Consider the following 57,671-nt stretch of genomic DNA (forward strand, 5'->3'; position numbering starts at 1 on the left):
CGTGCACAGGCACATCATTTATCACCTATTTTTCAAGTTGGAAAAGGCGGGGTAAATGACAATATGGTCAAGCAAATTTCCGAGGCGCTTGAAGCAAGAGAACTATTAAAGGTCAGCGTATTGCAAAATTGTGACGAGGACAAAACAGAAGTTGCGAAAGCACTTGTAAAAGGTGCAAAGGCTGAGCTCGTTCAAACGATCGGAAATGTGATTGTCCTTTACAAAGAATCTAAGGAAAATAAACAAATTAAGCTGCCGTAAAGGTGGATGCGATATGAAAAAAATAGGGTTGTTCGGCGGTACGTTTGATCCTCCGCATAATGGGCATTTGCTGATGGCAAGTGAGGTGCGGATTCAAGTGGGGCTTGATGAAATTTGGTTTATCCCAAACCATATGCCTCCTCATAAAACAGGACGGAAACGAGCAGATAGTCATCACCGCATAAAAATGGTGGAGGCGGCGATTCAAGCAAATCCATATTTTCGGCTCGAGCTTATTGAAATGGAGCGGGAGGGTCCGTCTTATACGGTAGATACAGTCGATCTGTTAAAGAAGCGTCATCCAGAAGATCAGTTCTTTTTTATGATAGGAGCGGACATGGTCGAGTATTTGCCAAAATGGCATCGGCTCGATGATTTGCTTCAAATGATCACCTTTATTGGGATGAAAAGGCCGGGTTACGTTGGAAGTACGGCATATCCTCTTTTATTTGCAGATGTTCCAGCTTTTGATGTATCATCGACATTGATTAGGCAGCGAATAGAGCAGGGGAACCCTGTCGATTATTTGATTCCGAAAGCTGTTGAGCGTTATATAAAGGAGCATCATTTATATGAATCGTGAAGAAGCATTGAACTGTGTCAAAGAGCAGTTAACAGAGCATAGATATACACATACACTCGGAGTCATGGAGACAGCCATTTCATTAGCGGAACGGTTCGGTGCAGATGTGAAAAAAGCAGAGATCGCCGCTATTTTTCATGATTATGCGAAATTTAGGCCAAAAGAAGAAATGAAGGGGATTATCCAAAAAGAACAGATGAACCCTTTATTGCTTGAATATTCGCCCGAGCTTTGGCACGCCCCGGTTGGTGCCTATTTGGTCAAAAAAGAAGCTGGAATTGATGATCACGATGTGTTAACAGCCATTGAATTTCATACTTCCGGCAGACCAGACATGACTTTACTTGAAAAAGTCATTTATGTCGCAGATTATATAGAACCAGGACGACATTTCCCTGGTGTCGAAGAAGTAAGGGAGTTAGCAGAACATGATCTAGATCGTGCACTGATCCAATCATTAAAAAACACCATCAGTTTTCTAATGAAAAAGAATCAGCCAGTCTTTCCAGATACGCTTGCTACTTACAACTCGCTTGTGCATAAGAACAACTAAGGAGGAATTTTGGATGGATTCATCATCAATTTTAAACGTCGCAGCAGGAGCATGCGATGATAAACGGGCTGAGGATATTATTGCCCTTAATATGCAAGGAATCTCACTTGTTGCAGATTATTTTCTCATTTGTCACGGGAATTCTGATAAACAAGTGCAAGCCATTGCAAGAGAAGTAAAACATCTTGCAGAGGAAAGTGGAATTGAAGTAAAGAAGATGGAAGGCTTTGATGAAGCAAGATGGGTATTGATTGACCTAGGAGATGTCATTGCCCATGTGTTCCACAAAGAAGAAAGAGGATATTACAATCTAGAAAAGCTTTGGGGAGATGCGCCGAGAGAAACGCTTTCACTTGGCATTAACTCATGATTTATCAAGGGTTTGCAGGTGTGTATGACGAGCTCATGACACATGCACCTTATGATGAATGGGTTCAATGGATCCAGCAGTATATGAAGCCGAATGCTGCCATAATCGATGTAGGCTGTGGAACTGGAGAGATTTCTCTTCGGTTAGCTGAAAAGGGCCACAAGGTCACAGGAATTGACCTCAGTGAAGAAATGCTGGCATTCGCGCAGCAAAAAGCCCAGGCGAAAAAGCAGTCGATTCAATTTCTACATCAAGATATGAGAGAGGTTACGGGCTTTGAGAAAGCCTTCCAGGCAGCAGTTATTTGCTGTGATTCCTTGAATTACTTAAAAAACGAAAATGACGTCAAAAAAACCTTTAAAAACATGTTTCAGCTTTTAGAGGCAGATGGGGTTTTACTTTTTGATGTTCATACGCCTTATAAAATGGAAGAGGTATTCCCAGGTTCGACTTATGCAGATCAAGATGAAGAGATCAGCTATATTTGGCAGAGTGATAAAGGGGATGACATGTATTCGGTCATACATGATTTAAGCTTTTTTGTAAAAGACGGAGACATGTATCAGCGTTATGATGAGACACATGAACAGCGCACATTTCCATTTGAAACATATGCAGCGTTCCTTGAGTCCGCTGGCTTTGAACAAATAGAAGTGACTGCTGATTTTACAAATGAAGCCCCCGGTGAATTCGCCGAAAGATATTTCATCTCAGCTAAGAAACCAAAAACCATCGTTTAATAGAACGATGGTTTTTTAAAACCCTTTTTTCGCTTGTTGCAAAGATGATTAATTTCTGCGATCATCAGTGAACACACTTGGCGGATATTGATGCGCAACTGCTTCTAGATCTTCATCGAATTTTTCATGGGTATTTTGAAAGAGACGGTGAAACATATCTTGCACACCTGCTTCAAGTGCTTTAATGCCTTCACCAGTGACGCCGCCTTTCACACATACTTTGTCTTGCAGTGTCGGAAGGGTATAGACTCTTTTTTCAATCAAACGGCCAAGACCAACAAGCATATCCTCTGATAAGGTGGTGGCTTCTTCTTTGGAAATATCCGTTTCTTCTACGGCTGCTTCAATCATTTTCTGAACGAGAAAACTGATAAAAGCAGGTCCGCAGCTGACAATATCGGAAGCCGCTCTAGTAATTGAATGATGGATCTCGATAGGTGTTGAAATGCACGAAGCTAACTGTCTTAACGCAGTTTTCGTCGCGGCATTGCATGATGAACCAAAAGTTAAAAGTGATGCGCCTGATAAAGCGCGGTTTGTAATGCTTGGAATCAGCCTGGCTGTTTGACAAGGAACGATATCCTGAAGCTGTTCAGGATGAACCGGACTTGTAATGATGACAATGGTTTGCTGCTCCGTTAAAAGAGGGCTCAGCTCTTTTAAAAGTGGATAAATATCAAGTGGTTTGACACAAACAAAAATGAAATCTTTATTCGTGACAGCCCCTGAAAGCTGTTTCGTTACTTCAAGCTCTGGATGGTTCTTTTTTATATTGAACGCTTTTTCAATGGTTCGGTTTGTAATGGTAATTGATGAGGGATTGACTGCCTTTGATTCAATAAATGCCTCAGTAAGTATGGTACCCATGTTTCCTGTACCGATTAACCCTATATTCAAACGTTCTCCCTCCTTAGACGCATAGGATCTGTTATCTTCTAAACAGTATGTTGAGCAGTAGAAAAATATGATTGAAAGAAGCGTGAGTAAGTGAAACGACTCATTTCATTAAAAAAATACAGTCTTTATATCGCCGCTGGACTCATAGTCGTGATCATCTTCAGTTTCTTCTTTTTCACTGGAAAAGGAGAGGACAGCAGAGAGCCAAGTGTATTGAAGGAAAATAAAGACATACAAGTCACATTAGAAGACAAACAAGAAAAGACAGAAAAAGAGCCATCGACGATTTTTGTAGAGGTCAAAGGAGCTGTAAGGAAGCCAGGTGTTTATACGTTTCAATCTGATGCTCGGGTAGAGGAAGCGATTCAAAGGGCAGGAGGCTTTACCAGCAAAGCAGACTCGATTGAAATCAACCAAGCAGCTAAATTAGAGGATAGTATGATGATTTATGTTCGGAAGCAGGGGGAAGCGGAAAGAGAAACGCAAACAGCATCAGCTGACGCATCAACGGGCGTTGAAAAGAGTGAGGGTGTGAATGTCAATCAGGCCGATGCAGCCGAATTGCAAACCATTAACGGCATAGGACCAGCTAAAGCCGAAGCCATCATTTCGTATAGAGAGGAACACGGAGAATTTCAACAAATTGAAGACTTGCGAAACATTTCAGGTTTTGGGGAAAAGACGATTGAACGACTGAAAAGTCAATTGACCGTGAAGTAGAATTGACGGTAGAGAAGAAAGGCATGTACACTTAATATCAACCATCATTCTGGAGGGATCAGCTCGTGGAAAGAATTTCATGGAATCAATATTTTATGGCACAAAGCCATTTGCTTGCTTTACGAAGCACCTGTGAGCGGTTAGCTGTTGGGGCGACCATCGTAAGGGACAAGCGCATCATTGCAGGGGGGTATAATGGCTCCATTGCCGGTGATGTTCATTGTGCGGATGTAGGGTGCTATGTCATTGATCATCACTGTGTTCGCACCATCCATGCGGAAATGAATGCTATTTTACAATGTGCCAAATTTGGTGCACCTACAGCTGATGCTGAAATATATGTCACACATTTTCCTTGTTTACAGTGCTGTAAAGCCATCATTCAAGCGGGCATACGAACAGTGTACTATGCAAAGGATTATAAAAATCATCCATATGCGATTGATTTATTCGAGCAGGCGGGTGTTCAAACAGAGCAAGTTGAATTAGATGAAATGATCATCGACTTAAAAAATCAAGAAAAATTGGCCTTTGTTGCAGATTTAATTGGGAAGCTGAGTGAATCAGGACTTAGCGAAACAGAAATTCGCGATATGCATGAGAAGGCGAATCAATTATTTACTTCCTATGTTTAAATATTTGCCGTTTGGGGCAATTTCAGCAGCTGTTGGAATTGCTCTGGCTGCATATCATCTTCATATGTATTTCCTTCTCTTTCTTCTCATCATATTACTTCTCAGCCTACTGAAAAAAATGCCTCAGCTCTTTTTAATGGTCAGCCTATGCGGTGCTGTCTATATACTCATTTATATGATTCATGAGTCTCTTGAAACAGATCAACCCGTACTGGAAAAATTCCTATCTGGTTCCGTTGTGATTGAAAGTATTCCGAAAACAGATGGTAATCGTTTTTCAGCGACTGTTTCAACAGACCATGAACAACTAGCCACTTTGTATACAATTCAAACAGAGCGTGAAAAGGAGGCATTAAAAGAGGTAGAACCTGGTATGAGCTGTCACATGACAGGTGATGTTCGTCCAGCAAAGCACGCAACCATTCCTAACGGGTTTCAATATGATCAATTTTTAAAATCAAAAGGCATTGACGCCATTTTTCTGCCACAGTCGATCAAAAACTGTACAAAAACAGACAGTTCTTCCTATTATCTTCAAGTGATAAGGCAAAAGGGTTTGAAATTTTTAGAAGATCATGTGCCTAAACACTCTGTTGGCATTGTACAGGCACTTATTTTTGGCGATCGTGAGTTGATAGACCCTGACACATTAAGAGATTATCAAATGCTTGGCATTATTCATTTACTAGCGATCTCAGGATTGCATGTACAAACGCTTCTTGCATGTTTATTTTGGTGTCTCCTTCGTGCGGGCGTGACAAGAGAGACAGCACGTATTCTTCTATTATGCTTTCTTCCTATTTATGCTTGTTTGACAGGTGCTGCACCATCTGTTTTAAGAGCTTGCCTCATGGCAGGAATCTATTTAGTGATGACAAGTCTGCCAAAAGAAATGAAACAGCCTTCTGCTGTGGTATTAAGTGCAACGTTTTTACTCTTATTAGCAATTCATCCTCTTTATTTATTTGATATCGGATTTCAGCTTTCATTCGCGGTCACGTTTTTTATTTTGTTATCGACTAGGATTTTATCAAAAGCAAAAAGTTCAGTCATGCAATTATTCCTGATTTCCTTTATTGCACAGCTTGCTTCACTTCCTGTTCTTTTATATCATTTTCACCAATTCTCTTTACTGAGCGTACCTTTGAACATGATATTTGTTCCTTTATATACGACGGTCGTTATGCCGCTATCCTTACTCTTTTTTATTCTCACTACCATTTATCTTCCGCTTGGACAAACATTGTTTCAACTGCTTGATTCGGTGATTCAGCTTAGTCATCAATTGTCAGCCTATATGGCTGTTTTTGATGAATTCAACTTGATTTTTATGAAGTCTGCTTGGTGGCATATTCTTCTTGAGGTAAGCGCCTTAATTGTTCTGTTATTTGTGATGGAGTGCAAAACTTCTGTGAAATCCTATGCACTGCCGATCCTTTTTCTTATTGGTGTCTTGAGTGCACACTATTTCACCCCGAATTTTTTCGAAAAAGGGGAAGTGACGATGCTGGATGTAGGACAGGGGGATAGTTTGTTTATTCAGCTGCCCTATCGAAAGGGGCACCTGCTTGTGGATACAGGAGGCAGACTTTCTTTTGAAGAAGAACCGTGGAAAAAAAGGCGTAAAGTGTCTTCGATCGGTGATCAAACGCTGATCCCGTTTCTGCATTCTAAAGGTATAGCAAAACTTGATGTTCTTATTCTTACACATGCGGATCAAGATCATATGGGAGAAGCAGCTCGTTTAATCAAACGAAATAAAGTAAAGCGGCTGGCTATTCCGAAAGGCTTTGCACGGAGTCCAGAGGATGCGGAGCTGTTAAAAGAAGCAGCTGATCAAGGGATCATGATTGATGAATTAGAGAGAGGAGATCAGCTTCAGATTGGAGAGCAAATATTTGAAGTTCTTCATCCATCGCGTGATCAAGTGACAAGTAAGAATAATGATTCACTCGTTTTGACATTTACTCTAGGCGGGAAGCGGTTTATGCTCACTGGAGACCTTGAACAAGAAGGGGAGCGAGACATTATAGAAGCCTTTCCTCATCTGCGGGCAGATATCTTAAAGGTTGGACATCACGGGAGTAAAGGGTCAACAAGCGAAGAATGGCTTCAACATCTCAAGCCCTCACATGCACTCATTTCAGCAGGTGAACGCAATCGTTATCAGCATCCACATCAGGAAGTTTTGAAGAAATTAAAGGACCAGCAAATGAAGGTGTATCGTACAGATATCAACGGGAGCGTGACATATGAATTTCTCAATGAGGAAGGAACGTTTTACACACACCCTCCATATGATATCTTACAAACTCAATAAAAAAACTGCCAAAACGGCAGTCATGTAACCTTCATGAAGTTAAGATCCAACGAGGTGTATAATGGTTGCCAAAATAAACATTGAGGCGAAAAATCCGAATGTGACGATAAAACCAACGGCTGAGTCGGTCACATCATTCCGCTTGCTTTGAACATTTTTTTCAAATTCATTCATTTTCATCCCTCCTGGCTAATTTTAGTATACTTGAACTCATTTGGAATTGCTAGAAGGTAAAGTAACCGTTTTCCATTTTATGATCATTTTATGAATATCGTCTGACAGCAGGCTGACCCGGGAGCTTGCGCCGGACGTTTACTATAAATGAGGAGGCGGCACTTTCAGCTTCCTCTTTACTAATGTCTTCACACACTTTAGGATAGAAGAGGAAGTGAAAGAGAGGGATTCAATTGATGGTCTTTGATGTGTGGAACAATTTAAAACGAGGGGATATCCATCCCGTTTATTGCTTATATGGGAAAGAAACATATTTACTGCAAGAAACCGCTGCTAAATTGAGACAAGCTGTAGTAGACGAAGAAACGAAGGATTTTAATTACTCCGTCTTCGATATGGAAGAAGTACCGCTTGAACAGGCTGTAACGGATGCAGAAACATTTCCGTTTATGGGAGAAAGACGTCTCGTCGTGATCAAGAATCCTTATTTTCTTACAGCTGAAAAGAAAAAGGAAAAGATTGAGCATGAGCTTTCTGTATTAGAAGCTTATTTAGAAAAGCCAGCGCCCTATACCATTCTCGTGTTATTGGCACCATATGAAAAGCTGGATGAGCGTAAAAAAATCACCAAATTGCTAAAAAAGAAAGCTGCTGTCGTTGAGGCGAAAGAGTTAAACCCAAAAGAAACAACTGATTTCACCATCACACTGGTGAAGACAGAAGGAAAGACGATTACATCTAAAGCGGCTGAGCAGCTTGTGATGCTATGCGGCGGGAGCCTCTCCTCTCTATTCCAAGAGGTTCGGAAGCTAAGTACATATATTGGAGAGCGGGAGGAAATTGAGTTAGCGGATGTCAATCAGCTCGTTGCAAGAAGCTTAGAGCAAAATATTTTCGAGCTGATTAATCAAATTGTAAACAGACGCCGCTCTGAGACCATGCAGATGTTTTATGACCTGCTGAAGCAAAATGAGGAACCCATTAAAATATTAGCACTCATTTCAACTCAATTTCGATTGATTTTGCAGACGAAGTACTTCGCTCAGCAAGGCTATGGACAAAAACAAATTGCTTCAAATCTAAAAGTCCATCCATTCCGGGTCAAACTTGCGATGGATCAGGCAAGACTGTTTTCAGAAGAAGAACTCAAGCAGATCGTCAAAGAGCTTTCAACGATTGATTACGAAATGAAAACGGGTAAAAAGGACAAGCAGCTGCTGTTAGAATTGTTCCTGCTTCGTTTGTTAGGCGCTTGAATATAAAAAAACGACCTTCTAAAAAGAGGGTCGTTTTTGTTTAGATGTATAATTGCCAGTCTGTCCTTAAGGCTCGGCCGGTCAGGACGGACGTACAGTTAAACAGGTGCCTCATCACTGAGGCGTTGCAAGCATTATGCAGAAAGTCCGTTTACTTGTTTAGCAAGTCTTGATTTGTAACGCGCAGCTGCGTTTTTGTGTACAAGACCAGTTTTAACGGCTTTGTCAATGCGTTTTGCAGCAGAAGCAAGAGCAGCTTTTGCTTGCTCAGCATCGTTGTTAGCTACAGAAACTTCAACTTGTTTAATCGCAGTACGCATCGCAGACTTGATTGTTACGTTATGTGCACGGCGTTCGTTATTCGTTTTTGTACGTTTGATCGCTGATTTAATATTTGGCATGTGTTTCACCTCCTAAGATACAACCTAAACACAATTGTCTTAAGGTTAAATCTTCACAATAGAACAAATTGTATTCTATCAAACACACCTTTAGAATGCAATATAAATGTAAAGTATTTTTCATTGATGACGTGCTCGAATGTTTCTTTCAAGAGATGGAAAGACTACTGTTAATTACTTGGTGGAAGGAGTCTTTTTATGGAGAAACAGAAACTCGATTTAAGCGTTTATCAAATCCGGACAGACCTCGCTGTTGAAACAAAAGAGATACTAGAACAAGAGAACGATCCGAATGTCGTCAAAAAGGACGGGATCCAAGGGATTGTCGAAAAGGAAAAAGAAGAGCAAGGCATCCGCATACGTACTGTGGAAATCACGAAAGAAGGGGAGGAGCTGACCGGCAAAAAGGCAGGGACATACTTGACGTTTGAGGCACAAGGCATTCGGGAGAAAGACTCTGAGATGCAAGAAAAAGTCGTTGAAGTCTTTGCCCATCATTTTGCTCAGTTTTTAAAAGACCGAGGCATTCAGGCTGATGCGAGTTGCCTTGTAGTAGGGCTGGGAAACTGGAATGTTACGCCAGATGCACTAGGTCCTCTCACAGTTGAAAACCTGCTTGTGACCCGCCATCTCTTTGAATTACAGCCGGAAAATGTTCAGGAAGGCTATCGCCCGGTTTCCTCTTTGTCTCCAGGGGTGATGGGACTGACCGGTATTGAAACAAGTGACATTATCCAAGGCGTGATCGAGCGGTCTAAGCCTGATTTTGTCATTGCTGTCGATGCCCTTGCTGCTCGAGCGGTAGAACGAGTGAATACAACCATTCAAATTTCTGATACAGGTATCCATCCCGGCTCTGGTGTAGGGAATAAGCGAAAAGAATTAAGCAAAGAAACATTGGGCATTCCAGTGATTGCGATTGGCGTTCCGACAGTGGTGGATGCAGTAACGATTGCTAGTGACACAATTGATTATGTCTTAAAGCATTTTGGTAGAGAACTAAAAGATGATAGACCATCCCGCTCTCTTGTGCCGGCTGGTTTGACATTCGGGAAGAAAAAAGTACTTAACGAAGAAGACTTGCCAGATGAAGAAACGCGTCAGTCATTCTTAGGCATCGTAGGAACCCTTCCTGAAGAAGAAAAAAGGCAGTTGATCCACGAAGTGCTTGCGCCCCTGGGGCAAAATTTAATGGTCACGCCTAAGGAAGTCGATACATTCATTGATGATATGGCAAACGTACTTGCCAACGGATTAAACACAGCGCTTCATCAAAAAATCACGCAAGATAATATGGGTTCATATAATCATTAATCGGTTCTACTTTCTCTAGCTCGCTCATAGTGTAATTACTAGAAAGCGTGCTGGAGGGAGTAAATCATGAAAAAAAGACCCCGCCGTCCTCGACAGTTGGTCGTTGCGATTAATGGAACGAAAGTAGTAAAAAGCATCTTCTTATTTATTGCCTCTCTTGTTGTGGTATTTGTGATGTCAGGGGCTTTGACCTCTTTAAAACCCGAGCTGAGGCCGCAAGCCTCGTTATATGGTGTAGCAGATGAGCTCTCTGGCGCATTTTTTGCCACATTAATGGGCATGGAAAACCAATATTTCGCCTCAGCAGTTCCAGAAGCTCAAAAAGGATTTCATTTCTCTGGGCTGTCACTGAAGCTTGCAACCAGTATTAATTTAGAAGACCCGCGCAGTTTCCTAGGAAGAGAGCTCCCAGGCTTTGAACATTTTGATACAAAAATCATCTTAGCGGGTGAAGGAACAGACTATACCAATATGCCAATGGAATCGCCGCCGCCTAGTGAAGTGATCCAAGATGAAAAAGAAGCAAATTTGGCTGAGCTGGACAAGCTCGATGATGATGCGCCGAAAAAGCCTGCCAAAGAACCGGACCGGTCAACAGGAAAACGAAAAGCTGTGTACATTTATCACACACATAATACGGAATCATATTTACCATTTTTAAAAGGAGAAACGAATCCAAATAATGCACGGCACTCAAAAGTGAATGTCACCCTTGTTGGCGACATGTTTGGAAAGGCGCTTGATCAGCAAGGAATCGGCAATACAGTCGACAAAACGGAAATTGAAAAAAGACTGGTGAAAAAAGGATTAAAATATCCGCAGTCTTATAATGAATCAAGATTGGTCGTGAAAGAAGCCTTAGCGAAAAATGATGACCTCGATTATTTAATTGATATTCACCGGGACTCAAGAAGAAAGAAAGATACGACTGTCGAAATCAAAGGGAAGAAATATGCGAGAATTGCGTTTGTTGTTGGGAAGAAGAATCAAAGCTATGAGAAAAACTTAAAGCTTGCGACAGAGTTCCATCATTTGATGGAGAAAAAATATAAAGGTCTTAGTGTCGGTGTGTTTGCCAAAGGAGAAATTGGCGATAATGGAATCTATAATCAAGATTTATCCGACAAAGCCCTTCTTTTAGAATTTGGTGGAGTAGATAATAATATGGAAGAATTAAGAAATGCATCCAATGCTGCAGCTGATGTATTCAGCGACATTTTCTGGGACGCGGAAAAGGTGGACGGCAAAGCAAAGGATGAGAAAAAACGCTCTTAAGGTGGTGACGGGGATGGGCTCATTTATTGGAAAAACCATTATTTTAGGATTGGTCTTGCTGTTTGGTGTCTTTTTAGGAATGCAGCAAGCGAATAATGGCATGCTGCAAATGAAGGGCTACCATGATCCGCAATTAAAAGGAGCTTTCTCCATTCAAATGAACGACAATGAAGAGAAGGAAGCTTCTATCTTAGGAACGGCTGTTACAGAAAAGGATCTTGCCGAAAAACAAAAACAGCTGGAGGAAATAGAGGGCTTTAATGCCTTTTCCAAGGCAGGAAAAGCCCTGTCTGATGGCATGACACATGCAGCCCGTTCTCTTTATAATTGGGTGAATGGGAAATAAACGAATTTCATGAGATATCACCCTTTTGATCAAAGCCGCTGACCGATAAGCGGCTTTTCTTGATTTCGATTGAATCTTTACAGCCCTATTGATATAATCTAACCTAGCGCAACCCGCGTTTTATAGTAGGAGTGATAGATTGTGACAGATAAAGAAAAACGATTAGAGCGGCAATCAAGAATTCGAAATTTCTCCATTATCGCCCATATTGACCATGGGAAATCCACATTGGCAGACCGTATTTTGGAAAAAACAGCGGCGATTACTCAACGGGAAATGAAAGAACAATTGCTTGATTCCATGGATTTAGAGCGTGAACGCGGCATAACGATTAAATTAAACTCTGTCCAGCTGAAGTATAAGGCGAAGGATGGGGAAGAATATATCATGCACCTGATTGATACACCAGGGCATGTCGACTTCACCTATGAGGTATCTCGAAGCCTAGCTGCCTGTGAGGGTGCGATTCTTGTAGTAGATGCAGCACAAGGAATTGAAGCACAGACACTTGCGAACGTTTATTTAGCTCTTGATAACAACTTAGAAATTCTTCCGATTATCAACAAAATCGATCTGCCAAGTGCAGAGCCTGAGCGTGTAAGAGAAGAAATTGAGGATGTCATCGGGTTGGATGCGTCTGAAGCTGTTCTCACCTCTGCTAAGGCGGGTATTGGAATCGAGGATATTTTAGAACAAATCGTTGAAAAGGTGCCGGCTCCCGCTGGAGATCCAGAAGCACCACTTCAAGCCCTTATTTTTGATTCTCTTTACGATGCGTATCGCGGCGTTATTGCGTACATACGAATTGTCGAAGGAACCGTCAGACCTGGTCAGAAAATTAAAATGATGGCGACGGGGAAAGAATTTGAAGTACTTGAAGTTGGCGTTTTCACACCAAAAGCCATGCCAACAGACGAACTCACCGTTGGAGATGTTGGCTACTTAACCGCTGCGATTAAAAATGTCGGTGATACACGTGTAGGGGATACGATCACAAGCGCGGAAAACCCTGCGAAAGAAGCACTTCCAGGATACAGAAAGCTAAACCCAATGGTATACTGCGGACTTTATCCAATTGATACAGCGAAATACAACGACTTACGTGAAGCGTTAGAAAAGCTTGAATTAAATGATTCTTCACTTCAATATGAGGCAGAGACATCCCAAGCACTTGGCTTCGGTTTCCGCTGCGGCTTCCTTGGAATGCTTCATATGGAAATCATCCAGGAACGGATTGAACGTGAATTTAAAATTGATCTGATTACGACAGCGCCAAGTGTTATTTATGATGTATATATGACAGATGGAGAAAAAATTGTCGTAGATAACCCGTCCAATCTGCCTGATCCGCAAAAGATTGAGCGAATTGAAGAACCATATGTAAAAGCAACAATGATGGTGCCGAATGACTATGTAGGCTCTGTGATGGAGCTTTGCCAAGGAAAGCGCGGGAATTTCATTGATATGCAGTATCTTGATGCGAACCGGGTGAGCATTGTGTACGAAATTCCTTTGGCAGAGATCGTATACGAATTCTTTGATCAGCTAAAGTCCAACACAAAAGGCTATGCGTCCTTTGATTATGAGCTGATTGGCTATCGTCCTTCGACGCTGGTGAAGATGGATATCATGCTGAATGGAGAAAAAATCGATGCCCTTTCCTTTATTGTTCACCGCGATTATGCATATGAACGAGGCAAGATCATCGTAGAAAAGCTAAAAGAATTGATTCCACGCCAGCACTTTGAAGTGCCGGTTCAAGCAGCAATCGGTCAAAAAATCGTTGCACGTTCCACCATTAAAGCGATGCGTAAAAACGTACTTGCTAAATGTTATGGTGGAGACATTTCCCGGAAAAGAAAGCTTCTTGAGAAGCAAAAAGAAGGGAAAAAGCGCATGAAGCAAGTGGGCTCTGTTGAAGTCCCGCAAGAAGCATTTATGGCTGTGCTGAAGATGGACGACAGCACACCAAAAAAATAACATCCTCAAGGCTACCTGCTTTACAATGTCTGCCTTGACGTTTATAGTCGATAACAAACAAAGACGCCGCAGCGATAAACTGCGGCTCTTTACCTGTAAAGAAGGTGTCATCTAATGAAAGCAGCATACATTCACATTCCATTTTGTGAGCATATTTGCCACTATTGTGATTTCAATAAATTTTTCATCAAAACGCAGCCAGTCGACGAATACTTAGCGGCTCTTGAGAAAGAGATGCAGCACACGATCGAGCAAAAAGGCGAGCAGGAACTAAAGACAATTTTTATTGGCGGGGGAACCCCGACATCACTGACTGTCAGTCAGCTAGACAAGCTCATGAACAGCATTCACAGCGTATTAAAGCCGACAAAAAATCTGATTGAATTTGCAGTAGAAGCAAACCCAGATGAATTATCGCTTGAGAAGTTGCATGTGCTTAAAGCAGCCGGCGTGAATCGGCTGAGCTTTGGCGTTCAAACTTTTGAAGACGATTTGCTCAAGAAAATTGGACGAGTTCATCAAAAGAAGGATGTCCTTACATCCTTTGAGCGAGCTAGAGCGGTTGGATTTGACAATATTAGCCTCGATCTCATGTTTGGCTTGCCGCATCAAGAAAAGCATCATGTGATGAATTCACTTGAGACGGCTTTCTTGCTGGGGGCAGAGCATTATTCGGTTTACTCACTCATCGTCGAGCCGAAAACCGTTTTTTACAACTTAATGCAAAAAGGAAAACTTCATTTACCGCCGCAAGAACGTGAGGCTGAAATGTATGAGCTTGTGATGGATGAAATGGAGCGCCATGGATTAAAGCAGTACGAAATTAGCAATTACGCCAAACCTGGCTTTGAAAGCCAGCATAACCTGACCTATTGGAGCAATGAAGATTACTTCGGTTTTGGTGCAGGCGCACACGGGTATGTAGATGGCATCCGAAATGTGAACGCAGGGCCGGTGAAACATTATTTGGAGCTGATTGACCAAACAGGTTTCCCGTATAAGGAAACACATCAGGTCACAAAAGCAGAGCAAATAGAAGAAGAAATGTTTTTAGGTCTTCGAAAAATCGAAGGGGTGAAAAGCGCTGATTTCCAAGCAAAATATGGTGCTGCACCAGAAGCACTTTTTTCCACTGTTCTTGAAGATTTAGAAGAAAAAGGCCTCATTGTAAAAGATGACAAGGGGATACGTTTAACAAGAAAAGGCAAATTGTTAGGCAATGAAGTATTTCAAGCGTTTCTCGGTGAGTTATAATTGACATTTTAATTTGAGTTTGGTAATTTTGTTTATACAATTAGCACTCGTTGAAAGAGAGTGCTAACAGGGGTGATGATGATGTTAACAAATCGTCAGCTTTTGATTCTGCAAGTCATCATTAATGACTTTATTCGTTCGGCGCAGCCAGTTGGATCAAGGACTCTTTCTAAAAAAGAAGACATTACATTCAGCTCTGCGACGATTAGAAACGAAATGGCTGATTTGGAGGAACTTGGTTTTATTGAAAAGACCCATTCTTCATCAGGAAGAATTCCTTCCGAAAAAGGATATCGTTATTATGTAGATCATTTGCTCTCTCCGCGAAAACTGTCGTCTAAAGAGCTTGTGCTCATCCAGTCGGCTTTTCAGGAGAAAATTTTTGAGCTGGAAAAGACAGTTCAAAAATCGGCGGAAATTTTATCAGATCTCACAAACTATACATCGATTGTGCTTGGTCCAAAGCTAAGTGAAAATCGATTAAAGCAAATTCAGCTTGTCCCTGTTCAGCCAAACAAAGCAGTGGCGATCATGATTACAGACAGCGGACATGTTGAAAACAAAACCATTACCTTCTCTGAGCATCTCGATGTCTCCGATATTGAGAAGCTGATGAATATTTTAAACAGCCGCCTAGCCGGAGTCCCGATGGATCAGCTGAAGGACAGAATGTATAAAGAAGTTGTGATGCTTCTTCGTACGCATTTAAAAGATTATGATCATATTTTAGATGCGCTCGGCAATACATTTACATCGACTCAAAATGAATCAAAACTTTTCTTTGGCGGGAAGATTAATATGTTGAATCAGCCGGAGTTTCATGACATTGACCGCATCCGTTCACTCATGATGCTTATTGAGCAAAAGAATGATGTCATGCAGCTGTTTCATCCAAATCAGCAAGGAATCACCATTAAAATCGGTTCAGAAAACAATTTGGAAGCGATGGAGAACTGCAGCTTAATCACAGCCACTTATTCGATTGATCAAAAATCACTCGGCTCCATTGCTGTCATTGGTCCTACCCGTATGGATTATGGCAGGGTTGTCAGTCTCTTGCATCATGTATCAAAAGACTTGTCAAACGCACTTTCCAATTTGTATGATGAGTAGGGTGATAAAAGATAGGGGCACAGCCCCTTTGTATTTATGAATCTTTTGAGGGAGGTGAACACAATGTCAGAAGAAAAACAGACACCTGAGCAAGAAGCAGAGGTTGAAGCACAAGAAGAAGCAGTTCAAGCAGATTCTGAGGAAGTAACACATGATGAACAGTCTGCCTTCCAAGAAAAAATCGATGAATTGCAGCAGCTTCTAGATGAAAAAGAAAACAAAATTCTGCGTGTTCAAGCAGATTTTGAAAACTATAAACGCCGTGCTCGAACTGAAGTGGAGACCGTGCAAAAATATCGTTCTCAACATGTTGTCAGTGATCTTCTCCCAGCTCTTGATAACTTTGAAAGAGCGCTTGGAATTGATCCAGACAATGAGCAGACGAAAAGTTTGTTAGAAGGAATGCAAATGGTTTACCGCCAGCTGGTAGAAGCGTTGAAAAATGAAGGCGTTGAACCAATTGAAGCTGTCGGCAAAGAGTTCGATCCAAACCTTCATCAAGCCGTCATGCAAGTTGAAGACGAAAACTACGATTCAAATATCGTTGTAGAAGAATTGCAAAAGGGCTATAAACTCAAAGACCGAGTTATTCGTCCATCAATGGTAAAAGTAAATCAATAACTACATAATGGGAGGTCATCGAATATGAGTAAAATCATTGGGATTGACTTAGGAACAACAAACTCATGTGTTGCAGTACTTGAAGGCGGCGAGCCAAAAGTCATTGCTAACGCTGAAGGAGCACGTACAACACCATCTGTTGTCGCTTTTAAAAACGGAGAGCGCCAAGTAGGTGAAGTAGCAAAACGTCAATCAATTACAAACCCGAACACGATCATGTCTGTTAAAAGACATATGGGTACTGATTATAAAGTAGAAGTTGAAGGCAAGAACTATACACCGCAGGAAATCTCTGCGATTATTCTTCAGCACCTTAAATCTTACGCTGAAGGCTATCTTGGCGAAGAAGTAACAAAAGCTGTTATCACAGTTCCTGCTTACTTCAACGATGCAGAACGTCAAGCAACGAAAGATGCTGGTAAAATTGCTGGTCTTGAAGTAGAACGTATCATCAACGAACCAACAGCAGCTGCACTTGCGTATGGTTTAGATAAAACAGAAGAAGATCAAACGATTCTTGTATACGACCTTGGCGGCGGTACATTTGACGTATCGATCCTTGAGCTTGGAGACGGCGTCTTTGAAGTGCGCTCAACTGCTGGGGACAACCGTCTAGGTGGAGACGATTTTGACCAAGTCATCATTGATCACCTAGTGGCTGAATTCAAAAAAGAAAATGGCATTGATCTTTCTAAAGATAAAATGGCGCTTCAGCGTTTAAAAGATGCTGCTGAAAAAGCGAAAAAAGATCTTTCTGGTGTATCTTCTACACAAATCTCACTGCCATTTATCACAGCTGGAGAAGCAGGACCTCTTCACCTTGAATTAACGTTAACACGTGCTAAATTCGAAGAGCTTTCTGCAGATCTTGTAGAGCGTACAATGACACCTGTACGTCAAGCACTGAAAGATGCTGGTTTATCTGCTAGCGAGATTGATAAAGTCATCCTTGTAGGTGGATCAACTCGTATTCCTGCAGTACAAGAAGCAATCAAAAAAGAAACAGGCAAAGAGCCTCATAAAGGTGTAAACCCTGATGAAGTAGTTGCACTTGGTGCAGCGATCCAAGGTGGAGTGATCACAGGGGATGTCAAAGACGTTGTTCTTCTTGACGTAACACCACTTTCTTTAGGAATTGAAACAATGGGCGGCGTATTCACGAAGCTGATTGAACGCAATACAACAATTCCAACAAGTAAATCTCAAGTATTCTCAACAGCTGCTGACAACCAAACAGCTGTAGATATCCATGTCCTGCAAGGTGAGCGCCCAATGGCTGCAGATAACAAAACATTAGGCCGCTTCCAATTGACTGATATCCCGCCAGCACCACGCGGCGTACCGCAAATCGAAGTATCTTTTGATATCGATAAAAACGGTATTGTCAACGTACGTGCGAAAGATATGGGTACAGGCAAAGAGCAAAACATCACAATCAAATCTTCTTCAGGTCTTTCTGATGATGAGATCGAAAAAATGGTCAAAGAAGCAGAAGAAAATGCTGAAGCAGATGCGAAGAAAAAAGAAGAAATCGAAGTGCGCAACGAAGCAGATCAATTAGTGTTTACAACTGAAAAAACATTAAAAGATCTAGAAGGCAAAATCGATGAAGAGCAAGTGAAAAAAGCAAACGACGCGAAAGATGCGCTAAAAGCTGCGATCGAAAAAGGCGAGTTTGAAGACATCAAAGCGAAAAAAGATGAGCTGCAAACAATCGTTCAAGAATTAACGACAAAGCTCTATGAAGAAGCTGCAAAACAAGCACAAGCTCAGCAAGAAGGCGCTGAAGGTGCTCAAAAAGCAGATGACAATGTAGTGGATGCAGAATACGAAGAAGTAAACGACGATCAAGAGAAAAAATAATCACCTTTACTTTTGAAAAAGACTGCTGAAACGTACTCGTCAGAAAGTCAAAGTCAGGATCTCTTGGCTTTGACTTTTTTTCTTTTCAACGATGAAAGGAATTGAAAAAGGTTAAATCAAAATGATACAATCGTATTTATGTGAGAAAATCGGGAGTGTGAAGAGATGAGTAAGCGTGATTACTATGAAGTGCTTGGCGTAAGTAAGAGCGCCTCAAAGGACGAAATCAAAAAGGCATACCGCAAGCTTTCAAAAAAGTATCACCCTGATATTAATAAAGAAGCTGGCTCAGATGAGAAATTCAAAGAAGTAAAAGAAGCCTATGAAACCCTTTCTGATGATCAAAAACGTTCGCATTATGACCAGTTCGGTCATACCGATCCAAACCAAGGCTTTGGCGGCGGCGGTTTTGGCGGCGGAGGAGACTTTGGCGGCTTCGGCGGCTTTGATGACATCTTCTCTAGTATTTTTGGCGGCGGAGCCAGAAGAAGAGATCCAAATGCACCGCGCCAAGGAGCGGACCTGCAATATACAATGACGCTTTCGTTTGAAGAAGCGGCATTTGGAAAAGAAGCAACCATTGAAATCCCTCGTGAAGAATCTTGTGAAACATGTCATGGATCAGGTGCAAAGCCTGGTACGCAGGCAAAAACCTGTTCACATTGCGGCGGTTCTGGTCAATTAAATGTTGAGCAATCCACTCCGTTTGGTAAAGTGGTCAACCGCAGAGTATGTAACTACTGCAGCGGAACAGGGAAACAAATTGACCATAAATGTTCAACATGCGGCGGCTCTGGCAAAGTGCGTAAGCGTAAGAAAATTAACGTGACGATCCCTGCAGGTGTTGACGATGGCCAGCAGCTCAGAGTGTCTGGCCAAGGTGAACCAGGTGTAAATGGCGGACCTCCAGGCGATCTATTTGTTGTGTTCCATGTGCGTGCGCATGAATTCTTCGAACGTGATGGAGATGACATTTACTGCGAGATGCCGCTCACCTTTGCCCAAGCTGCATTAGGTGACGAAATTGAAGTGCCGACATTACACGGAAAAGTAAAATTAAAAGTTCCTGCTGGCACTCAAACTGGCACGAAGTTTAGACTTAAAGGTAAAGGCGTGAAAAATGTACGCGGCTACGGCCAAGGCGATCAGCATATCGTTGTACGTGTTGTCACACCGACAAATTTAACAGACAATCAAAAAGATATCATTAGAAAATTTGCTGAAGTGAGCGGAAATAAACCAGACGAACAAGAAATGAGCTTTTTCGATAAGGTAAAACGCGCATTTAAAGGCGAGTAAGACGGATAAGGAGTTGGTAGTATTGAAGTGGTCAGAAATTAGCGTCCATACAACAAATGAAGCGGTGGAACCGATCACCAATATTTTGCATGAAGCAGGTGCAAGTGGTGTCGTGATTGAGGACCCGCTTGATTTAGTCAAGGAACGTGAAAATGTATACGGTGAGATCTACCAGCTCGATCCGAATGACTATCCGGATGAAGGTGTTATTGTGAAAGCCTATCTTCCAATGAACAGCTTTTTGATGGAAACGGTAGATGAGATCAAAGAAGCCATCAACAATCTTCTTCTATACGATATTGACCTTGGACGCAATACACTGTCAATTTGTGAAGTAAATGAAGAAGAATGGGCCACCGCCTGGAAGAAATACTATCATCCTGTGAAAATCTCTGAAAAATTCACCATCGTTCCAACGTGGGAAGAATATACACCGGTTCATTCTGATGAACTGATTATTGAAATGGATCCTGGAATGGCATTTGGAACAGGTACGCATCCAACAACCGTCCTTTGTATTCAGGCGCTTGAGCGCTACGTGAAGGAAAACGATACGGTGATTGATGTTGGAACAGGCTCTGGAATTTTAAGTGTGGCAGCAGCGATGCTTGGTGCAAAGGACATTCAAGCCTTTGATCTCGACACCGTTGCGGTAGAAAGTGCGAAGCAAAACATCGAACTAAATGGTGTAAGTGACCAAGTGACGGTCAAACAAAACAATTTGCTTGATGGAATTTCAGGTGAGCGTGATGTGATTGTCGCCAACATTCTGGCAGAAGTGATTTTGCGCTTTACAGATCAAGCCTATGACCTATTGAAGAAAGATGGCTATTTCATTACATCAGGCATCATTGGACAGAAGAAATTACAAGTCAAAACAGCATTAGAAGAAGCAGGTTTTGACATTGTTGAAGTGCTGTCAATGGAAGATTGGGTCAGCATTATAGCGAAAAAATAAAGCGAGTAGGTGTCAGGACACGTATGCAACGATATTTTATCGACCTCACGAAAGAAGAAGTGACGTTAAAGGGAGCCATCGTTATAAAAGGTGAAGATGTACATCATCTTTCCAATGTCATGCGGATGAAAGCAGGGCAGGAAATCCTTTGTTTAACGACAGACGGCTTTGAAGCGCTCAGTAAAATTGATACAATAACAAAGGAAGAAGTGATTTGCCACCTTGAAAGCTGGACAAATCAGAACAGAGAACTTCCGATTAAGGTGACGATTGCAAGCGGTCTTCCAAAAGGAGATAAGCTTGAGCTCATTATCCAAAAAGGCACAGAGCTTGGCGCAAGTGCTTTTATTCCGTTTCAAGCGGCTCGTTCTATTACAAAGCTTGACCAAAAAAAGTCACATAAAAAACGAGAGCGCTGGGAGAAAATCGCGAAAGAAGCAGCCGAGCAGTCCTACCGGAATATCATTCCACGTGTTTATTCAGTATCAACGTTTAAAGAGCTGACGCAATTAGCTGGTGAATTCGATAAATGTGTCGTTGCATACGAAGAATCATCGAAAGAAGGAGAGCAAAGCCGTTTTCAAACTGTGCTTCAACAGATGAAAGGCGGACAAACCTTGCTAGTGGTTTTTGGCCCTGAAGGCGGTTTGGCAGAAAAGGAGATTGAAGAGCTTGAAACGCTTGGTGCAGTCATTTGCGGGCTTGGACCACGCATTTTAAGAACAGAAACTGCTCCTTTATATGCGCTTTCTGCTATATCTTATCAAACAGAGTTATTAAGAGGTGAATCATGATGGGAACAGTAGCGTTCCATACACTTGGCTGTAAGGTCAACCACTATGAAACAGAGGCGATCTGGCAGCTGTTTAAAGAAGCTGGCTATGAAAGAAAAGAGTATGAATCAAAAGCAGACGTATATGTCATTAATACATGTACGGTCACGAATACAGGCGATAAGAAAAGCCGCCAAGTCATTAGAAGAGCCATTCGTCATAACCCAGATGGTGTCATTTGTGTAACAGGCTGCTATGCGCAAACATCACCAGCAGAAATCATGGCGATTCCTGGTGTTGATATTGTGGTTGGAACACAGGACCGACATAAATTACTAGGCTATATTGAAGAATACCGCAGAGAAAGACAGCCGATCAACGGGGTTGGCAATATCATGAAAGCACGTGTGTTTGAAGAACTTGATGTTCCTGCCTTCACAGACAGAACGCGCGCTTCATTAAAAATCCAAGAAGGCTGTAACAATTTCTGTACATTCTGCATTATTCCTTGGGCGCGCGGCCTTCTTCGTTCTCGTGATCCAGAAGAGGTCATCAATCAAGCGCAGCAGCTTGTTGATGCGGGCTATAAAGAAATTGTGCTTACAGGTATTCACACAGGCGGATACGGAGAAGACTTAAAGGATTATAACTTTGCAAAGCTTCTGAGAGAATTAGATGAACGTGTTATTGGCTTGAAACGAATCCGTATTTCATCTATTGAAGCAAGTCAAATTACAGATGAAGTGATTGAAGTGCTTGATCAGTCAGATAAAATTGTCAGACACTTACACATCCCGCTTCAATCTGGCTCAAATACTGTGCTAAAAAGAATGCGCCGTAAATATACGATGGAATTCTTTGCAGAGCGTTTAACAAAGCTGAAAAAAGCATTGCCAGGACTTGCTGTCACCTCTGATGTAATCGTGGGATTCCCTGGGGAAACAGAAGAAGAGTTCTTGGAAACGTACAATTTTGTCAAAGACCATCAATTCTCTGAGCTGCACGTATTCCCTTACAGCAAACGTACAGGTACCCCGGCTGCAAGAATGGAAGATCAAGTGGATGAGAATGTGAAAAACGAACGTGTCCACCGTTTGATCGCTCTTTCTGACCAGCTTGCGAAAGAGTATGCATCAGCATACGAAGGTGATGTGCTAGAGATTATTCCGGAAGAATCCTTCAAAGAACAAGAAGGAAACCACAATCTTTATGTTGGTTATACCGATAACTACATGAAAGTTGTTTTTGAAGGGACAGAGGACATGATCGGCCGTCTGGTCAAAGTAAAAATTACGAAAGCGGGCTATCCTTATAACGAAGGACAATTTGTTCGCATCAGCGATGATGTGCAGCCAGACAAAGTGAGAATGACCTCATAATAGATAAAAAACCGGCAGCCAAAAGGGCAGGCCGGTTTCTTTTATTTTGACTGATTCGGCATGAGACACAAGATCAATCCGTGAAAAGGGCGAATGAACGGAAAGAAGAGGAGAGAGCTTGCCACATTAAACAGCAGGCTGAAATGCGCAATCTGCTGGGCAGGAGAGCTTGCGAGAAGGGCGACAACCTCTGTGATCAGGGCGAGAAACGGCAGGCATAAAAGAACCCCAAGCACATTAAACACGACGTGTGCATAAGCCGTTTGACGTGCTGCGTAGCCGCCAGATATCGCAGCCATCACAGCCGTAATACATGTCCCAATATTGGATCCCAACACAAAGCTGATACCTTCCTGAAGTGCCACAGTTCCCTCATTCATAAATCCCATTAAAATACCGATACAGACGGAGCTCGAATGAACAATTGCTGTGAAAATGGTACCCGAAAGCAGCGCTGTCCAGTCTGAATGCTGCATCATTTCAAGAAAACGCAATGTCTCAGGCTGGCTTGTCATCATCCCTGCAATTTTTGAAAAGCCTTGTATGCAAAAAAAGATCATCCCGAGCCCAAATAAACTTTTTCCTGCATGTCTAAAAGATGTCCTGCCAAAAAGGATAAATACAAGACCGGCTATGATTAAAACCCACATGAACACGTCCATTTTAATGGCGATAAATTCTGTCGTAAACGTTGAGCCGATATTGGTTCCAAGAATCATTGGGATCGATTTTTTAAAAGAGAGAATGCCAGTACTGACAAAGCCAATGACGATAACCATAAAAGCAGAACTGCTTTGTAGAACCCCTGTAAACACAATGCTGACCAAGAATGCTTTGACCGGGTGATCTGTAAAGAGAAGAAGTGATTTCTCAATACGAGACGACGCAAGTGCCATTAATCCTTTTCTCAGCAAGCCCATTGACCATAAAAAAATGAAAATAAGTGCACAAAAATAAATGATCGCCATCATAGAAAAGTCCTCCTCTTACCAATGAATATATGGACTTGTCTACCTGCTCATGACGAAAATATATTTCCAAATCACTTAGTTGACCTCACACTAGGCTTATATTATAATGTCTAGGTACATGTTTTGCATGTATATCTTTTTTTAATGCAGTCGATTGGTGTATTCGGAGGGAGGGAAAGAGAATGTCAAAAACGGTCGTTAGAAAAAACGAATCGCTTGAAGATGCTCTTCGTCGCTTTAAACGCAGTGTATCCAAAACTGGAACATTGCAAGAAGCAAGAAAGCGTGAATTTTATGAAAAGCCTAGCGTAAAGCGCAAGAAAAAGTCTGAAGCTGCTAGAAAACGTAAATTCTAAAGAGGGTGGATTTTATGAGTCTTCTTGAGCAATTAAATTCTGATATGAAGCTTATGATGAAAAACCGTGAGAAAGACAAGCTTGTTGTCATTCGTATGGTAAAGGCTTCGCTGCAAAATGAAGCAATTAAGCTTAAGAAAGACAGTTTGACCGGCGATGAGGAACTAACCGTCCTTTCCCGCGAGATTAAGCAACGTAAAGACTCCCTCCATGAATTTTCGAAAGCTAATCGCTTAGATTTAGTAGATAAAGTTCAAAAAGAGATTGACATATTAGACGTTTATTTACCTGAACAGCTTTCTGAAGAAGAACTGCAAACGATCGTGAAAGAAACGATTACTGAAACAGGTGCTTCCTCGAAGGCTGATATGGGTAAAGTCATGAGCGCTATTATGCCAAAAGTAAAAGGTAAAGCTGATGGAGCTGTCATTAACAGACTTGTCAGCGAGCAGCTGTCTCAATAAAAAAGTATCCTTCTATTGTTAGAAGGGTACTTTTTTTATGCCCTCGTGATTCTGTCATATAAAAATGAAACCTATGATACATTTGTAACGTATGTAAAGGAACAGTAAAATGGAAGAAAGAGAGGAGGGATCACCAAATAGATGAAAAAAATAAAAATTTCTATTGCTCTCTTCAGTTGTTTTATAATATGCTTGTTATTAGGGGTTCAATTGACCGCGAAATCAGCAGATCAGAAAGTACATGTTATCCCAATTGAAGATACAGTAGAAAAAGGACTTTCTAAATTCATTGAACGATCGTTTGAGCAGGCAAAATCCGAACGGGCAAAGCATATTATTCTCGACATCAATACACCAGGTGGTGCAGTCGATGCAGCGCTTGAGATCGCAGATACGATTCGTGCTTCTGATATCCCAGTGACAGCGTTTGTCAATCATAGAGCGCTTTCAGCCGGGGCCTTCATCGCGCTAAATGCCGATCAAATTTATATGACCCCGAATGGAAAGATGGGGGCTGCTGCGATCATTGATGGAGAAGGCAATGCTGCCGATCAAAAATCTGAATCTCTATGGCTTGCTGAAATGAGTGATGCTGCCGAAAAACAGGGGCGTGATCCAAAGTATGCTCTTGCCATGGCGGATATAGATATAGACGCAAAAGAAGCCGGTGCACCAAAAGGAGAATTGCTCACCTTCAACACAGACCGGGCGCTTAAATTCGGTTATGCAGAAGGAGAAGCAAAAAATATGGATGACTTGCTTCAAAAGCTGAAATTAAAAGATGCTTCTGTTCAATACGATGAAGTGAGCTTTGCTGAAAAGGTTGCGCGTTTTCTTACGCACCCAATTGTCATTCCAATCCTTTTATCCATTGCAAGTTTAGGGTTAGTTGTTGAGCTCTATTCTCCTGGCTTTGGAGTCCCGGGCACCATGGGAGTGACAGCGCTTCTTCTATTCTTTTATGGTCATCTCGTGGCAGGTTTTGCAGGATATGAGACGTTGTTCCTGTTTTTAGCAGGGATTGCACTCATCATTCTGGAATTGTTTTTGCCAGGGGGAATCGTAGGTGTCATTGGACTGATCTGTGTCGTTGTCAGCTTATTTTTAGCAGCTGGAAGCTTTACAGAAATGGCGATTTCCATCTTGATTGCCACTGCTGTTTCAATCATAGCAGTTATTTTATTGACAAAGGTGTTGGGGAAACGTATGAAATTCTTTAAAAAGTTCATTTTAACCGATTCAACCAATAAGGAAAGCGGTTATGTCTCAAATGAAACAAGAGAGGATCTTGTTGGACAAATCGCAGTGACAGCCACTGCACTTCGTCCATCTGGTACGATCGTACTCGGAGATGAGCGCATTGATGTGGTGTCAGAAGGTGCATTTATCGATAAAGATGAACAAGTAAAAATTGTGAAAGCGGAAGGCTCACGCATTGTCGTGAGGAAAGTATAGATATACTGATTTTAGAGGAGGAATAAAATGGATCCATCTACTTTACTATTATTTGTGATTATCGCAGCAGGTTTGATTGTTCTATCGATCTTTTTCACCTTTGTACCGGTGATGCTGTGGATTTCTGCCCTAGCGGCTGGCGTAAAAGTGAGCATTTTTACACTTGTAGGAATGAGACTGCGCCGAGTGATTCCAAACCGAGTGGTCAACCCGCTCATCAAAGCACATAAAGCAGGTCTTGATGTGACGATTAACCAGCTGGAGAGCCACTATCTTGCAGGTGGTAACGTGGACCGAGTGGTGAACGCATTAATTGCAGCTCAACGCGCGAATATCGAATTGAACTTTGCCCGCTGTGCAGCCATCGACCTAGCAGGCCGTGACGTACTAGAAGCAGTTCAAATGAGTGTAAATCCTAAAGTCATTGAAACACCATTTATCTCTGGTGTTGCGATGGACGGGATTGAAGTCAAAGCAAAAGCACGTATTACCGTTCGTGCAAACATCGACCGACTTGTCGGTGGTGCAGGGGAAGAAACGATTATTGCCCGTGTAGGTGAAGGGATTGTCTCTACAATCGGTTCATCAGATAATCATAAAAAGGTTCTTGAGAATCCTGATATGATTTCTCAAACGGTTCTTGGTAAAGGATTAGATTCAGGTACTGCATTTGAAATTCTCTCGATTGATATCGCAGATGTTGATATCGGTAAGAACATCGGGGCAATTCTGCAAACAGACCAAGCAGAAGCAGACAAAAACATTGCACAGGCGAAAGCAGAAGAACGCCGCGCAATGGCTGTTGCACAAGAACAAGAGATGCGTGCGAAAGTTGAAGAAATGCGCGCGAAAGTCGTAGAAGCAGAGGCTGAAGTACCACTTGCAATGGCTGAAGCATTACGTGAAGGCAATATTGGTGTCATGGACTACATGAACATTAAGAATATCGATGCTGATACGGATATGAGAGATTCATTTGGCAAAATGACAAAAGGTCCATCTGATAATGAAAACAAATAAGCATCCTCTCACGCTTTAAGGAGGGAGCCCATTGGACATTCTATTTGAAAATCCGCTACTAATTGCGATTATCATCGGTATCATCTCTGCCGTCTTTGGGAAGATCGGTAAACAAGAGGAGAACGAAGAGCAGAATCAGCAAAAGAAGCCCGCTCCTCAGCGTAAGCAGGTGCCCCAAAAGCAAACAAGTCCAGATCCAGTCGTGACTGATCAGCTGGACGATTTCGGCGATGTACATGATCATGGCGGGATGAAGAAAAAAATTTCTCAGTCCTTACAAGATCGCTATACGGCTACACTTGCCGAAATGGAAGAAAGAAAAAACGAGCTGAACAAAGAGTTCCAATCGCTTGAAAGAGAGCTGACAAGGCCAAAGGCTGCATCTGCTGAAATGAGGCCAAAATTCATTGAGAAGGTGAACCAAGATACAATTGTTCAAGGAATGATCCTTGGAGAAGTATTTGGAGAGCCGCGCGCGAAAAAGCCGCACAGAACGATGAAACGGCCATATAAAAGATAAAGAAGAAAGCCCCCTTTTTCATAAAGGGGGCTTTTTTTGCCTGAGGACGATTTTACTTAAGGAAAATCCTTAAAAGGCTATTTTACGGGATTCATTAGCATGATATGAACCCCTGAGGAATAGGATGATACAGAGGCTTTCTCATCAGTCTCACCATCTTTCAGTTTGATCTCATACACATGAGGTGGGAAGGGGTTCTTATTGAATGGGAAAAAGAAAAAATCGACTTAAAGCATGGCTGACAAGAACACTTGAAATCCCTCCAGACGTGATGATGGATCTTCCCCGTATTACGATGGTTGGCAGACTCCACATTTACATAGAGAACCATAAAGGGCTTTTGCTTTTCAGTGATCAAGAGGTAAGGCTGATGCTCAAACAGGGACAATGCATTATTTCAGGGAAAGATTTTGTGATTAAAACGATTTTGCCAGAAGAGATTTTATTGGAAGGGAAAATCGATGAGGTCCGTTATATTGATTCTTAACTGACGGAGGGGAGAAGCGTGAAGAATAAATGGTTCGCCTATTTTATTGGCAGAGTGGAAGTGGAGATCAAAGGAAATGGCATTGAGCGGCTTATTAATGAGTGCACGAGGCAGGGGATCACAATGTTTCAAGTGAGCCGCCGTCAAGACAGCGTGCGCTTATTTATTCGCTTATCAGATGTACATGCCTTCAGAAAGGTACGCAGACATCATGACGTGACATGTTCATTTCATCAAAAAAAGGGCTTTCCATTTCTACTCCTATGGTCAAGGAAGAATATCGGATTTACCCTTGGGATTGTATGCTTTCTAGTGACGATATTGGCGCTTTCAAACATGGTATGGAAAATTGATATTAAAGGAGCCAATCCAGAAACTGAACATCAAATGAGAAAGCATTTAGACGACATCGGGGTGCAAAAAGGACGTTTTCAGTTTCTAATGGGAACACCTGAAAAAATTCAAAAATCCCTGACAACCAATATTCCAAGCATCACATGGGTCGGTGTAGAACTAAACGGCACAACCTTTCAAATGAAAGTTGTGGAAAAAAATGAACCCGAAAAAGAAAAATACACGAGTCCTCAGCATATCGTTGCCAAGAAAAAGGCTGTCATCACGAGAATGTATGTAGAAAAAGGAGAGCCGCTCGCCGCGGTTGATGAACATGTAAAGAAAGGACAGATGCTTGTCTCTGGACTTATTGGCAGCGAAGATCAGCAAAAAACGGTAGGAGCCAAAGCGAAAATCTATGGTGAAACGTGGTATCGGTCTGAAGTTTCTGTCCCTCTTCGAACATCTTTTGACGTCTTTACGGGTAAAATGAAGACAAAGCACAAGCTCTCCGCATTTGGAGGCTCACTGCCATTTTGGGGCTTTTCTTTTAAAAAGGATGATTTTAAGCAGCCAAAAACAGAAACAGAAGTTCATCCGCTTCATTTCTTAAACATGCAGCTCCCGTTCTCTTATGAAAAGGAAATCACACGCGAAAGTGAGAAAATAAATCGAGAATACACAAATAAAGAAGCGGTTCAAGCAGGGATTAAAATGGGTAAAAAAGAATTAGAAGAGAAGCTAGGTCAAACAGGAGAGGTGAAAAGTGAAAAAGTTTTGCACGAGACAACAGGGAATGGTAAAGTTAAGTTAATCATCCTTTACCAAGTAATAGAAGATATTGTTCAACCAACACCTATTGTTCAGGGAGACTAGAGAATGACAGAACATTTACTTGAGATTCAACAAAAATTGGATAGCCCAAACGAAGCGATTGCTTTATTTGGCAATCAAGATGCTTATCTGAAACTAATGGAAAACGAGCTGAACGTCTCCATTATTACGCGTGGAGAAAAAGTGTATGTTTCTGGTGAGGAAGCATCAAGAGATACAGTAAGCCGTTTGATCACATCTCTTTTACATCTCATCCGTAAAGGAATCGAGATATCTGAACGGGATGTCGTTTATGCCATTAAAATGGCGCAAAAAAACAAGCTGAATTATTTTGAAAATATGTATGAAGATGAAATTACGAAAAATGCCAAAGGAAAATCGATCAGGGTGAAAACAATCGGCCAGCGGGAATATGCTGCGGCGATGAAAAAAGATGACCTGGTCTTTGGAATTGGACCCGCTGGTACAGGGAAGACGTATTTGGCAGTTGTCAATGCGGTCCATTCACTGAAAAATGGACATGTAAAACGGATTATCCTGACAAGACCAGCTGTTGAAGCAGGAGAGAGTCTTGGTTTTTTACCAGGTGATCTAAAGGAAAAAGTAGATCCTTATTTAAGACCACTATATGATGCCCTGCATGATGTGCTTGGCAGTGATCATACGGAACGTTTAATCGAGCGCGGCGTGATTGAAATAGCGCCCCTTGCCTATATGAGAGGCCGGACGCTTGATGATGCATTTGTGATTTTAGATGAAGCGCAGAATACAACACCTGCCCAAATGAAAATGTTTTTGACGAGACTTGGGTTTGGCTCTAAAATGGTCATTACAGGAGATATTACACAGATCGATCTGCCAAAGGGCATGCAGTCAGGTCTTGCGGCTGCAAAGGACATGCTTGCAGAGATCAAGGGCATCTCATTTATTGAATTAGACCAGACAGATGTGGTCAGACACCCGCTTGTGGCGAAGATCATTGGCGCATACGAAAAGCAAAAATGAACTGAGTGACCCGATCGTCTTCATCGGGTCATTTTGTTTCGATCGTGGTTTAAAGTAAAAAAGGAGGTACTTTCCTTGAGAAAGAATCAAAAAGGCAGTAAGCGCAAAAGACTGCTGTCTAAAAAAGAACCTCAGAAAATGGAGCGCTCACGTTATTTAAATGTTTTGCTGTACGCTGGTTTAGCAGCCATTTTATTCGTGGTGCTCTTCTTCCATGTAAAGCCTGAATCGCTCGACTTAGATTTATTTTCAGTGAGCGAACAGACCATCTATTCTCCGTCAACCGTTGATGATCAAGAAGCGACAGAAGAAAAGAAACAAGAAGCAACAGATCAGGTAGAAGATCAATATACGCTCAAAAAAGCGTATTCTGATAATCGCGTAGACCTCATCTCATCCCTCTTTGAAGCCATTAAAGAAGAGAAGAAAGCAGCTGATGATAAAGAGAACGCGCCATCAGATCAAGAAATGGTCAAGCGTGTCAAAGAAAAGCTCACAACAGATATGCAGGAGGCTGTTTCGGATCAATCCATCAAAGCACTGCTCCAGGCAAGTGATGAAAATCTCTCATTTACTAAGGATTCCATCATCACAGTGGTGAATTCACTGATGAGTAAAGAAATCACAGCAGCGAAATTACAAGATGAGAAAAAACAAGTCAAAACAGAGCTTAAAAACAATTCAATTCCATCAAAATACTTAAATGCAGCGACAGAAATCGGTGAATTTGCGATCATTCCAAACTATGTATTTGACCCAGTGGCAACAGAAAAGAAAAGACAGGAAGCGGCTGACAATATTCAGCCTGTGCAAATTAAGCAGGGGCAAATCTTAGTTGAAGAAGGAGAGCTCATCGACCGGGAAGTTTATCGCAAATTAGAACTGACGGGTCTGTTAAACAGCTCAAATTTATTTAAGCCTGTAAGTGGTCTTCTCATATTAATTGGACTTTTCTTAGCAGCGATTATTCATTCCCTTGAATCGAGGAAAAAATCGCTTGTCCATAAGAATAAGTCATTACTGCTTTACTCGCTTATTTTCACGATTATATTAATTATCATGGAAGTGTTCAGCCTCTTCCAAGAAACGAAGTATACGACGATAGGCTATGTCGTGCCAGTGGCTCTTGGCACGATGCTGATCAAGCTGCTCATTAATGAGCGGTTAGCGATCTTCTCCGGTCTTGTATTTGCTCTTTGCGGCAGTATGATGTTTAATCAAGGAGTAACCGGCGTCTTTAACTATGTGATCTGCGCTTATTATCTTGTGAGCGGGATGGCTGGTATTTTATTTTTAAGAAAACATAATGCAAGATCAAAAATATTGCAGGCCGGACTTTTGGTGGCTTTGGTGAATGTACTTGTGGTTTTATCCATTACACTGATCCAAAACTCTTCACCATCAGGGCTTGAAATCGGTGTGAACCTCATGATGGCAATTGTGTCAGGGTTTGCATCATCTATCTTGGTCATTGGGTTAATGCCTGTTTTTGAGAGCATGTTTGGTATTCTTTCCACAATGAAACTGATTGAATTATCCAATCCAAATCATCCGCTGCTCAAAAAGATTTTAACCGAGACACCAGGTACATATCATCATAGTGTCATGGTGGCGAATTTAGCGGATGCTGCATGTGAAGCAGTCGGCGCAAATGGTCTTTTAGCAAGGGTCGGCGCTTATTATCATGACATTGGGAAAACGAAAAGACCGCAATACTTTATCGAAAACCAAATGAACATTGATAATCCGCATGACAAGCTTTCTCCTCAGCTGAGTAAAAATATTATTATTGCCCATACGACAGATGGCGCTGATATGCTGAGAGAAAAGAAGTTTCCTGAAGAACTTGTCGACATTGCCGAACAGCATCACGGGAAGTCTCTTTTAAAGTTCTTTTACTATAAGGCGAAAGAGCGTGATGATCAGGTGACAGAAGAAGAATTCCGTTACCCTGGTCCAAAGCCGCAGTCAAAAGAAGCAGCGATTATTTCTGTGGCTGACAGCGTTGAAGCGGCGGTTCGTTCCATGCATAATCCAAATCCAGAGCGGATTGAAAAGCTTGTCAAAGGCATTATTTCAGATAAAATGCAGGACGGGCAATTTAGTGAGTGTGACCTCACATTTAAAGAATTAAATATTATCAGCCAAACGATTTGTACAACATTAAAGGGGATTTTCCATTCTCGGATTGAATATCCAGATGCCCCGAAGCAGAAGGTGAAGTAAATGACATTGTTAATCGATTTAATAGATGAAACAGGACAAGTATCAAAAGAGCAGCTTGAAGAAGTGGAAAAGCTTCTTCAGTTTGCTGCGGACGAACTTGAGGTCAAGGATCAAGCGGAAGTATCAGTGACGATCGTTTCGAATGAAGAGATTCATCAAATCAATAAAGAATACCGCGGAAAAGACGCACCAACGGATGTGATCTCCTTTGCACTTGAGGAAGAAGGAGAAGGGGAGATTGAAATCATAGGAGCGGATGATATCCCGCCTGTACTTGGTGACATTATCATTAGTGTGGATCGAACGAAAGAGCAGGCAGAGGAATATGGACATTCCTTTATGAGAGAGCTTGGATTCTTAACGATTCATGGCTTCCTCCATTTGCTCGGGTACGATCATATGACAGAGGAAGATGAAAAAGAAATGTTCGCCAAACAGACAAAAATCTTGGATGATTATGGCCTTTCGAGATCATCGTAAGAAAAGAAGGCCGCTCGCCCGTTTTTTTCGGAGTTTTTACTATGCATTTAGAGGAATATGGCGAACTTTCTTGAATGAACGGAATTTTCGATTTCACACAGTCGCAGCCATCATCGTGGTGATCTGCGGCTTTTGGTTCCGCATTGACCCATTTGAATGGCTGATCGTTCTTCTTCTTTGCGGGGGGATGTTTGCGCTTGAACTTGTCAATACAGCCATTGAACATACAGTGGATCTGATGACAGAAGAAAGGCACCCGCTTGCAGAGAGAGCGAAGGACGCTGCTGCAGGCGCTGTTTGCGTTTACGCCGCGATTTCGGTTATGATTGGGTTGATCATCTTCTTACCGAAGATCATGCAATAGAACAATATTACTATTTATTAACATTTTTAGAAATGGGCGTGAAAATGTCACGTGAATTATGTAAAATATAAATGTGACAGTGGTACCATTTCTTCTGAAAGTGGGAACTAGGAATGAACAAACAAGAGTTGATTTCAGAAGCAATCAAAGCAAGAGATTTTGCATATGTACCCTATTCTAAATTCAAAGTCGGTGCAGCATTACTGTCGAATGATGGAAAAGTGTATGGCGGCTGCAACATTGAAAATGCAGCATATGGTATGTGTAATTGTGCGGAAAGAACAGCACTTTTTAAAGCCTATTCAGAAGGCATTACATCTTTTCAAATGTTAGCAGTGGTGGCTGATACAGACCGGCCTGTTTCGCCGTGCGGCGCATGCAGACAGGTCATTTCAGAGCTATGTGCACCTGATATGCCAGTGATTCTAACGAACTTAAAAGGACATATATACGAAACAACAGTAAACGAACTATTGCCAGGCGCATTTTCACCGGAGGATTTAAATGACTAACGAAAGCTTCAAATCAGGATTTGTATCAATTATTGGAAGACCAAATGTAGGGAAATCAACTTTTCTTAATCGTGTCATTGGACAAAAGATCGCCATCATGAGCGATAAGCCCCAAACGACGCGAAACAAAGTGCAAGGTGTTCTGACAACAAACACATCACAAACGATCTTTATCGATACACCGGGGATTCATAAACCTAAGCATAAGCTTGGTGATTTTATGATGAGGGTGGCTCAAAATACACTGAAGGAAGTCGACCTGATCTTGTTTATGATCAACGCACAGGAAGGCTATGGCAAAGGTGATGAATTCATCATTGAACGACTAAAGCAAACGTCTACACCGGTGTTCCTAGTCGTCAATAAAATTGACCAAATTCATCCCGATGAACTGTTCCTTTTAATTGATGAATACCGCACACGTTATCCATTCAAGGAAATTGTGCCCATTTCAGCTCTTGAAGGAAACAATATCGACACGCTTCTTCAGCAGATTGAAGGTTATCTTCCAGAAGGCCCTCAATTTTATCCGGCAGATCAAGTAACAGATCATCCAGAACGGTTTATTATTTCTGAATTAATTCGTGAAAAAGTGCTGCATTTAACGAGAGAAGAGATTCCGCATAGTATTGCGGTTGCGATTGAATCGATTAAGCCAGATGAAAATGGCAAGATCCATGTCGCGGCGACCATTGTCGTAGAACGAGATTCGCAAAAAGGGATCGTCATTGGTAAACGAGGCAGCTTGTTAAAAGAAGTGGGACAAAAAGCGCGCAGAGACATTGAAGCACTTCTAGGCTCAAAAGTGTATTTAGAGCTTTGGGTCAAAGTTCAGAAGGACTGGCGTAATAAATCCACTCACCTGCGTGACTTCGGATTTAGAGAAGACGAATATTAAAAAATCGCTGCATTTGTCAGCAAATCTGACAATGGTGCGGTTCGATTAGTAAAAATTGTTTATCATGAAATGGAGGTAGCCTGGTCAAGATAAAATTAATATGTTGGATGTAGCGTTGCTGCTTCTAATAAAGAAAGGTGGGGTTTTTATGTTGAATTTTACATGGAACGTATTTTCACAAACAGGAAGCGTTGACACGTATCTGCTTTTCAAAGAGTTAGAAAAGGAGAACCTGGAAAGACCCGATGTACTTGAAGAAGAAATAGCACGATTTGATTTTCCAATCTTATAATTCTTGACCCCCTCCAGCGCTCGGAGTGTAGACAAATGCTCATTAAAAGTGAAGGAATCGTCCTTAGAACAACAGATTATGGCGAAACAAACAAAATTGTCACGCTGCTCACTAGAGAACATGGAAAAATTGGCGTGATGGCCAGAGGCGCTAAAAAATCAAACAGCCGCCTGTCAGCCATAAGCCAGCCGTTTTTATACGGCACCTTTCTCATCCAATCATCAACAGGACTTGGAACGCTCCAGCAAGGCGAAATGATTGAAAGTATGCGGACCATTCGGGAAGACTTATTTCTGACCGCATATGCCGCATATATGACGGAATTAATGGATAAAGGGACAGAAGAAAAAAAGCCAAACCCTTATTTGTTTGAGCTTCTGCTTCAATCTCTGCGTCATCTCAACGAAGGCACAGATGCTGATATTATTTTATTTATCGTAGAGGTCAAAATGTTATCAGTGATGGGGATGAAGCCTGAACTTGATCAATGTGTCCACTGTGGTCAAAAAGAAGGGCAGTTCCATTTCTCGATAAGAGATAACGGCTTCATTTGCCAAAATTGTTTTTCGAAAGATCCATATAAACTGCCCTTATCCCCCGCAGCTGCAAGGCTACTCCGTTTGTTTCATTATTTTGATTTATCAAGGCTTGGTCAGGTTGATGTGAAACAGCAGACGAAACAAGAAATTCGTCAAGTGCTTGATCACTACTATGACGAATATTCCGGCCTCTATTTAAAATCAAAAAAATTCATGAATCAGATGGAATCCATGAAAAAGCTAATGGGTGACGAAAACAAAAGTTGACATCTCCCATGACTTTTTGTAAGATCATCTAAGATAAAATATGTTGCATTGACAGAAAGAAGTACTTACGTAAAATCCATAAAAGCGACCTTAGGGCGGTGTGAGCTAAGGATGGAGGCGTAACGAAAGGCATTCTTGAGCAACGTAAAACAAAGCGGCTGGGTGCTACGACACCAGCAAATAGGGTGGAACCGCGGGAAAAAACTCTCGTCCCTATGTTTGCAAGAACCTTGCGAGCATAGAGACGGGAGTTTTTGTGTTCTCTTACAAGGTTCTAATCCCACCCGCCATACATAGCGGTTGGTCTAGAAAAGATGGAGGTGCGATCATTGAATATTCAAGACATGATTTTGACGCTGCAAAAGCATTGGTCAAACGAAGGCTGCGTATTAATGCAGGCGTATGACACAGAAAAAGGTGCCGGAACGATGAGTCCATACACGTTCCTCAGAAGCATTGGCCCAGAGCCGTGGAAGGTAGCATATGTAGAGCCTTCAAGACGCCCGGCTGATGGCAGATATGGAGAAAACCCAAATAGATTGTATCAGCATCACCAATTTCAAGTGATCATTAAGCCATCACCTGACAATATTCAAGAGCTATATCTTGAATCATTGAAGGCACTTGGCATTGACCCGCTGAAACATGATATTCGTTTTGTGGAAGACAACTGGGAAAATCCATCTCTTGGCTGTGCAGGACTTGGCTGGGAAGTATGGCTTGATGGGATGGAAATTACGCAGTTCACTTATTTCCAACAAGTCGGCGGCTTAGAATGTAAGCCCGTTTCTGTTGAAATCACATACGGTATTGAACGTCTTGCTTCTTACATCCAGGACAAAGAAAATGTCTTCGATCTTGAATGGACAGACGGATTTACGGTCAGAGATTTATTCTTAATGGCTGAATACGAGCACTCTGTTTATACATTTGAAACATCTAATACTGACATGCTGTTCGAGCTATTTACAACCTATGAGAAAGAAGCACATAGCCAAATGGACAAAGGGCTTGTTCACCCGGCATACGATTATGTCCTCAAATGCTCTCATACGTTTAACCTGCTCGATGCAAAGGGTGCTATTTCTGTGACTGAGCGAACTGGTTATATCGGAAGAGTGCGTCAGTTAGCAAGAAAAGTAGCCAAAACCTATTATGAAGAACGCGAAAAACTGGGATTCCCTATGCTAAAAGAGGAGGCGGCTTCTCATGAATAAACAAGATGTATTACTTGAAATCGGCTTAGAAGAGATGCCGGCTCGTTTCATGCCAGAGAGCACAAAACAGCTGGGTGAGAAAGTAAAAGCATGGTTTGAAACGCAAAATATTTCATTCGAAGAGACTGCTTTATTTAACTCACCTAGACGTCTTGCTGTACTTGTGAAAGGTGTCGCAGAAAAACAAGAAGACATCAAAGAAGAAGCAAAAGGCCCGGCTAAAAAGATTGCCCAAGATGCTGAAGGCAATTGGACAAAAGCAGCTGAAGGCTTTGCCAGAGGACAAGGTGCTTCAACAGATGATCTCTATTTCAAAGAGATTAAAGGAGTGGATTATGTCCATGTCCAAAAATTTCAAGAAGGAAAGAGGGTCAAAGACCTTCTGCCAGCGTTAGGTGAGATCGCCGCTTCATTAAGCTTTCCAAAGAACATGAGATGGGGAAGCGAGGATTTACGCTATATCCGTCCGATTAAATGGATTGTTTGTTTATTTGGAAAAGAGATTGTACCTGTTGAAATTGCTGGGGTGAAAAGCGGCCGTGAGACTAGAGGACACCGTTTCCTTGGAACGACAGCCAGCATTGACACACCTGCTTCCTATGAACAAACATTGCGCGATCAATTTGTGATTGCAGACTCAGAGAAAAGAAAACAATTCATTACTGAACAGCTAGATGCGCTATCTACAGAAAAAGGCTGGGTCATTCCTGTTGATCCTGAACTTTTAGAAGAAGTGAACGACCTTGTAGAATATCCAACTGTGCTGTCTGGTTCCTTTGAAGAAGAGTTTCTTGCATTGCCGGAAGAAGTATTGGTGACGACAATGAAAGAGCATCAGCGCTACTTCCCTGTGAAAAATGAGCAAGGGGATTTATTGCCGCACTTTATTACAGTCAGAAATGGAAACAGTGAGGCGCTGGCAAATGTCGCAAGAGGGAATGAAAAAGTACTTCGTGCGCGTTTATCAGATGCTGCATTCTTCTATAAAGAAGACGAAAAACTAGTGATTGAAGACAATATTAAAAAGCTTGATAAAGTGGTATTCCATGAGAAACTTGGAACAATCGGCGACAAGCTGAAGAGAGTGACAGACATTGCAACTCGTCTAGCGGCGCATGTCGGAGCAGATGACGAAACAACAAAACGTGTGGCGAGAGCAGCAAGTATTTCGAAGTTTGACCTTGTGACTCAAATGGTCTATGAATTCCCAGAATTACAAGGAATCATGGGTGAGAAATATGCAAGAGCTCTTGGTGAACATGAAGAAGTAGCAAGAAGCATCAACGAGCACTATATGCCGCGCTTTGCTGGTGACGAGGCGCCATCCACTTTGATTGGTGCGATTGTGGCAGTAGCAGATAAGCTTGATTCTATTTGTTCATTCTTCTCAATTGATGTGATCCCAACGGGTTCTCAAGACCCTTATGGACTTAGAAGACAAGCGAGCGGTATCGTTCAAATCCTGCTCGACCGTCATTGGAATATTTCATTTAAAGAGCTGTTAGCACTTGCTCAAGTAAAGGCAGAACATGAAGCTGCTCTGATTGAATTTTTAACGCATCGTTTAAAATATGTTCTTCAAGCAGAGCATATCCGCCATGATGTTGTTGATGCAGTGCTGGATGTTAAAAATATTGAGCCATATGCAGTCGTCAAAAAAGCAGCTGTTCTTGAAGAGAGTGTGAAACAAGAAAGCTTCAAAGAAACGGCTGAAGCATTGGGTCGCGTCATTTCAATCAGTAAAAAAGGGGAAGACGCAGAGATTCAGCCTGAACTGTTTGAAAATGAACATGAGCAAAAGCTGTTTGAGGCGTATCAGCAAGTAGAGAAAGCTGTAAAGGAACATGTAGCAGCAGGACAATACAGCTTGGCACTTGACGCGCTGGATACGTTAAAAACACCGATTGTTCATTATTTCGATCATACAATGGTTCATGCGGATGATGAAAAACTGAAGCGAAATCGTTTGGCACAAATGGTCAAACTAGCCAAAGTCATTCAATCATTTGCGAATATGAACAATTTAATTGTAAAATAAATACCTAAGAACGGTTGCCTTTTCCGAAGGGCAATCGTTTTTTACTCATTTAATTCACGGTTTTTGAGTGGATTTTTGTTTCATTCGGACAAAGATGCGCTATAATATGATGAGTTATGAAAATGATATACATAAAATAAAGATTTCGCTCTCTCTATTTAAAGGTGGTGAGTACAATCGAGTTAAATAAACGGCAAGAGCAGATTTTACAGATTGTCAAAGAGAATGGTCCGATCACTGGAGAGCATATCGCCGATCGGCTGAACTTAACAAGAGCGACCCTCAGACCGGATTTAGCCATTTTAACAATGTCAGGCTTTTTAGAAGCAAGACCAAGGGTCGGCTACTTTTTCACAGGAAAAACAGGCACGCAGCTTCTCGCAGATAAGCTGAAAAAACTTCAAGTGAAAGACTTTCAATCCATTCCAGTGGTGATACATGAGAATGTTTCGGTTTATGATGCGATTTGTACGATGTTTTTAGAGGATGTGGGCACATTATTCGTTGTGGACGATCACTCTATTTTAACAGGCGTGTTATCAAGAAAAGACCTCCTCCGTGCAAGTATAGGGAAACAGGAGCTTCCATCTATCCCTGTCCATATTATTATGACAAGAATGCCGAACATTACCGTTTGCCGCAAGGAAGATTTCATTATGGATGTGGCGAAGCACTTGATTGAAAAGCAAATAGATGCACTTCCTGTGATAAAAGATACGGATAAAGGTTTTGAAGTGGTCGGAAGAATTACGAAAACAAACATGACGAAAATACTTGTCAGCTTATCGGAGAACGAAATAATCTAATGACAGAAGACTGCGAGGGGATGTTATGAGTAATCGCGTAATTTTTGTGGTATCAGATTCAGTTGGAGAAACGGCAGAGCTCGTGGTCAAAGCGGCACTTAGCCAATTTGATGGCGGCTCATCAGACCATTCAAATATTAGAAGAATCCCGTATGTAGAGGATGTTGGTACGATTAAAGAAGTCATTTCACTGGCGAAAGCAGATAATGGGATCGTCTGCTTTACTCTTGTTGTGCCAGAAATGCGCCAATTCTTAATCGAGGAAGCAGAAGCAAACGGTGTCGTTTATTATGACATCATCGGTCCGCTCATTGATAAAATGGAGACGGCATATGGAAATGAAGCGAAACATGAGCCGGGTCGTGTACGTCAATTAGATGAGGACTATTTTAAAAAGGTAGAAGCCATTGAGTTCGCTGTGAAATACGATGACGGCAGAGACCCTAGAGGTATTCTAAAGGCTGATATTGTACTCATTGGTGTATCACGCACGTCTAAGACACCATTATCTCAATATTTGGCACATAAACGGCTGAAGGTAGCGAACGTTCCAATTGTACCTGAAGTTGATCCGCCAGAAGAGTTATTTTCAGTTGATCCGAAGAAATGTATCGGTTTGAAAATTAGTCCAGACAAACTAAATCATATTCGCAAAGAGCGTTTAAAATCTCTTGGTTTAAATGATCGCGCTATTTATGCGAACATTGAGCGGATTAAAGAGGAACTAGAGTATTTTGAAAAAGTGGTTGACCGCATTAACTGTCAAGTCGTTGATGTATCGAATAAAGCAGTTGAGGAAACGGCAAATGTCATTCATCAAATGCTGACCAAAAGAGGTTCCGAATAAACTCAGGATGCTCCTCCTGGGTTTTTCCTATGGTGGGAAACGGGTAAACAAAAACAATGGCATATTTGCTGCATTTGTATTATAATAAAAAATTGTGATAAAATGATTGATTTTAGGTTTAAGTTAAGTCAAGAACGAATAAACTAATATTGGCAGAAGTCAAGTGATTCTGAACATAACTTTTCGACAAAATGAGTTTTACTGTTGATTGCTTTATAGGGGAAAAGTATGGTCTTTTTGCTTCTCTAAAGCAGGAATAAGGTGGAGGGATGGAGAATTAGTCACCTGAATGAACGTAAAAAAGAGAGGACGATTTATGTCGATGCAGATGCTTGTCCTGTAAAAGACGAAATCCTTTCTGTCGCATCTCAATTTCAAGTACCAGTGACGTTCATTGCTTCATATGAGCATTTTCAAACCAAAAGATCTCCACTAGAAGATTGGCGGTTTGTAGATACACATAAGGAAGCAGCGGATTTAGTCATTGCAAACTCAGCTGCCGCACATGATATTGTCGTCACCCAAGATATTGGTCTTGCCTCCTTACTGCTTCCGAGACAGGTCATTGTTCTGTCTGAAAGAGGACGAATGTACACAAACGAAACAATTGATTTTGATTTGGAACGCAGGCATGTTTCCAGCAAACAGCGAAGAAAAGGTGTATACGGAAAAGGTCCCAAAAAGCTTTTAGAAGAGGATAAGAAGCGATTTATGGCGCAACTACAAAAAATCCTGTCGAATCATGAAGGATTTTTAAATTAAAAGGCGAATAATGTACGACGGAGTGTTATTAGGATGAGCAAACGTATACCAGATGAACTTTTGGAGCAGATCCAAAAAAACGCAGACATTGTCGAAGTGATTGGAGAATACGTACAGCTTAGAAAGCAAGGTCGAAATTACTTCGGTCTTTGTCCATTCCATGGTGAAAATACTCCTTCATTCTCTGTTTCAGCAGATAAGCAAATCTTCCATTGTTTTGGCTGTGGTGCAGGAGGCAACGTGTTTTCGTTCCTCAGACAAATGGAAGGCTACTCATTTATTGAAGCCGTTTCACATGTGGCTGATAAGTACCATATTGATCTGCCTGATCAGGTGGCGAATGCTCAGATGAGTTCCTCTCAGCAAGAGGACACTGCAGATCATAAAATGATTGAGGCACATGAGCTTCTTAAGAAATTTTACCACCATTTGCTGGTAAATACAAAGGAAGGTCAAAACGCACTCGATTATTTACGGTCCAGAGGCTTTACGGATGAAACAATTGCCAAGTTTGAGATCGGGTATGCTCTTGATTCTTGGGATTTCGTGACCAAGTTTTTAGAAAAACGAGGATTTGATCCTGTGATGATGGAGAAGGCTGGTCTTTTGATTCAACGTGAAAACGGCACAGGCTTTTTTGACCGCTTTAGAGATCGTGTCATGTTTCCCATTCATGATCATCATGGAACGGTCATCGCTTTTTCCGGAAGATCGCTTGGTGATCAGCAGCCTAAATATATGAATAGTCCTGAAACGCCGCTTTTTCATAAAAGTAAGCTGCTTTATCACTTTCATGACGCACGTATGCATATTCGTAAACGCGAACGGGCGGTTCTTTTTGAAGGATTTGCAGACGTCATCTCAGCTGTTACATCAGGTGTCGGTGAAAGTGTTGCAACAATGGGTACGTCTCTTACAGAAGAGCACGTAAAGCTTCTCAGGCGGAACGTAGAAGAGATCATCCTTTGCTATGACTCTGATACGGCCGGATACGAAGCGACCATGAAAGCATCAGATTTGCTTGGAAAAAGAGGATGTAAAGTTCGCGTTGCCATGATACCAGATGGACTTGATCCAGATGATTACATTCGTAAATATGGCGGCGAGAAATTTAGGAATGACATCATAGATGCAAGTGTGACATTAATGACGTTTAAGATGAATTTTTTCCGAAGAGGAAAAAACTTATCAGACGAAGGAGACCGTCTTACTTATATGAAGCAGGTTCTCCGAGAAATCAGCCGGTTAAACGGCTCTTTGGAGCAAGAGATTTACATGAAACAGCTTGCTGGGGAGTTTTCGATCTCACTTGATTCATTAAAAGAACAACTGGAGCTGTTTGAAAAACAGCAGCGGCAAGAAACCAAAAGCACGCAGGAAGAAAACGGGCTTGAAAAACGTCGTGCACATCTGTCAACACAAGTGAGAAGAAAGCGTCTGCGGCCGGCATATGAAAATGCAGAGCGAATGCTGCTTGCTCATATGTTAAAAAGCGATGACGTGATCCGCAAAGTACTTGACAGAATCGGGATTGAATTTAATATAGATTCGCACAGGGCGCTGGCAACGTACATTTATGCCTTGTATGAAGAAGGCAAAGAACCAACGCCGCAGCACCTGATGAACCGGATAGAAGATGATGTCATGAATCAGCTGTTGACGGATATATTGATGATTCAAGTCGGAGACGAACTAAGTGAAGCTGAATTAAGTGATTATGTAAAAAAAGTGTTGAATCATCGGAATTTGTCAATGATAAAGGAAAAAGAACTAGAACGTGCAGAAGCGGAGAGGCAAAAAGATTTCTTCAAAGCGGCAACACTTGCAAAAGAAATTATTCAGTTGAACCGTTCGCTGAAGTAATACGTCTATTATTAATGACAGGACTTACGGCTGGCAATGAATCCTTTACGGGAGGAGCATAAGACCGCAAGCATCTTGCCTTCATCATTATTTATTTTATTTCCTATTTGCTTCGTCAGCTGTTTGATAGAGAGAGAAAAGCAGGACGGAAGTAAATCGCAAGTTACTTTAGAATTCGTTGCAAGCTTTGGAAGGAGGGATCCATAATGGCTGATAAACAAGCCCACGAAACCGAAACTGAATTAACCTTTGAACAGGTGAGAGATAAGCTCACTGAAACGGGTAAAAAACGGGGCGTTTTAACATACGAAGAAATTGCAGAGCGTATGTCTAGCTTTGAAATTGAATCAGACCAAATGGATGAATACTATGAATACTTAGGCGAACAGGGTGTAGAGCTCATTAGTGAAAACGAAGAGACAGAGGACCCAAATGTTCAGCAGCTGGCTAAAGCAGAAGAAGAATTTGACCTGAATGATTTAAGCGTACCACCAGGTGTCAAAATCAATGATCCTGTTCGTATGTACTTAAAAGAAATCGGACGCGTCAATTTGTTATCTGCTAAAGAAGAAATTACGTATGCTCAAAAGATCGAAGAGGGCGATGAGGAATCAAAAAGAAGATTAGCGGAAGCGAACCTTCGTCTCGTTGTCAGCATTGCGAAACGCTATGTCGGTCGTGGTATGCTGTTCCTTGACTTGATTCAAGAAGGAAACATGGGTCTGATGAAGGCGGTTGAGAAGTTTGATTACCGCAAAGGATATAAATTCTCAACATATGCGACTTGGTGGATTAGACAGGCGATCACACGTGCGATTGCCGATCAGGCGAGAACAATCCGGATCCCGGTTCATATGGTGGAAACGATTAATAAATTGATCCGTGTTCAAAGACAGCTTCTGCAAGACCTAGGCAGAGAACCAACGCCTGAGGAAATTGCTGAAGACATGGATTTAACTCCAGAAAAGGTAAGAGAGATCCTTAAAATTGCGCAAGAGCCTGTATCTTTAGAAACACCTATTGGTGAAGAAGATGACTCGCATCTTGGTGATTTTATCGAAGACCAAGAGGCGACATCTCCATCTGACCACGCTGCGTACGAACTCTTAAAAGAGCAGCTTGAAGATGTATTAGACACGCTGACGGACCGTGAAGAAAATGTGCTAAGACTACGTTTCGGACTAGACGACGGAAGAACTCGCACGTTAGAAGAGGTTGGAAAGGTGTTCGGCGTAACAAGAGAGCGTATCAGACAAATTGAAGCGAAAGCTCTTCGTAAATTAAGACACCCAAGCAGAAGTAAACGATTAAAAGACTTCTTAGAGTAGAAACCGGACGGATCTTGAAAGAGATCCGTTCTTTCTTATCAAAAATGAAAACGCTTTTTTCAATCTGATTATATTTTACTGAATAACAAATGAATTTGCAACGTTCTTAGAGAAAAGATGTATAAAAAATACATCTAAATGTGCTGAAGACTTCATTTCTCATCTAGAATCATTTTTGTCTAATCTGTGAACTTGACCAAAGTTTTGTATCATAATTCGTTTACTTTTTGTAAAATTAAAGTAGAATTAGAATTGTTTGCATAGTCTCAAAGGGGTTTTCACAAAGGGGAGGATGAAAGAAATGAAACGGAATCCACTTATACCATTTTTATTGATTGCCATTTTAGGTATTGGACTCACTTTTTTCTTATCAATGAAGGGGCTGAAAGATGAAGAAAAAATTGCCTCTGGGGGCAAAGAGCAAAAGCAAGAAGAGACAGCAAATGCAACGCCGGAAGAATTGTATAAGCAGAACTGCATAAGCTGTCACGGGGAAAACTATGAAGGCGGCGCAGGTCCTGCATTAAAAGGTGTTGGAGACAAGCTTGAAGTAGCTGACATCAAGAAGAAAATTCAAGAAGGCGGCAACGGGATGCCAGGCGGGCTGATTCCAAATGAAAAGCTCGATGAAATGGCGGAATGGGTGTCTAAAATTAAATAATCTTACACAAAAAGCTCTTTTTCAAAAGAAGAGCTTTTTTCATTTGAAAACGACTTTTAAAAAGTCCATAATTTATATAAGATAGACAAGTATGAACATTAAAGAAAAGTAGTGATACGTATGAATGAAATGAATTTATCGAAACGATTAAAAAAAGTCGCGGACTTTTTACCAGATGAGGCAGTCTTCGCTGATATCGGCTCAGACCATGCCTATTTGCCATGCTATGCGATTCTGCATCAAAAAGCAGTGAAAGCCATTGCTGGTGAAATTACTGATGGACCGCTTCAATCGGCGCAGCAGCAAGTACATAGACTTGAATTAGATGAACAGATATCGGTCAGAAAAGGAAATGGCCTTGAAGTCATTGAAAAAGGCGAAGTGAATGCAGTGACGATTGCAGGTATGGGCGGGGCACTCATCGCAAGCATTCTAAATGAAGGAAGACATAAGCTCGCCGGCCATGAGCGGCTCATTCTTCAGCCGAATATCCATGCCCACCATATTCGTTTATGGCTTTATCAAGAGGGGTATGAATTGATAGATGAAGTCATTTTAGAAGAGGACGGCAAAATATACGAAATCATCATCGCAGAAAAAGGCGATAAAGATAAAGCCTATAAAGGAATGTCACTTGAAGCAGGCATACTGGTAGGTCCGTTTCTTGCGAAAGAGCAAAATGACGTTTTCCAGCGCAAGTGGATGCAAGAGCTTCAGCATATGGAGAAGATAGAAAGTCAAATTCAGCAGGCGGCGCGGACAGAAGAAAATAAAGAACGCCTTGAAGAGCTGAATGAGAAAATAAAGATGCTAAAGGAGGTTTTGACTGTTGGCTAAAACAGTAAATGGGCATGAAATCATCCAATTGTTTGAACAATTCTCACCAAAGGCGTACGCCATGGAAGGGGATAAAATTGGTCTTCAGATTGGGACTTTAAATAAAAAAGTAACCAATGTGATGATCACCTTGGATGTATTAGAGAATGTAGTAGATGAGGCGATCGAGCGAAAAGTGGATCTTATTATTGCTCACCATCCGCCGATTTTTCGACCATTAAAACATGTAGCGACGGATCAGCCGGCTGGACGGATCATTGAAAAATGCATCAAACATGATATTGCGGTATATGTGGCACATACGAATTTAGACGTAGCTGATGGCGGAGTCAATGACCTGCTTGCTGAGGCCTTAGAGCTCGAAGAAACAAGAGTGTTAGTGCCGACATATGAAGATCCGATCAAACAGCTTGCTCTGTATGTCCCAGAGGAATTTGAAGAGGCCATCCGGACAGCTTTAGGAAATGCGGGCGCCGGCCATATCGGCAACTACAGCCATTGTGCGTTTTCAAATGAAGGGACAGGCAGCTTTCTGCCATCAGAAGAAGCTGAGCCGTTTATTGGTGAGTCGGGTCAATTAGAATTTGTGAAAGAAGTGCGGATTGAAACCATTTTCCCAGCAAGTATAGAAAAACAAGTGATTCGCGAAATGATCAAAGCACATCCTTATGAAGAAGTCGCCTATAGTGTACACACGACAGACCTTCCTCCTATTCAAAAAGGTCTTGGCCGTATTGGAGAGCTAAATGAGCCAATGACACTAAGAGATTTCACGCAATTTGTGAAAACGAAGCTAGATGTGAATGGTGCTCGTTTTGTAGGAGACCAAAACGCTGTTGTGAAAAAAGTGGCGGTGCTTGGCGGAGACGGAAATAAATATATCCATCAAGCGAAAAGAATGGGTGCAGATGTGTATGTGACAGGAGACCTTTATTTCCATGTTGCGCACGATGCCATGATGCTAGGGCTGAACGTTGTGGACCCAGGACATTATGCTGAAAAGATTATGAAAGAGGGCGTAAAGGCGAAGCTTCAATCGCTATGTGCGGATAAAAAATATGACGTACAGCTCTTTGTTTCTGAATCAAACACAAACCCATTTCAATTTATGTAAACAAAAAACGTCAGAGCATATCCGCTCTGACGTTTTCTTATTTCTTTGTTTTGACGCGAGGTAAAATTTTAGAAAGAGGGACGGTTCGTTCAATCTTCCAAGTTGTTTCATCATCTGGTTCATAGTTTTCTAAGAAACGAATGACTTCCTTTGTAATAGGTGTTGGTGTTGAAGCACCAGCAGTAACGGCAACGGTTTTGACGCCCTGCAGCCATTCCAGCTTGAGTTCACTTAAGTCGCCAATACGGTAAGCCTGCGTTCCGGCAATCTCCATTGACACTTGTGCGAGACGGTTAGAGTTATTACTTTTTGGATCGCCGACAACAATGGTTAAATCGGCTTGGCCAGCTTGCTGCGATACAGCTTCCTGACGCACCTGTGTCGCAAGGCAAATTTCTTGATGATACTCGACGTGAGGGTATTTCTCTTTAATCAGCTCCATCAGGTCGTGGACATCCCATTGAGACATCGTCGTTTGGTTCGTGATGAGCAGTTTTTCTGATGTTAAATCGAGTGCCTCAATGTCAGCTTCTGTTTCGACAAGATGTACCTTGTCAGGGGCTACTCCGACAGCTCCTTCTGGCTCAGGATGACCCTTTTTCCCAATATAAATAATGTCATAGCCATCGGCTGTTTTCTCTGAAATGAGTTCGTGTGTTTTCGTTACATCGGGACAGGTCGCATCAATGGCGACAAGGCCTTTTTCTTCTGCGATTTGACGAACCTCAGGAGAAACGCCGTGAGCTGTGAAAATGACTGTTCCACTTTCAACCTGCTTTAAAATGTCTAAGCGGTTTGGTCCGTCCAGTGTGTAAATGCCATCTTCTTCGAAGGCATCAGTGACATGTTTGTTGTGCACAATCATACCTAATATATAAATTGGGCGTGGCAAGTTCTTATCAAGTGCGGCATTTTTAGCAATGACCATTGCATCCACAACGCCATAGCAATAGCCACGCGGCGATATTTTAATTACATTCATTTATTCGTCCTCCTGTAGGGAAGTGCTGCTAGAGAAGAACAATATAAAAAGCCGTAAAAAACGGCTTTTTATCATTCTCTTGCTTCCATTATAGCCAAAGTAAGCGTATATATCAAAGATTGTTATACGCAGTGAACACTTCGCCGTTAAAAGATCACTAGACATATAGTTTTGGAACAGAGCTGCCAGATCTTTTTTTCGGTTTTGCTTCAGGAACAGATGATGTGTGAGGTGCTGTTTTTTTGACGAGGATGTCTTCTGGTTCTTTATTTTTTTCTATTTCGTCAGTTTGTGCTTCTTCCTCGTGCACTTCTGTTTCCGCGCTAGTCTCCGTTGATTCTGCATCAGCATCATTTGCACTTTCTTCATCATCATCCGCACTGCCAAGCTGGCTGTACAGTTTAATCATCGCCGGCAAATTTCTCACTAAAGGACCGTATTGCTGAATCATTGGCGTAAATTGCTGCGCCATCCCGAGCACTTTTTGAACATTTCCTAACATGCTTGAGAGGGTCGCAGGATTTGTGAAGCTCTGGATTCCTTGTAATCCCGCACCACCTCCAGAGACTCCAGCTCCTCCTGCGCTAGGAAGAAATTTAGAGAGCATGCCTTTAATTCCTGCTCCGCCGCCTAGTGCACGGCTCTCACCTCCTGGAATTCCGCCCATCCCGGGTAAACCGCCTCCCTGTACAGACGGGGAGCGAGGCATCATTTGCTGAAATGGATTGCCTTGCCCTTGAAAAGGCTGTTGGATAGGAGGCTGCTGCCCTCTTTGAAATATTCCGGGCTGTCCGCCATTTCCAAGGTGCCGGCGTGAGGGACGGCGCGGCTGAAAATCGCCCATAGGCCTTTGCCCTAACATACTTGTACCTCCCTTACTGCATTCTCTTTCTCTTCATAGGTTATGCAAGGAAGCATCAATTGGTTTCCTGTAGGAAAAGCGGACATGGTTTTTTTACTGAAAATCAGCTATAATGAGGAGATGAGCAAAAAGGCACTGCCTTAAGGAGTGAAAACATGAAAGAAACGAAATTTACGACATATGAATTAAAGCCTTTTATTATAGATGCTATTCATGAACTAGGCTTTTATGAGCCGACTGATATTCAAAAAAGAATCATCCCTGCTGTTTTAAAAGGAGAAAGCGTGATTGGCCAGTCACAAACCGGAACAGGAAAAACTCATGCCTACTTACTGCCGCTGATTCATTCAATTGATCCAAGCAAAGAGCAGGTACAAGTGGTGATTACTGCACCTACAAGAGAATTAGCCAATCAAATTTTCAAAGAAGCTCAAACGATTTTAAAGAATGCTTCTCCAGAAGAAGAGATCAAAGCAAAGCTTTACATTGGCGGAACGGACAAGCAGAAATCAATTCAAAAGCTAAAAAACCAGCCGCATTTGGTTGTCGGTACACCTGGACGTATTGCTGACCTCATTCATGAGCAGGCGCTGAATGTTTACAAAGCGACCTCTCTTGTTATTGATGAGGCTGATTTAATGTTGGATATGGGATTTTTAGAAGATGTGGACCGTATCGGTGCACAAATGCCAGAACAGCTGCAAATGCTTGTGTTCTCTGCAACCATCCCAGAAAAACTAAAGCCTTTCCTGAAAAAATATATGGACAATCCAAAGTATGCACATGTTGAACCAAGACGGATTACAGCTGAAAACATTCAGCATATTTTAGTTCCGTCTAAACAGCGTGATAAATTAAAATTGCTCCATGAAATGGTGACGAATGTACAGCCATATTTAGGGATCATTTTTGCCAATACAAAAACAACTGTTGATGAAATCGCATCGTTCCTACAAGAAAAAGGAATGAAAATCGGTGTGCTCCATGGCGGATTGACGCCGCGCGAACGTAAAAAAGTCATGAAACAAATTGAAGATTTGGAGTTCACTTATATTGTGGCATCAGATCTTGCAGCTCGCGGGATTGACATTAAAGGCGTCAGCCACGTGATTAACTATGAACTTCCATCTGATCTTGATTTTTATGTGCACCGCGTTGGAAGAACAGCTCGTGCGGGTTCATCTGGAATTGCTATGACCATTTATGAGCTGGCTGATGAGGATGCACTCATTCAAATTGAGAAAATGGGCGTTGTGTTTGAAAACAAAACCATTGTTCATGGCGAATGGCGAGATGCAGATGACCGTCTGAAGCGTCAAAGACGTAAAAAAGCCCCAAATGAAATTGAAGAAAAAGCAAAACGTCTTGTGAGAAAACCGAAAGCCGTCAAACCTGGATATAAAAAGAAAATGACACGTGAGATGGATAAAATCAAAAGACAGGAATGTAGAAAGTCAAAGCGTAATGGAAAGTAGGGGGAAACATTGTTAAAGATTGGTTCACATGTATCCATGAGCGGAAAACATATGCTTCTTGCAGCGAGTGAGGAAGCTGCCTCTTATGGTTCGAATACGTTTATGATTTATACAGGTGCACCGCAAAATACGCGCCGTAAAAAAATTGAAGACCTCAATATTGAAGCTGGACAAGCGCATATGAAAGAGCATGGCATGACGGATATCGTCGTGCATGCTCCGTATATTATCAATATTGGAAATACAGTGAATCCAGCGACATTTGAGCTTGGTGTAGACTTCCTTCGCTCTGAGATTGAGCGTACGGAAGCGCTGGGAGCAAGACAAATTGTTCTCCACCCGGGTGCGCATGTCGGAGCAGGAGCAGAGGCAGGGATTCAAAAAATCATTGAAGGTTTAAACGAAGTCATTGTGAAAGGTCAAGAGGTTCAAATTGCACTTGAAACAATGGCGGGAAAAGGATCAGAGTGCGGAAGAAGCTTTGAAGAGCTTGCCCAAATTATCGACGGAGTGACACATAACGAAGCTCTTTCTGTCTGCTTTGATACGTGTCACACGCACGATGCTGGTTATCCGATTGTGAGTGACTTTGATGGTGTGTTAGAAGAATTTGATCGAATTGTTGGTATTGACCGAATCAAAGTTCTTCATATTAATGACAGTAAAAATGTGCAAGGCGCAAGAAAAGACCGACATGAAAATATCGGTTTTGGTGAAATTGGTTTCGATGCACTGAGCTATATTGTGCATCATCCGCAGCTTCAAGATGTGCCGAAAATTCTAGAAACGCCTTATGTAGGTGAAGATAAAAAGAACAAAAAACCACCTTACAAATTCGAAATTGCCATGCTGAAAGAAAAGCAATTTGATGAAGGCTTACTAGATAAAATTACGGGTCAGTAAAAAAGGATGCAACATGTTGAGGTGCCGCTAAATGCGGCCCTTTTTTGCTTAACTTGTAAACTGGTTAAATAAATCATTCACAGTCTGTGCTGTCTGTTTAGAAGTAATCGCTTCCACTTGCTTAAGAAGCCGGTTACGCTCTGAGTCATTAAAAATATTGATGTTTTTCCCGTTCATGAGTTTGGCCACCTCAGCAGCTTGATGAGACGTTAAACTGACGCCATACTGTTTCGCATACCTTAACAGATCATTTGCTGTGATCTGATTGAGCCGCTGCAGGACAATTTTTTGAATTAAAATCAATTCCATTCCTCCCCTCTGTAACAATGTATGGGCGAAAACGGAAAATGTGCAAAAAATTTTATTTTATTCTGTGAAATGATAAAATAGTAAAGTGGATAAAATGTTCATTGAAAATTTAACTTGTGTAGAAGGGAGAACGTATGGCAAATAGTAAACAGCATAAAAAGGAATCAGTGCCTCATTTTATTTTGAGAATTTTTCTGATTCTAGTAGGAGCTGCATGTGCAGCAGTCAGCATTGAATTATTTTTAGTGCCAAACAATATTATTGATGGGGGCATCATCGGCATTTCGCTTATTTTGGATTATCTCTTTACAGATAACCCGTTTATTAATTTTGCGACGATTGTTGTCATTTTAAATATTCCATTTATGATATCAGGATACAAGCATATTGGGAAAACCTTTCTGATTTCCACTGTGATTGGGATTGTCAGCTTAGCCGTGATTGAATCTTCACTTCATCATGTGGAGGCATTTACAACACAGCCGATCTTAGCCACTGTATTTGGCGGACTATTACTTGGATTTGGTGTTGGACTTGTCATCCGTAATGGAGGTTCAATGGATGGAACAGAGATCTTGGGAATTCTTCTGACGAAAAAAATTCCTTTTTCCGTCGGTGAGTTTGTCATGATCGTCAATGTGTTCATTTTTATTTGGGCGGGCTTTGTTTTTGGACCAGAGCAGGCTATGTATTCTGTCATGACATATTATTTGGCAATGAAAACAATTGATGCTGTCATTCAAGGGCTTGATGAAACAAAAGCTGTCATTATCGTCTCAGACTATTATGATGAAATTTCAGATGCGATTCTGCATCGACTCGGCAGGGGAACGACAAAGCTGAGAGGAAAAGGCGGCTATACAGATGAAGAAAAAGATGTCATCTACGCCGTTGTCACAAGGCTTGAAATTACAAAGCTGAAATCTATTGTATTTGAAATTGATGACCAAGCATTTATCACGATTATGGATACGCATGAAACAAAAGGCGGTAAGTTCAAAACAGCCATTCATTAGCTTTTATTTTACTTTTTTATCTTTCTTTTATATAATGAAATGTATGTATGGACAGAGAAAATGGCAAAAGCCATTTTCTTTTTGTTGTATAAATCGTAATCATTCTTTTTATATTGATTAAAGGTGGAAAGATTCATGGCAAAGCCAATTATTGAAATGAAGGACATTTCGTACTCGTATGGACAGCGAAATGTCATTGATCACATTCATTTAACAGTAGAGGAAGGAAACTTTCTAGCACTTGTTGGACCGAATGGTTCTGGTAAAACAACCTTATTAAAATGCCTGCTTGGGCTCATTAAACCGCAGCAGGGTGAATTAAAGCTATTTGGCACGCCTGTCTCAAAATTTAGAGACTGGGATCAAATTGGATTTGTTTCTCAAAAGGCGAATAGCTTTAATACAGGTTTCCCTGCTTCTGTGTATGAGGTCGTCGCAAGCGGACTGACCGCAAAAATTGGTTTGTTTAAACGAATGAGCAAACAGGATAAATGGCAAGTGGAAGATGCCATTCGCTCAGTTGGCATACAGGACTTAAAGCATCAAAACATCGGTGAGCTTTCTGGCGGGCAGCAGCAGCGTGCATTTATTGCCCGTGCGCTTGTCAGTCAGCCGAAGCTGCTCATTTTGGATGAGCCCACGGTTGGAGTAGACCAGCGGACAGTAGAAGGCTTTTATCAGCTGCTCGAAACATTGAACAAAGAAAAAGGAATGTCTTTAATTCTCGTCACACACGACGTTGGCACCGTTTCTGATAAAGTCACCCATGTGGCTTGTTTAAATCAGACACTGCATTTTCACGGGGATGCAGAAGCGTTTGATTCAATGGATGATCAGGCGCTATCCCAATTTTACGGGCATGACATTCAAGTGATTCATCACGATCATCACCATCATGGGGGACATGAATAATGCTATTTCCATTTTTTCATTATGAATTTTTACAAAATGCGTTTATCGCAGGGTTACTGATTGGTTTTATTGCGCCCTTACTTGGTGTATTTATTGTCGTAAGAAGGCTTTCGCTTATTGCAGATGCCCTCAGTCACGTATCACTTGCCGGTATTGCCGCAAGTTTATTTCTTGATAAAAAGTTTGGCCTTTTGACAGGGGTAAGCCCGCTCTACTTAGGGATGGCTTTTTCTGTTGCAGGTTCATTGTTTATTGAACGCTTGCGCTCCGTGTATAAGCATTATCAGGAGCTTGCCATTCCCATCATCTTATCAGGTGGTATTGGGATTTCCGTCATCTTCATTTCACTAGCGAATGGCTTTAATACAGATTTGTTTAGTTATTTATTCGGAAGTGTCAGTGCGGTTTCAAGACTTGATCTTTGGATTATTGTAGGGATCTCACTCGTTGTTGTGTTAGTTGTTGTGCTTTTATATAAAGAATTGTTTCTGCTTTCTTTTGATGAAGAGCATGCAAAGGCTTCTGGTATTTCAGCAAAATGGATTCATTTTATTTTTATCTTAGTCGTTGCACTTGTCATTGCGGCATCGATGCGTATCGTCGGTACACTGCTTGTGTCGGCGCTCATGACGCTTCCTGTTGCAGCAAGTATCCGCATTGCCAAAGGATTCAAACAGGCGATTTTCCTTTCGATCTTGTTTGGTGAATTGTCTGTATTGGCCGGATTGATTTTAAGCTATTATCTTGATTTAGCGCCAGGCGGAACCATTGTGATGCTGTCCATCTTGATTTTAATCGGGTGTATTAGTATTGGGAAATTCAGAAGGGGGAATCAACATGAACGTACAAGAAGCGCTTGATTTATTAAAGGAAAAAGGCTACAAATATACAAGCAAACGTGAAGACATGCTTCAATTGTTTTCTGATTCTGATAAATACTTGACCGCTAAAAATGTGCTGACAGCACTAAGTGAAGACTACCCGGGTCTCAGCTTTGATACGATTTATCGAAACTTGTCACTATATGAAGACCTTGGAATATTAGAAACAACGGAATTGTCAGGGGAGAAACTATTCCGTTTCAAATGTTCATTTTCCCATCATCACCATCACTTTATTTGTCTTACATGCGGGAAAACAAAAGAAATCGATGCCTGTCCTATGGACAAGCTTGACGCCGATCTAGAGGATTATCATATTAGCGGACATAAATTTGAAATATACGGAACGTGTCCTTCCTGCGAACCGAAGGAAGTTCACTCGTGAAAAAAAGCCAGCCATGGAGCTGGCTTTTTTGTTTTGTCTTTTGAAAACGTTTTACAATGGGTGGCTGTTTCATTAAAATGAGATCAAGGTAATACAACGTGCAATTTGAGTCTTTTGGAGTAAAGGGAGGGGTCAAAAGTGGCATATTACGTCGTGTTTGATGTAGGCGGGACGAGAACGAAACATGGATTAATGGATCAGGATGGAAAGCTAATCACTAGCGGTGACTATCAGACGAACTGCCGGCAGCTTGAACTGTTTTTAGAAGCAATGGCGGATGTGGTCAGGGAATATCAAAGGATGCAGGATGTCAGGGGTATCGCCATCAGTCTTCCGGGCTTTGTGGACAGTGAATCAGGTTATACAGAATTTGCAGGCGCCATCATCGCCTTAAATGGTCAAAATGTAAAAACACTTTTAGAAGAGAAAACATCTCTTCGTGTAGAAGTGGAAAATGATGCAAACTGTGCAGCTCTCGCAGAAAAATATAGCGGCCATGCGAAAGAGTGTGACAGCTTTATTTGTATGACGCTTGGCACAGGTGTTGGCGGTGGTATTTTCGCTGGTGGTCAGCTTGTGCGCGGGGCTTCCTTTCGCGGCGGTGAATTTGGCATGATGCTGACAGAAACAGACAATGGACAATTTACAACACTCAACAGCAGCGCTTCAACGGCTGGACTCATTCGCAGCTATAAAGAAAAGCAAGGAATTCCGCAAAGTACACAAATAGACGGACAAGACATTTTTGAAAAGGCGAAGCACGATCCGTCCATTGAAAAACTGGTGGATCAGTGGTACAAGCGAATCGCCATTGGCATTTACAATGTAGCAACCGTCCTCAATCCAGAGAAAATTCTCATTGGCGGCGGCGTGAGCGCAAGACCAGATTTACTATCAAGTATTGAGAAACACCTACATACACTGCCTGCGTGGAAGAACATTCAGGTGAAGCTGGAAACGTGTTATTACTTGAATCAGGCAGGCATGAAGGGAGCGTTGTACCATTTCCTCATGAAAGAAGGGCAGCTTGCTCCATCGAAAAAGCCGATACAATAAATGTATCGGCTTTTCTACCTTAATAAGCAGCTTGCAGACTTTGTTCATATTGTTTGATCCATTGAGACGCTTCGTGCCAGTTGTTTACGCGAATAATTCTGTCGTCAATTGGCATCTGGTTATAAGGGGAGTTAAAAAGTATAACCGGGATGTCTGCCTCTTTTGCAATCATTGTGGCATTGCCGTGATGGTCTTCAAAAAATACATCAATCTTGTGCTTTTGAACGGCTTCCAGCTTATGATGACCGCCAACCAGCTCAATGTCATCATAATGCACGTCATGTTCTTGAAACCACTTGTAGGTGATATCTGAATGATGCTGCCTTCTTGCTGTAATATAAATCAATTTGTGCTGCTGTTTCATTTGATCGAGGATCTCTTTAGCACCCTCAGCAGGCTTTGCCTGTTTATAAATAAGAGGCTCATGCTCATTCATCCAGCCCCAAAATTCTTTTTGAGAAATCTTTAAAAGCTTCGTCAAATCATATTCTGTCATATCATCTAGTGTCATGGCACATTGGAACGACTCGTTTAAATAGGGAACAAAGGTGTCCTGTGCCGTCACTGTACCATCAATATCAATTCCTAAACGTAACATGCCCACACTCCTCATTTTTATACTCTTAAAGTGTAACATAATCATTTCACAATTCCAGCAAGTTTTAGCAAACATGAAACAGACATTTTTGCTCATACTAAAAAAGCTCCTTTCTATTAACCAAAAGGGGGAATTGATCATGGAAAGAGACGAGGATTTCAGAAGAAATGATCGTGAAATCGACACACACTTTAGTAATGATGATGGCTATTTAGAGGAAACAGCTGCTGAAATTGCAGAGCCATATCAAGCTTCAAGAGATCGAGAAGATAGACGAGGACGTGACCAAGCAGGTGACGATTCAGGCAGTAAAGGGATAGGCTATACAGCACTCGCGATTGCGATTATCTCATTATTTGTCTTGCCGGTGCTATTAGGGGTAGCGGCCATCGTCGTTGGTTATATTGCACGAAGAAAAGGAGCACATGCGCTTGGCGCGTGGTCAATTGGGATCGGAATTGTTTCCGTCATCCTAGGCATATTTATCACCCCGTTCTTTTAACAAGAACAGAAAAACGCCTGACAATGACGTCAGGCGTTTTTTGTTAAGCATTCGCTTGTTTTTCTTTTTCAGCTTCCATTTTTGCATAATGTTCTTCAGCGATTTTATCGATTTCTTTTTTCAGTTCTTCGACCATTGTTTCTTCCGGTACTTTACGAACAATCTCACCTTTACGGAACAATAAGCCTTCGCCTCTAGCGCCTGCGATG

General features: G+C 41.7%; 63 protein-coding genes (2 of these 63 running past the window's edge). 54 read left to right on the forward strand and 9 right to left on the reverse strand.

Annotation, left to right across the window (positions count from 1 at the left end):
- The 5 genes in view from yhbY to JJ692_RS09285 are tightly spaced (at most 13 nt apart) and all read left to right on the forward strand, a layout consistent with a single transcriptional unit that may run on beyond the window.
- Positions 1–261, forward strand: partial view of a ribosome assembly RNA-binding protein YhbY gene (gene yhbY / locus JJ692_RS09265; RefSeq protein ID WP_008342507.1) — the 3' portion only. It extends 30 nt beyond the left edge of the window; 261 of the gene's 291 nt are visible here — the last part of the coding sequence; the start codon falls outside the window, past its left edge; it ends in the stop codon at positions 259–261.
- A gap of 13 nt (positions 262–274) precedes the next feature.
- Entirely contained in the window at positions 275–844 is a 570-nt protein-coding gene (locus JJ692_RS09270) for a nicotinate-nucleotide adenylyltransferase (protein ID WP_206534440.1), read from the forward strand.
- Complete coding sequence (yqeK, locus tag JJ692_RS09275; protein ID WP_041086281.1) at positions 834–1,397, forward strand: bis(5'-nucleosyl)-tetraphosphatase (symmetrical) YqeK; 564 nt, start codon at positions 834–836, stop codon at positions 1,395–1,397. The genes JJ692_RS09270 and yqeK overlap by 11 nt, the downstream gene beginning before the upstream one ends.
- Positions 1,398–1,410: 13 nt before the next feature.
- Positions 1,411–1,767, forward strand: a complete 357-nt coding sequence (gene rsfS / locus JJ692_RS09280) for a ribosome silencing factor (protein WP_003217467.1) — start codon at positions 1,411–1,413, stop codon at positions 1,765–1,767.
- Complete coding sequence (locus tag JJ692_RS09285) at positions 1,764–2,507, forward strand: class I SAM-dependent DNA methyltransferase (protein WP_206534441.1); 744 nt, start codon at positions 1,764–1,766, stop codon at positions 2,505–2,507. The genes rsfS and JJ692_RS09285 overlap by 4 nt, the downstream gene beginning before the upstream one ends.
- Positions 2,508–2,555: 48 nt before the next feature.
- Here JJ692_RS09285 and comER read toward each other — a convergent pair whose 3' ends face one another.
- Positions 2,556–3,404 (reverse strand): late competence protein ComER, encoded by an 849-nt coding sequence (gene comER / locus JJ692_RS09290; protein ID WP_024423047.1) that lies wholly within the window; start codon positions 3,402–3,404, stop codon positions 2,556–2,558.
- A 90-nt stretch (positions 3,405–3,494) separates the two neighbouring features.
- On the opposite strand from comER, the gene JJ692_RS09295 reads away from it, so the two are divergent.
- The 3 genes from JJ692_RS09295 (at position 3,495) to JJ692_RS09305 (ending at position 7,079) form a co-directional block, all read left to right on the forward strand.
- Entirely contained in the window at positions 3,495–4,124 is a 630-nt protein-coding gene (locus JJ692_RS09295; RefSeq protein ID WP_185853694.1) for a helix-hairpin-helix domain-containing protein, read from the forward strand.
- Between the two features lie 65 nt (positions 4,125–4,189).
- Positions 4,190–4,759: a ComE operon protein 2 gene (locus JJ692_RS09300; protein ID WP_024423045.1), complete on the forward strand. Its 570-nt coding sequence runs from the start codon at positions 4,190–4,192 to the stop codon at positions 4,757–4,759.
- Positions 4,752–7,079 carry a DNA internalization-related competence protein ComEC/Rec2 gene (locus tag JJ692_RS09305; RefSeq protein WP_206534462.1) on the forward strand — a complete coding sequence of 776 codons (2,328 nt, stop codon included), beginning with the start codon at positions 4,752–4,754 and terminating at the stop codon, positions 7,077–7,079. The genes JJ692_RS09300 and JJ692_RS09305 overlap by 8 nt, the downstream gene beginning before the upstream one ends.
- A gap of 39 nt (positions 7,080–7,118) precedes the next feature.
- On the opposite strand, the gene JJ692_RS09310 is transcribed toward JJ692_RS09305, so the two are convergent.
- The gene (locus JJ692_RS09310; RefSeq protein ID WP_012010638.1) at positions 7,119–7,253 is read right to left on the reverse strand and encodes a YqzM family protein; all 135 of its coding nucleotides are present in this window, start codon (positions 7,251–7,253) and stop codon (positions 7,119–7,121) included.
- Between the two features lie 236 nt (positions 7,254–7,489).
- Between JJ692_RS09310 and holA the strand changes: the two genes are divergently transcribed.
- Positions 7,490–8,509, forward strand: a complete 1,020-nt coding sequence (gene holA / locus JJ692_RS09315) for a DNA polymerase III subunit delta (RefSeq protein WP_206534442.1) — start codon at positions 7,490–7,492, stop codon at positions 8,507–8,509.
- Between the two features lie 134 nt (positions 8,510–8,643).
- On the opposite strand, the gene rpsT is transcribed toward holA, so the two are convergent.
- Positions 8,644–8,910 carry a 30S ribosomal protein S20 gene (gene rpsT, locus JJ692_RS09320; RefSeq protein ID WP_024423042.1) on the reverse strand — a complete coding sequence of 89 codons (267 nt, stop codon included), beginning with the start codon at positions 8,908–8,910 and terminating at the stop codon, positions 8,644–8,646.
- A 198-nt stretch (positions 8,911–9,108) separates the two neighbouring features.
- On the opposite strand from rpsT, the gene gpr reads away from it, so the two are divergent.
- The 12 genes from gpr to mtaB all read left to right on the forward strand — a co-directional run bounded on the left by gpr (position 9,109) and on the right by mtaB (position 23,085).
- Complete coding sequence (gene gpr / locus JJ692_RS09325; protein WP_024423041.1) at positions 9,109–10,224, forward strand: GPR endopeptidase; 1,116 nt, start codon at positions 9,109–9,111, stop codon at positions 10,222–10,224.
- A gap of 66 nt (positions 10,225–10,290) precedes the next feature.
- Complete coding sequence (locus JJ692_RS09330; RefSeq protein WP_206534443.1) at positions 10,291–11,499, forward strand: stage II sporulation protein P; 1,209 nt, start codon at positions 10,291–10,293, stop codon at positions 11,497–11,499.
- Positions 11,500–11,512: 13 nt separating this feature from the next.
- The gene (locus tag JJ692_RS09335) at positions 11,513–11,845 is read left to right on the forward strand and encodes a YqxA family protein (RefSeq protein ID WP_044332136.1); all 333 of its coding nucleotides are present in this window, start codon (positions 11,513–11,515) and stop codon (positions 11,843–11,845) included.
- A 141-nt stretch (positions 11,846–11,986) separates the two neighbouring features.
- A complete protein-coding gene (gene lepA, locus JJ692_RS09340; protein WP_024423038.1) occupies positions 11,987–13,825 on the forward strand; it encodes a translation elongation factor 4 in 1,839 nt (612 codons plus the stop codon).
- A gap of 114 nt (positions 13,826–13,939) precedes the next feature.
- The gene (gene hemW / locus JJ692_RS09345) at positions 13,940–15,079 is read left to right on the forward strand and encodes a radical SAM family heme chaperone HemW (protein ID WP_206534444.1); all 1,140 of its coding nucleotides are present in this window, start codon (positions 13,940–13,942) and stop codon (positions 15,077–15,079) included.
- Positions 15,080–15,160: 81 nt separating this feature from the next.
- Positions 15,161–16,192, forward strand: coding sequence for a heat-inducible transcriptional repressor HrcA (hrcA, locus tag JJ692_RS09350; protein WP_003217350.1), 1,032 nt, complete (start codon positions 15,161–15,163; stop codon positions 16,190–16,192).
- Between the two features lie 63 nt (positions 16,193–16,255).
- Positions 16,256–16,813 carry a nucleotide exchange factor GrpE gene (gene grpE / locus JJ692_RS09355; protein ID WP_206534445.1) on the forward strand — a complete coding sequence of 186 codons (558 nt, stop codon included), beginning with the start codon at positions 16,256–16,258 and terminating at the stop codon, positions 16,811–16,813.
- A 24-nt stretch (positions 16,814–16,837) separates the two neighbouring features.
- Positions 16,838–18,676, forward strand: coding sequence for a molecular chaperone DnaK (dnaK, locus tag JJ692_RS09360; protein WP_024423034.1), 1,839 nt, complete (start codon positions 16,838–16,840; stop codon positions 18,674–18,676).
- A 165-nt stretch (positions 18,677–18,841) separates the two neighbouring features.
- Positions 18,842–19,975, forward strand: a complete 1,134-nt coding sequence (gene dnaJ, locus JJ692_RS09365; RefSeq protein WP_024427952.1) for a molecular chaperone DnaJ — start codon at positions 18,842–18,844, stop codon at positions 19,973–19,975.
- Positions 19,976–19,997: 22 nt separating this feature from the next.
- Positions 19,998–20,933: a 50S ribosomal protein L11 methyltransferase gene (gene prmA / locus JJ692_RS09370; RefSeq protein WP_024423032.1), complete on the forward strand. Its 936-nt coding sequence runs from the start codon at positions 19,998–20,000 to the stop codon at positions 20,931–20,933.
- Positions 20,934–20,956: 23 nt separating this feature from the next.
- Positions 20,957–21,727 (forward strand): 16S rRNA (uracil(1498)-N(3))-methyltransferase, encoded by a 771-nt coding sequence (locus JJ692_RS09375; protein ID WP_024423031.1) that lies wholly within the window; start codon positions 20,957–20,959, stop codon positions 21,725–21,727.
- Positions 21,727–23,085, forward strand: coding sequence for a tRNA (N(6)-L-threonylcarbamoyladenosine(37)-C(2))-methylthiotransferase MtaB (gene mtaB, locus JJ692_RS09380; RefSeq protein WP_024423030.1), 1,359 nt, complete (start codon positions 21,727–21,729; stop codon positions 23,083–23,085). Before JJ692_RS09375 ends, mtaB begins: the two co-directional genes overlap by 1 nt.
- Positions 23,086–23,126: 41 nt before the next feature.
- Here the strand turns inward: mtaB and JJ692_RS09385 are convergent, their stop codons facing one another.
- Positions 23,127–24,056, reverse strand: coding sequence for a Na/Pi symporter (locus JJ692_RS09385; protein ID WP_024423029.1), 930 nt, complete (start codon positions 24,054–24,056; stop codon positions 23,127–23,129).
- Positions 24,057–24,238: 182 nt separating this feature from the next.
- On the opposite strand from JJ692_RS09385, the gene rpsU reads away from it, so the two are divergent.
- From rpsU to JJ692_RS09510, 25 genes are all read left to right on the forward strand, one after another.
- Positions 24,239–24,412, forward strand: coding sequence for a 30S ribosomal protein S21 (gene rpsU / locus JJ692_RS09390; protein ID WP_003152957.1), 174 nt, complete (start codon positions 24,239–24,241; stop codon positions 24,410–24,412).
- 14 nt (positions 24,413–24,426) lie between these two features.
- A complete protein-coding gene (locus JJ692_RS09395) occupies positions 24,427–24,876 on the forward strand; it encodes a GatB/YqeY domain-containing protein (protein ID WP_024423028.1) in 450 nt (149 codons plus the stop codon).
- 141 nt (positions 24,877–25,017) lie between these two features.
- Complete coding sequence (locus JJ692_RS09400) at positions 25,018–26,331, forward strand: NfeD family protein (RefSeq protein WP_039180060.1); 1,314 nt, start codon at positions 25,018–25,020, stop codon at positions 26,329–26,331.
- 27 nt (positions 26,332–26,358) lie between these two features.
- Entirely contained in the window at positions 26,359–27,351 is a 993-nt protein-coding gene (floA, locus tag JJ692_RS09405; protein WP_024423026.1) for a flotillin-like protein FloA, read from the forward strand.
- Positions 27,352–27,382: 31 nt separating this feature from the next.
- Entirely contained in the window at positions 27,383–27,871 is a 489-nt protein-coding gene (locus JJ692_RS09410) for a hypothetical protein (RefSeq protein WP_122631104.1), read from the forward strand.
- Positions 27,872–28,076: 205 nt separating this feature from the next.
- Entirely contained in the window at positions 28,077–28,358 is a 282-nt protein-coding gene (gene yqfC, locus JJ692_RS09415) for a sporulation protein YqfC (protein WP_012010618.1), read from the forward strand.
- A gap of 18 nt (positions 28,359–28,376) precedes the next feature.
- Complete coding sequence (yqfD, locus tag JJ692_RS09420) at positions 28,377–29,567, forward strand: sporulation protein YqfD (RefSeq protein WP_024427959.1); 1,191 nt, start codon at positions 28,377–28,379, stop codon at positions 29,565–29,567.
- A gap of 3 nt (positions 29,568–29,570) precedes the next feature.
- A complete protein-coding gene (locus tag JJ692_RS09425) occupies positions 29,571–30,530 on the forward strand; it encodes a PhoH family protein (RefSeq protein WP_024423023.1) in 960 nt (319 codons plus the stop codon).
- Between the two features lie 114 nt (positions 30,531–30,644).
- Positions 30,645–32,756 (forward strand): HD family phosphohydrolase, encoded by a 2,112-nt coding sequence (locus JJ692_RS09430; protein ID WP_370880885.1) that lies wholly within the window; start codon positions 30,645–30,647, stop codon positions 32,754–32,756.
- Positions 32,757–33,236: an rRNA maturation RNase YbeY gene (ybeY, locus tag JJ692_RS09435; protein ID WP_024423021.1), complete on the forward strand. Its 480-nt coding sequence runs from the start codon at positions 32,757–32,759 to the stop codon at positions 33,234–33,236.
- Positions 33,214–33,600: a diacylglycerol kinase family protein gene (locus JJ692_RS09440; protein ID WP_024423020.1), complete on the forward strand. Its 387-nt coding sequence runs from the start codon at positions 33,214–33,216 to the stop codon at positions 33,598–33,600. Before ybeY ends, JJ692_RS09440 begins: the two co-directional genes overlap by 23 nt.
- A 113-nt stretch (positions 33,601–33,713) precedes the next feature.
- Positions 33,714–34,112, forward strand: a complete 399-nt coding sequence (locus JJ692_RS09445) for a cytidine deaminase (RefSeq protein WP_008356263.1) — start codon at positions 33,714–33,716, stop codon at positions 34,110–34,112.
- Positions 34,105–35,010: a GTPase Era gene (era, locus tag JJ692_RS09450; protein ID WP_007501305.1), complete on the forward strand. Its 906-nt coding sequence runs from the start codon at positions 34,105–34,107 to the stop codon at positions 35,008–35,010. Before JJ692_RS09445 ends, era begins: the two co-directional genes overlap by 8 nt.
- A gap of 148 nt (positions 35,011–35,158) precedes the next feature.
- Positions 35,159–35,302: a YqzL family protein gene (locus tag JJ692_RS09455; protein ID WP_003217288.1), complete on the forward strand. Its 144-nt coding sequence runs from the start codon at positions 35,159–35,161 to the stop codon at positions 35,300–35,302.
- A 35-nt stretch (positions 35,303–35,337) separates the two neighbouring features.
- Positions 35,338–36,108 (forward strand): DNA repair protein RecO, encoded by a 771-nt coding sequence (recO, locus tag JJ692_RS09460; RefSeq protein WP_044332056.1) that lies wholly within the window; start codon positions 35,338–35,340, stop codon positions 36,106–36,108.
- A gap of 329 nt (positions 36,109–36,437) precedes the next feature.
- A complete protein-coding gene (glyQ, locus tag JJ692_RS09465; protein ID WP_012010611.1) occupies positions 36,438–37,325 on the forward strand; it encodes a glycine--tRNA ligase subunit alpha in 888 nt (295 codons plus the stop codon).
- Positions 37,318–39,363 carry a glycine--tRNA ligase subunit beta gene (glyS, locus tag JJ692_RS09470; RefSeq protein WP_073206336.1) on the forward strand — a complete coding sequence of 682 codons (2,046 nt, stop codon included), beginning with the start codon at positions 37,318–37,320 and terminating at the stop codon, positions 39,361–39,363. The genes glyQ and glyS overlap by 8 nt, the downstream gene beginning before the upstream one ends.
- 167 nt (positions 39,364–39,530) lie before the next feature.
- Entirely contained in the window at positions 39,531–40,169 is a 639-nt protein-coding gene (ccpN, locus tag JJ692_RS09475; protein WP_024423017.1) for a transcriptional regulator CcpN, read from the forward strand.
- A 25-nt stretch (positions 40,170–40,194) separates the two neighbouring features.
- A complete protein-coding gene (locus tag JJ692_RS09480) occupies positions 40,195–41,016 on the forward strand; it encodes a pyruvate, water dikinase regulatory protein (protein ID WP_008342399.1) in 822 nt (273 codons plus the stop codon).
- Between the two features lie 261 nt (positions 41,017–41,277).
- Positions 41,278–41,778 (forward strand): YaiI/YqxD family protein, encoded by a 501-nt coding sequence (locus JJ692_RS09485; protein ID WP_024423016.1) that lies wholly within the window; start codon positions 41,278–41,280, stop codon positions 41,776–41,778.
- Positions 41,779–41,811: 33 nt separating this feature from the next.
- Positions 41,812–43,641 carry a DNA primase gene (gene dnaG, locus JJ692_RS09490; RefSeq protein WP_024423015.1) on the forward strand — a complete coding sequence of 610 codons (1,830 nt, stop codon included), beginning with the start codon at positions 41,812–41,814 and terminating at the stop codon, positions 43,639–43,641.
- A 206-nt stretch (positions 43,642–43,847) separates the two neighbouring features.
- Positions 43,848–44,969 carry an RNA polymerase sigma factor RpoD gene (gene rpoD, locus JJ692_RS09495; RefSeq protein WP_008342392.1) on the forward strand — a complete coding sequence of 374 codons (1,122 nt, stop codon included), beginning with the start codon at positions 43,848–43,850 and terminating at the stop codon, positions 44,967–44,969.
- A 301-nt stretch (positions 44,970–45,270) separates the two neighbouring features.
- Positions 45,271–45,630, forward strand: coding sequence for a cytochrome c550 (gene cccA, locus JJ692_RS09500; RefSeq protein WP_024423014.1), 360 nt, complete (start codon positions 45,271–45,273; stop codon positions 45,628–45,630).
- A 120-nt stretch (positions 45,631–45,750) separates the two neighbouring features.
- The gene (locus tag JJ692_RS09505; RefSeq protein ID WP_044332048.1) at positions 45,751–46,467 is read left to right on the forward strand and encodes a tRNA (adenine(22)-N(1))-methyltransferase; all 717 of its coding nucleotides are present in this window, start codon (positions 45,751–45,753) and stop codon (positions 46,465–46,467) included.
- Positions 46,460–47,581 carry a Nif3-like dinuclear metal center hexameric protein gene (locus JJ692_RS09510; protein WP_025092953.1) on the forward strand — a complete coding sequence of 374 codons (1,122 nt, stop codon included), beginning with the start codon at positions 46,460–46,462 and terminating at the stop codon, positions 47,579–47,581. The genes JJ692_RS09505 and JJ692_RS09510 overlap by 8 nt, the downstream gene beginning before the upstream one ends.
- Before the next feature lie 37 nt (positions 47,582–47,618).
- Here the strand turns inward: JJ692_RS09510 and JJ692_RS09515 are convergent, their stop codons facing one another.
- Positions 47,619–48,563 carry a 4-hydroxy-3-methylbut-2-enyl diphosphate reductase gene (locus tag JJ692_RS09515; RefSeq protein WP_024423011.1) on the reverse strand — a complete coding sequence of 315 codons (945 nt, stop codon included), beginning with the start codon at positions 48,561–48,563 and terminating at the stop codon, positions 47,619–47,621.
- Between the two features lie 157 nt (positions 48,564–48,720).
- On the reverse strand, positions 48,721–49,425 hold the full coding sequence (vrrA, locus tag JJ692_RS09520; protein WP_206533694.1) for a VrrA/YqfQ family protein: 705 nt from the start codon (positions 49,423–49,425) through the stop codon (positions 48,721–48,723).
- Positions 49,426–49,580: 155 nt separating this feature from the next.
- Between vrrA and JJ692_RS09525 the strand changes: the two genes are divergently transcribed.
- Positions 49,581–50,900 (forward strand): DEAD/DEAH box helicase, encoded by a 1,320-nt coding sequence (locus JJ692_RS09525; protein ID WP_206533695.1) that lies wholly within the window; start codon positions 49,581–49,583, stop codon positions 50,898–50,900.
- Between the two features lie 9 nt (positions 50,901–50,909).
- Entirely contained in the window at positions 50,910–51,803 is an 894-nt protein-coding gene (locus tag JJ692_RS09530) for a deoxyribonuclease IV (protein ID WP_024427965.1), read from the forward strand.
- 48 nt (positions 51,804–51,851) lie between these two features.
- Here JJ692_RS09530 and JJ692_RS09535 read toward each other — a convergent pair whose 3' ends face one another.
- The gene (locus JJ692_RS09535) at positions 51,852–52,106 is read right to left on the reverse strand and encodes a DUF2624 domain-containing protein (RefSeq protein ID WP_024423008.1); all 255 of its coding nucleotides are present in this window, start codon (positions 52,104–52,106) and stop codon (positions 51,852–51,854) included.
- Positions 52,107–52,246: 140 nt separating this feature from the next.
- On the opposite strand from JJ692_RS09535, the gene JJ692_RS09540 reads away from it, so the two are divergent.
- The 5 genes from JJ692_RS09540 (at position 52,247) to JJ692_RS09560 (ending at position 56,362) form a co-directional block, all read left to right on the forward strand.
- The gene (locus JJ692_RS09540; protein ID WP_024423007.1) at positions 52,247–53,128 is read left to right on the forward strand and encodes a YitT family protein; all 882 of its coding nucleotides are present in this window, start codon (positions 52,247–52,249) and stop codon (positions 53,126–53,128) included.
- A 135-nt stretch (positions 53,129–53,263) separates the two neighbouring features.
- Positions 53,264–54,040 (forward strand): metal ABC transporter ATP-binding protein, encoded by a 777-nt coding sequence (locus tag JJ692_RS09545; protein ID WP_024423006.1) that lies wholly within the window; start codon positions 53,264–53,266, stop codon positions 54,038–54,040.
- Positions 54,040–54,900, forward strand: a complete 861-nt coding sequence (locus tag JJ692_RS09550) for a metal ABC transporter permease (protein WP_024423005.1) — start codon at positions 54,040–54,042, stop codon at positions 54,898–54,900. Before JJ692_RS09545 ends, JJ692_RS09550 begins: the two co-directional genes overlap by 1 nt.
- Positions 54,878–55,306: a zinc uptake transcriptional repressor Zur gene (gene zur, locus JJ692_RS09555; protein WP_003217433.1), complete on the forward strand. Its 429-nt coding sequence runs from the start codon at positions 54,878–54,880 to the stop codon at positions 55,304–55,306. The genes JJ692_RS09550 and zur overlap by 23 nt, the downstream gene beginning before the upstream one ends.
- A gap of 138 nt (positions 55,307–55,444) precedes the next feature.
- Positions 55,445–56,362, forward strand: a complete 918-nt coding sequence (locus tag JJ692_RS09560; RefSeq protein WP_144490318.1) for an ROK family protein — start codon at positions 55,445–55,447, stop codon at positions 56,360–56,362.
- 19 nt (positions 56,363–56,381) lie between these two features.
- Here the strand turns inward: JJ692_RS09560 and JJ692_RS09565 are convergent, their stop codons facing one another.
- A complete protein-coding gene (locus JJ692_RS09565) occupies positions 56,382–56,960 on the reverse strand; it encodes a 5' nucleotidase, NT5C type (protein ID WP_151040075.1) in 579 nt (192 codons plus the stop codon).
- Positions 56,961–57,099: 139 nt separating this feature from the next.
- Here JJ692_RS09565 and JJ692_RS09570 point away from each other — a divergent pair, with 139 nt between their 5' ends.
- Entirely contained in the window at positions 57,100–57,462 is a 363-nt protein-coding gene (locus JJ692_RS09570) for a DUF308 domain-containing protein (RefSeq protein WP_024423002.1), read from the forward strand.
- 43 nt (positions 57,463–57,505) lie between these two features.
- On the opposite strand, the gene ispG is transcribed toward JJ692_RS09570, so the two are convergent.
- Positions 57,506–57,671, reverse strand: partial view of a flavodoxin-dependent (E)-4-hydroxy-3-methylbut-2-enyl-diphosphate synthase gene (gene ispG / locus JJ692_RS09575; RefSeq protein ID WP_024423001.1) — the 3' end only. The gene runs 950 nt beyond the window's last position; only the last 166 of its 1,116 coding nucleotides appear in the window; its start codon lies off the right edge, out of view — the gene reads right to left on this strand; its stop codon occupies positions 57,506–57,508.

It is taken from the genome of Bacillus sp. 3a, assembly GCF_017161885.1.
Lineage (GTDB): Bacteria > Bacillota > Bacilli > Bacillales > Bacillaceae > Bacillus > Bacillus safensis.

Coding starts and splice junctions, on each gene's coding strand:
- glyS (WP_073206336.1), top strand. CDS start 37,318: ATGAATAAACAAGATGTATTACTTGAAATCGGCTTAGAAGAGATGCCG.
- dnaG (WP_024423015.1), top strand. CDS start 41,812: ATGAGCAAACGTATACCAGATGAACTTTTGGAGCAGATCCAAAAAAAC.
- rpsT (WP_024423042.1), bottom strand. CDS start 8,910: ATGCCAAATATTAAATCAGCGATCAAACGTACAAAAACGAATAACGAA.
- yqfC (WP_012010618.1), top strand. CDS start 28,077: ATGGGAAAAAGAAAAAATCGACTTAAAGCATGGCTGACAAGAACACTT.
- JJ692_RS09400 (WP_039180060.1), top strand. CDS start 25,018: ATGAAAAAAATAAAAATTTCTATTGCTCTCTTCAGTTGTTTTATAATA.
- dnaJ (WP_024427952.1), top strand. CDS start 18,842: ATGAGTAAGCGTGATTACTATGAAGTGCTTGGCGTAAGTAAGAGCGCC.
- yqeK (WP_041086281.1), top strand. CDS start 834: ATGAATCGTGAAGAAGCATTGAACTGTGTCAAAGAGCAGTTAACAGAG.
- JJ692_RS09330 (WP_206534443.1), top strand. CDS start 10,291: ATGAAAAAAAGACCCCGCCGTCCTCGACAGTTGGTCGTTGCGATTAAT.
- dnaK (WP_024423034.1), top strand. CDS start 16,838: ATGAGTAAAATCATTGGGATTGACTTAGGAACAACAAACTCATGTGTT.
- JJ692_RS09440 (WP_024423020.1), top strand. CDS start 33,214: ATGGCCTTTCGAGATCATCGTAAGAAAAGAAGGCCGCTCGCCCGTTTT.
- JJ692_RS09565 (WP_151040075.1), bottom strand. CDS start 56,960: ATGTTACGTTTAGGAATTGATATTGATGGTACAGTGACGGCACAGGAC.
- rpsU (WP_003152957.1), top strand. CDS start 24,239: ATGTCAAAAACGGTCGTTAGAAAAAACGAATCGCTTGAAGATGCTCTT.
- JJ692_RS09270 (WP_206534440.1), top strand. CDS start 275: ATGAAAAAAATAGGGTTGTTCGGCGGTACGTTTGATCCTCCGCATAAT.
- JJ692_RS09385 (WP_024423029.1), bottom strand. CDS start 24,056: ATGATGGCGATCATTTATTTTTGTGCACTTATTTTCATTTTTTTATGG.
- JJ692_RS09525 (WP_206533695.1), top strand. CDS start 49,581: ATGAAAGAAACGAAATTTACGACATATGAATTAAAGCCTTTTATTATA.
- JJ692_RS09550 (WP_024423005.1), top strand. CDS start 54,040: ATGCTATTTCCATTTTTTCATTATGAATTTTTACAAAATGCGTTTATC.
- vrrA (WP_206533694.1), bottom strand. CDS start 49,425: ATGTTAGGGCAAAGGCCTATGGGCGATTTTCAGCCGCGCCGTCCCTCA.
- JJ692_RS09445 (WP_008356263.1), top strand. CDS start 33,714: ATGAACAAACAAGAGTTGATTTCAGAAGCAATCAAAGCAAGAGATTTT.
- JJ692_RS09375 (WP_024423031.1), top strand. CDS start 20,957: ATGCAACGATATTTTATCGACCTCACGAAAGAAGAAGTGACGTTAAAG.
- JJ692_RS09310 (WP_012010638.1), bottom strand. CDS start 7,253: ATGAATGAATTTGAAAAAAATGTTCAAAGCAAGCGGAATGATGTGACC.
- JJ692_RS09305 (WP_206534462.1), top strand. CDS start 4,752: ATGTTTAAATATTTGCCGTTTGGGGCAATTTCAGCAGCTGTTGGAATT.
- JJ692_RS09395 (WP_024423028.1), top strand. CDS start 24,427: ATGAGTCTTCTTGAGCAATTAAATTCTGATATGAAGCTTATGATGAAA.
- holA (WP_206534442.1), top strand. CDS start 7,490: ATGGTCTTTGATGTGTGGAACAATTTAAAACGAGGGGATATCCATCCC.
- grpE (WP_206534445.1), top strand. CDS start 16,256: ATGTCAGAAGAAAAACAGACACCTGAGCAAGAAGCAGAGGTTGAAGCA.
- JJ692_RS09505 (WP_044332048.1), top strand. CDS start 45,751: ATGAATGAAATGAATTTATCGAAACGATTAAAAAAAGTCGCGGACTTT.
- JJ692_RS09570 (WP_024423002.1), top strand. CDS start 57,100: ATGGAAAGAGACGAGGATTTCAGAAGAAATGATCGTGAAATCGACACA.
- gpr (WP_024423041.1), top strand. CDS start 9,109: ATGGAGAAACAGAAACTCGATTTAAGCGTTTATCAAATCCGGACAGAC.
- hemW (WP_206534444.1), top strand. CDS start 13,940: ATGAAAGCAGCATACATTCACATTCCATTTTGTGAGCATATTTGCCAC.
- JJ692_RS09515 (WP_024423011.1), bottom strand. CDS start 48,563: ATGAATGTAATTAAAATATCGCCGCGTGGCTATTGCTATGGCGTTGTG.
- JJ692_RS09425 (WP_024423023.1), top strand. CDS start 29,571: ATGACAGAACATTTACTTGAGATTCAACAAAAATTGGATAGCCCAAAC.
- JJ692_RS09540 (WP_024423007.1), top strand. CDS start 52,247: ATGGCAAATAGTAAACAGCATAAAAAGGAATCAGTGCCTCATTTTATT.
- hrcA (WP_003217350.1), top strand. CDS start 15,161: ATGTTAACAAATCGTCAGCTTTTGATTCTGCAAGTCATCATTAATGAC.
- JJ692_RS09545 (WP_024423006.1), top strand. CDS start 53,264: ATGGCAAAGCCAATTATTGAAATGAAGGACATTTCGTACTCGTATGGA.
- recO (WP_044332056.1), top strand. CDS start 35,338: ATGCTCATTAAAAGTGAAGGAATCGTCCTTAGAACAACAGATTATGGC.
- JJ692_RS09455 (WP_003217288.1), top strand. CDS start 35,159: ATGTTGAATTTTACATGGAACGTATTTTCACAAACAGGAAGCGTTGAC.
- mtaB (WP_024423030.1), top strand. CDS start 21,727: ATGGGAACAGTAGCGTTCCATACACTTGGCTGTAAGGTCAACCACTAT.
- JJ692_RS09480 (WP_008342399.1), top strand. CDS start 40,195: ATGAGTAATCGCGTAATTTTTGTGGTATCAGATTCAGTTGGAGAAACG.
- JJ692_RS09285 (WP_206534441.1), top strand. CDS start 1,764: ATGATTTATCAAGGGTTTGCAGGTGTGTATGACGAGCTCATGACACAT.
- era (WP_007501305.1), top strand. CDS start 34,105: ATGACTAACGAAAGCTTCAAATCAGGATTTGTATCAATTATTGGAAGA.
- zur (WP_003217433.1), top strand. CDS start 54,878: ATGAACGTACAAGAAGCGCTTGATTTATTAAAGGAAAAAGGCTACAAA.
- rsfS (WP_003217467.1), top strand. CDS start 1,411: ATGGATTCATCATCAATTTTAAACGTCGCAGCAGGAGCATGCGATGAT.
- cccA (WP_024423014.1), top strand. CDS start 45,271: ATGAAACGGAATCCACTTATACCATTTTTATTGATTGCCATTTTAGGT.
- rpoD (WP_008342392.1), top strand. CDS start 43,848: ATGGCTGATAAACAAGCCCACGAAACCGAAACTGAATTAACCTTTGAA.
- ybeY (WP_024423021.1), top strand. CDS start 32,757: ATGACATTGTTAATCGATTTAATAGATGAAACAGGACAAGTATCAAAA.
- floA (WP_024423026.1), top strand. CDS start 26,359: ATGGATCCATCTACTTTACTATTATTTGTGATTATCGCAGCAGGTTTG.
- JJ692_RS09335 (WP_044332136.1), top strand. CDS start 11,513: ATGGGCTCATTTATTGGAAAAACCATTATTTTAGGATTGGTCTTGCTG.